Origin of the sequence: Malikia spinosa (genome assembly GCF_002980625.1) — a bacterium.
GTDB classification, from domain to species: Bacteria; Pseudomonadota; Gammaproteobacteria; order Burkholderiales; family Burkholderiaceae_C; genus Malikia; species Malikia spinosa.
Genome location: NZ_PVLR01000043.1, coordinates 1 through 57,671, shown reverse-complemented (window position 1 = coordinate 57,671; position 57,671 = coordinate 1). Strand labels below are relative to the sequence as shown.

Annotated in this window: 48 protein-coding genes (1 of these 48 running past the window's edge); 18 read left to right on the top strand and 30 right to left on the bottom strand. The window is 66.6% G+C overall.

What is annotated here, in order from left to right:
* From C6P61_RS14075 to C6P61_RS14055, 5 genes are all read right to left on the bottom strand, one after another.
* Positions 1-73 carry the start of an SDR family oxidoreductase gene (locus tag C6P61_RS14075; RefSeq protein WP_105730561.1) on the bottom strand. 656 nt of this gene lie to the left of the window's left edge, so the window shows 73 of its 729 coding nt (coding positions 1-73); its start codon is at positions 71-73; its stop codon lies off the left edge, out of view.
* Positions 74-88: 15 nt separating this feature from the next.
* On the bottom strand, positions 89-1,129 hold the full coding sequence (locus tag C6P61_RS14070) for an ABC transporter ATP-binding protein (RefSeq protein ID WP_105730560.1): 1,041 nt from the start codon (positions 1,127-1,129) through the stop codon (positions 89-91).
* 44 nt (positions 1,130-1,173) lie between these two features.
* Positions 1,174-2,004 carry a carbohydrate ABC transporter permease gene (locus C6P61_RS14065; protein WP_105730559.1) on the bottom strand — a complete coding sequence of 277 codons (831 nt, stop codon included), beginning with the start codon at positions 2,002-2,004 and terminating at the stop codon, positions 1,174-1,176.
* Between the two features lie 8 nt (positions 2,005-2,012).
* Positions 2,013-2,873 (bottom strand): carbohydrate ABC transporter permease, encoded by an 861-nt coding sequence (locus C6P61_RS14060; protein ID WP_105730558.1) that lies wholly within the window; start codon positions 2,871-2,873, stop codon positions 2,013-2,015.
* A 107-nt stretch (positions 2,874-2,980) separates the two neighbouring features.
* Complete coding sequence (locus C6P61_RS14055) at positions 2,981-4,237, bottom strand: ABC transporter substrate-binding protein (protein ID WP_105730569.1); 1,257 nt, start codon at positions 4,235-4,237, stop codon at positions 2,981-2,983.
* Positions 4,238-4,508: 271 nt separating this feature from the next.
* On the opposite strand from C6P61_RS14055, the gene C6P61_RS14050 reads away from it, so the two are divergent.
* Positions 4,509-5,672, top strand: a complete 1,164-nt coding sequence (locus C6P61_RS14050; protein ID WP_105730557.1) for a YbfB/YjiJ family MFS transporter — start codon at positions 4,509-4,511, stop codon at positions 5,670-5,672.
* Here C6P61_RS14050 and C6P61_RS14045 read toward each other — a convergent pair.
* From C6P61_RS14045 to C6P61_RS14000, 10 genes are all read right to left on the bottom strand, one after another.
* Complete coding sequence (locus tag C6P61_RS14045; RefSeq protein WP_105730556.1) at positions 5,653-6,546, bottom strand: dienelactone hydrolase family protein; 894 nt, start codon at positions 6,544-6,546, stop codon at positions 5,653-5,655. The genes C6P61_RS14050 and C6P61_RS14045 overlap by 20 nt on opposite strands.
* Before the next feature lie 130 nt (positions 6,547-6,676).
* Positions 6,677-7,675, bottom strand: coding sequence for a glucokinase (locus C6P61_RS14040; protein WP_105730555.1), 999 nt, complete (start codon positions 7,673-7,675; stop codon positions 6,677-6,679).
* A gap of 27 nt (positions 7,676-7,702) precedes the next feature.
* Positions 7,703-9,070: an MATE family efflux transporter gene (locus C6P61_RS14035; protein ID WP_105730554.1), complete on the bottom strand. Its 1,368-nt coding sequence runs from the start codon at positions 9,068-9,070 to the stop codon at positions 7,703-7,705.
* Between the two features lie 134 nt (positions 9,071-9,204).
* Complete coding sequence (locus C6P61_RS14030; protein ID WP_105730553.1) at positions 9,205-10,341, bottom strand: ABC transporter ATP-binding protein; 1,137 nt, start codon at positions 10,339-10,341, stop codon at positions 9,205-9,207.
* A 23-nt stretch (positions 10,342-10,364) separates the two neighbouring features.
* Positions 10,365-11,999: an alpha-glucosidase family protein gene (locus tag C6P61_RS14025; RefSeq protein WP_105730552.1), complete on the bottom strand. Its 1,635-nt coding sequence runs from the start codon at positions 11,997-11,999 to the stop codon at positions 10,365-10,367.
* Positions 12,000-12,033: 34 nt separating this feature from the next.
* Positions 12,034-12,870, bottom strand: coding sequence for a carbohydrate ABC transporter permease (locus tag C6P61_RS14020; RefSeq protein ID WP_105730551.1), 837 nt, complete (start codon positions 12,868-12,870; stop codon positions 12,034-12,036).
* Positions 12,870-13,784, bottom strand: a complete 915-nt coding sequence (locus tag C6P61_RS14015; protein ID WP_105730550.1) for a carbohydrate ABC transporter permease — start codon at positions 13,782-13,784, stop codon at positions 12,870-12,872. Before C6P61_RS14015 ends, C6P61_RS14020 begins: the two co-directional genes overlap by 1 nt.
* A 107-nt stretch (positions 13,785-13,891) precedes the next feature.
* Positions 13,892-15,175: an ABC transporter substrate-binding protein gene (locus C6P61_RS14010; protein ID WP_105730549.1), complete on the bottom strand. Its 1,284-nt coding sequence runs from the start codon at positions 15,173-15,175 to the stop codon at positions 13,892-13,894.
* A gap of 330 nt (positions 15,176-15,505) precedes the next feature.
* Positions 15,506-16,636, bottom strand: coding sequence for a Gfo/Idh/MocA family protein (locus C6P61_RS14005; RefSeq protein WP_105730548.1), 1,131 nt, complete (start codon positions 16,634-16,636; stop codon positions 15,506-15,508).
* The gene (locus tag C6P61_RS14000; RefSeq protein ID WP_105730547.1) at positions 16,633-17,442 is read right to left on the bottom strand and encodes a ThuA domain-containing protein; all 810 of its coding nucleotides are present in this window, start codon (positions 17,440-17,442) and stop codon (positions 16,633-16,635) included. Before C6P61_RS14000 ends, C6P61_RS14005 begins: the two co-directional genes overlap by 4 nt.
* 117 nt (positions 17,443-17,559) lie before the next feature.
* Here C6P61_RS14000 and C6P61_RS13995 point away from each other — a divergent pair, with 117 nt between their 5' ends.
* From C6P61_RS13995 to C6P61_RS13985, 3 genes are all read left to right on the top strand, one after another.
* A complete protein-coding gene (locus C6P61_RS13995; protein WP_105730546.1) occupies positions 17,560-18,540 on the top strand; it encodes a helix-turn-helix transcriptional regulator in 981 nt (326 codons plus the stop codon).
* Positions 18,541-18,739: 199 nt separating this feature from the next.
* A complete protein-coding gene (locus tag C6P61_RS13990) occupies positions 18,740-19,588 on the top strand; it encodes a MurR/RpiR family transcriptional regulator (protein ID WP_105730545.1) in 849 nt (282 codons plus the stop codon).
* Positions 19,589-19,777: 189 nt separating this feature from the next.
* The gene (locus tag C6P61_RS13985) at positions 19,778-20,920 is read left to right on the top strand and encodes an MFS transporter (RefSeq protein ID WP_170067395.1); all 1,143 of its coding nucleotides are present in this window, start codon (positions 19,778-19,780) and stop codon (positions 20,918-20,920) included.
* An 84-nt stretch (positions 20,921-21,004) separates the two neighbouring features.
* Here C6P61_RS13985 and C6P61_RS13980 read toward each other — a convergent pair whose 3' ends face one another.
* The 4 genes from C6P61_RS13980 to C6P61_RS13965 all read right to left on the bottom strand — a co-directional run bounded on the left by C6P61_RS13980 (position 21,005) and on the right by C6P61_RS13965 (position 25,634).
* Entirely contained in the window at positions 21,005-22,096 is a 1,092-nt protein-coding gene (locus C6P61_RS13980; protein ID WP_244908940.1) for a LacI family DNA-binding transcriptional regulator, read from the bottom strand.
* Positions 22,097-22,242: 146 nt separating this feature from the next.
* Positions 22,243-23,151, bottom strand: coding sequence for a carbohydrate porin (locus C6P61_RS13975; RefSeq protein WP_105730543.1), 909 nt, complete (start codon positions 23,149-23,151; stop codon positions 22,243-22,245).
* 300 nt (positions 23,152-23,451) lie between these two features.
* Positions 23,452-24,957, bottom strand: a complete 1,506-nt coding sequence (locus C6P61_RS13970) for a sensor histidine kinase (protein WP_342352638.1) — start codon at positions 24,955-24,957, stop codon at positions 23,452-23,454.
* Entirely contained in the window at positions 24,954-25,634 is a 681-nt protein-coding gene (locus C6P61_RS13965) for a response regulator transcription factor (RefSeq protein WP_105730542.1), read from the bottom strand. The genes C6P61_RS13970 and C6P61_RS13965 overlap by 4 nt, the downstream gene beginning before the upstream one ends.
* Before the next feature lie 175 nt (positions 25,635-25,809).
* Between C6P61_RS13965 and C6P61_RS13960 the strand changes: the two genes are divergently transcribed.
* Genes C6P61_RS13960 through mgrA form a run of 5 tightly spaced genes read left to right on the top strand, consistent with a single transcriptional unit; the run spans position 25,810 to position 30,953 of the window.
* The gene (locus tag C6P61_RS13960; RefSeq protein ID WP_105730541.1) at positions 25,810-27,072 is read left to right on the top strand and encodes an ABC transporter substrate-binding protein; all 1,263 of its coding nucleotides are present in this window, start codon (positions 25,810-25,812) and stop codon (positions 27,070-27,072) included.
* Between the two features lie 4 nt (positions 27,073-27,076).
* Positions 27,077-27,955 carry a carbohydrate ABC transporter permease gene (locus C6P61_RS13955; RefSeq protein ID WP_105730540.1) on the top strand — a complete coding sequence of 293 codons (879 nt, stop codon included), beginning with the start codon at positions 27,077-27,079 and terminating at the stop codon, positions 27,953-27,955.
* A complete protein-coding gene (locus C6P61_RS13950; RefSeq protein ID WP_105730539.1) occupies positions 27,952-28,806 on the top strand; it encodes a carbohydrate ABC transporter permease in 855 nt (284 codons plus the stop codon). The genes C6P61_RS13955 and C6P61_RS13950 overlap by 4 nt, the downstream gene beginning before the upstream one ends.
* An 11-nt stretch (positions 28,807-28,817) precedes the next feature.
* On the top strand, positions 28,818-29,891 hold the full coding sequence (locus tag C6P61_RS13945) for an ABC transporter ATP-binding protein (protein ID WP_105730538.1): 1,074 nt from the start codon (positions 28,818-28,820) through the stop codon (positions 29,889-29,891).
* 21 nt (positions 29,892-29,912) lie between these two features.
* Positions 29,913-30,953: an L-glyceraldehyde 3-phosphate reductase gene (mgrA, locus tag C6P61_RS13940; RefSeq protein ID WP_105730537.1), complete on the top strand. Its 1,041-nt coding sequence runs from the start codon at positions 29,913-29,915 to the stop codon at positions 30,951-30,953.
* Positions 30,954-31,029: 76 nt separating this feature from the next.
* On the opposite strand, the gene C6P61_RS13935 is transcribed toward mgrA, so the two are convergent.
* On the bottom strand, positions 31,030-31,311 hold the full coding sequence (locus C6P61_RS13935) for a hypothetical protein (RefSeq protein ID WP_105730536.1): 282 nt from the start codon (positions 31,309-31,311) through the stop codon (positions 31,030-31,032).
* A gap of 90 nt (positions 31,312-31,401) precedes the next feature.
* Entirely contained in the window at positions 31,402-32,427 is a 1,026-nt protein-coding gene (gene gntR, locus C6P61_RS13930; protein WP_105730535.1) for an HTH-type transcriptional regulator GntR, read from the bottom strand.
* A gap of 187 nt (positions 32,428-32,614) precedes the next feature.
* On the opposite strand from gntR, the gene C6P61_RS13925 reads away from it, so the two are divergent.
* Genes C6P61_RS13925 through C6P61_RS13910 form a run of 4 tightly spaced genes read left to right on the top strand, consistent with a single transcriptional unit; the run spans position 32,615 to position 35,982 of the window.
* Complete coding sequence (locus tag C6P61_RS13925) at positions 32,615-33,121, top strand: gluconokinase (protein WP_244908938.1); 507 nt, start codon at positions 32,615-32,617, stop codon at positions 33,119-33,121.
* The gene (locus C6P61_RS13920) at positions 33,118-33,621 is read left to right on the top strand and encodes a TRAP transporter small permease (protein ID WP_105730534.1); all 504 of its coding nucleotides are present in this window, start codon (positions 33,118-33,120) and stop codon (positions 33,619-33,621) included. Before C6P61_RS13925 ends, C6P61_RS13920 begins: the two co-directional genes overlap by 4 nt.
* Positions 33,622-33,625: 4 nt before the next feature.
* Positions 33,626-34,918 carry a TRAP transporter large permease gene (locus tag C6P61_RS13915; protein ID WP_105730533.1) on the top strand — a complete coding sequence of 431 codons (1,293 nt, stop codon included), beginning with the start codon at positions 33,626-33,628 and terminating at the stop codon, positions 34,916-34,918.
* Between the two features lie 44 nt (positions 34,919-34,962).
* Positions 34,963-35,982, top strand: a complete 1,020-nt coding sequence (locus tag C6P61_RS13910; protein WP_105730532.1) for a TRAP transporter substrate-binding protein — start codon at positions 34,963-34,965, stop codon at positions 35,980-35,982.
* A gap of 16 nt (positions 35,983-35,998) precedes the next feature.
* Here the strand turns inward: C6P61_RS13910 and C6P61_RS13905 are convergent, their stop codons facing one another.
* Positions 35,999-37,522, bottom strand: coding sequence for a CoA-acylating methylmalonate-semialdehyde dehydrogenase (locus tag C6P61_RS13905; RefSeq protein ID WP_105730531.1), 1,524 nt, complete (start codon positions 37,520-37,522; stop codon positions 35,999-36,001).
* A 101-nt stretch (positions 37,523-37,623) separates the two neighbouring features.
* Here C6P61_RS13905 and C6P61_RS13900 point away from each other — a divergent pair, with 101 nt between their 5' ends.
* Positions 37,624-38,565, top strand: coding sequence for a LysR family transcriptional regulator (locus C6P61_RS13900; protein ID WP_105730530.1), 942 nt, complete (start codon positions 37,624-37,626; stop codon positions 38,563-38,565).
* A 9-nt stretch (positions 38,566-38,574) separates the two neighbouring features.
* Here C6P61_RS13900 and C6P61_RS13895 read toward each other — a convergent pair whose 3' ends face one another.
* Positions 38,575-39,606 (bottom strand): LacI family DNA-binding transcriptional regulator, encoded by a 1,032-nt coding sequence (locus C6P61_RS13895; RefSeq protein WP_211296983.1) that lies wholly within the window; start codon positions 39,604-39,606, stop codon positions 38,575-38,577.
* Between the two features lie 134 nt (positions 39,607-39,740).
* Between C6P61_RS13895 and C6P61_RS13890 the strand changes: the two genes are divergently transcribed.
* A complete protein-coding gene (locus C6P61_RS13890; RefSeq protein WP_105730528.1) occupies positions 39,741-40,943 on the top strand; it encodes a phytanoyl-CoA dioxygenase family protein in 1,203 nt (400 codons plus the stop codon).
* Positions 40,944-41,004: 61 nt separating this feature from the next.
* Here the strand turns inward: C6P61_RS13890 and iolB are convergent, their stop codons facing one another.
* The 4 genes from iolB to C6P61_RS13870 form a co-directional block, all read right to left on the bottom strand.
* Positions 41,005-41,814: a 5-deoxy-glucuronate isomerase gene (gene iolB, locus C6P61_RS13885; RefSeq protein ID WP_105730565.1), complete on the bottom strand. Its 810-nt coding sequence runs from the start codon at positions 41,812-41,814 to the stop codon at positions 41,005-41,007.
* Between the two features lie 13 nt (positions 41,815-41,827).
* Complete coding sequence (gene iolE / locus C6P61_RS13880) at positions 41,828-42,754, bottom strand: myo-inosose-2 dehydratase (protein WP_105730527.1); 927 nt, start codon at positions 42,752-42,754, stop codon at positions 41,828-41,830.
* A 78-nt stretch (positions 42,755-42,832) separates the two neighbouring features.
* Complete coding sequence (iolD, locus tag C6P61_RS13875; protein ID WP_105730526.1) at positions 42,833-44,698, bottom strand: 3D-(3,5/4)-trihydroxycyclohexane-1,2-dione acylhydrolase (decyclizing); 1,866 nt, start codon at positions 44,696-44,698, stop codon at positions 42,833-42,835.
* A gap of 24 nt (positions 44,699-44,722) precedes the next feature.
* Complete coding sequence (locus tag C6P61_RS13870; protein ID WP_105730525.1) at positions 44,723-46,678, bottom strand: bifunctional 5-dehydro-2-deoxygluconokinase/5-dehydro-2-deoxyphosphogluconate aldolase; 1,956 nt, start codon at positions 46,676-46,678, stop codon at positions 44,723-44,725.
* A 253-nt stretch (positions 46,679-46,931) separates the two neighbouring features.
* On the opposite strand from C6P61_RS13870, the gene C6P61_RS13865 reads away from it, so the two are divergent.
* The 3 genes from C6P61_RS13865 to C6P61_RS13855 all read left to right on the top strand — a co-directional run bounded on the left by C6P61_RS13865 (position 46,932) and on the right by C6P61_RS13855 (position 50,505).
* Complete coding sequence (locus C6P61_RS13865) at positions 46,932-47,861, top strand: sugar ABC transporter substrate-binding protein (RefSeq protein ID WP_105730524.1); 930 nt, start codon at positions 46,932-46,934, stop codon at positions 47,859-47,861.
* 71 nt (positions 47,862-47,932) lie between these two features.
* Complete coding sequence (locus tag C6P61_RS13860; protein WP_105730523.1) at positions 47,933-49,474, top strand: sugar ABC transporter ATP-binding protein; 1,542 nt, start codon at positions 47,933-47,935, stop codon at positions 49,472-49,474.
* 14 nt (positions 49,475-49,488) lie between these two features.
* The gene (locus C6P61_RS13855) at positions 49,489-50,505 is read left to right on the top strand and encodes an ABC transporter permease (protein WP_105730522.1); all 1,017 of its coding nucleotides are present in this window, start codon (positions 49,489-49,491) and stop codon (positions 50,503-50,505) included.
* Positions 50,506-51,102: 597 nt separating this feature from the next.
* Here the strand turns inward: C6P61_RS13855 and C6P61_RS13850 are convergent.
* The 3 genes from C6P61_RS13850 to tnpC all read right to left on the bottom strand — a co-directional run.
* Complete coding sequence (locus tag C6P61_RS13850; protein WP_146115062.1) at positions 51,103-52,599, bottom strand: hypothetical protein; 1,497 nt, start codon at positions 52,597-52,599, stop codon at positions 51,103-51,105.
* An 18-nt stretch (positions 52,600-52,617) separates the two neighbouring features.
* Positions 52,618-56,508: a hypothetical protein gene (locus tag C6P61_RS13845; RefSeq protein ID WP_146115061.1), complete on the bottom strand. Its 3,891-nt coding sequence runs from the start codon at positions 56,506-56,508 to the stop codon at positions 52,618-52,620.
* Positions 56,509-56,614: 106 nt separating this feature from the next.
* On the bottom strand, positions 56,615-57,671 hold a 1,057-nt coding region (gene tnpC / locus C6P61_RS13840; protein WP_105730519.1), incomplete at its 5' end, for an IS66 family transposase.

Genomic DNA, 57,671 nt, shown 5'->3' with positions numbered 1-57,671 from the left:
CAGCGCTGGCCAGTCCGATGCCGGAGGCGGCACCGGTGACGACGGCCACCTGGCCTTGGAGTTTCTGTGTCATGGAATGGGTGCTCCTTCAGTCGCGTGCGTTGACGACCCGGCCTTGCGGGTCAAACCAGTGCGCCTGCTCGAGCGCGATCGACACGCCGACCGCATCGCCCGCGTGCAGCGGGCTGCGGGTGCTCTGGCGCGCCACCAGTTGCGCGCCGCCCGGCGTGCTGACGTAGATCAGGGTTTCGGCGCCGAGCGCCTCGACCAGCTCGACCGATCCATCGACCAGGCCCTGGCCGGCCGGCTGCAGCGTCACGCTCTCGGGACGCAGTCCGATCGAGCCACCGACGGCGCCCGCTGGCGCCTGCTGGCGCACGGTCGCGGGCATCTGGGCCAGGGTCGAGACGTTCATCTGCGGCGTGCCGATGAACTGGGCCACGAACTGGTTCGCCGGGCGGTCGTAGAGTTCGAGCGGACTGCCGACCTGCTCGATCTGGCCGTCGCGCAGCACCACCACGCGGTCGGCCAGCGTCATGGCCTCGACCTGGTCGTGGGTGACGTAGATGGTGGTGGCGCCGAGCTCGCGGTGCAGCTTGGCGATCTCGACCCGGGTCTGGCCGCGCAGCGCAGCGTCGAGGTTGGACAGCGGCTCGTCGAACAGGAACACCTTGGGCGCGCGCACGATGGCACGGCCGATCGCCACCCGCTGGCGCTGGCCGCCCGAGAGCTCCTTGGGCGTGCGCTGCAAATAGGGCGTCAGGTTCAGGATCTGCGCGGCGCGCTCGACCTTTTCCTTGATCACGGCCAGCGGCGCCTTGGCCAGCTTGAGCGCGAAGCTCATGTTCTCGAACACGCTCATGTGCGGGTAGAGCGCATAGCTCTGGAACACCATCGCCAGGTCGCGCTTGCTCGACGGCAGCTGGGTGATGTCGCGGCCCTCGAGCGAGAGCTTGCCGCCGTCGATCGCTTCGAGACCGGCGATCAGGCGCAGCAGCGTCGACTTGCCGCAACCCGACGGGCCGACGAAGACGACGAACTCGCCCTTCTCGATTTGCAGATCGATGCCCTTGATGGCGCGGTGCTCGCCGAAATACTTTTCTATGCCTTGCAGCTGGAGGAATGACACGGAAATCTCCTGTTGTACTTATGTATTGGGGTGGCGCGGCGCGTTCACTTGACCGCGCCGAAGGTCAGGCCCTGGACCAGCTGCTTCTGGCTGAACCAGCCGAAGACGACGATCGGGGCGATGGCCATCAGCGAAGCGGCCGACAGCTTGGCCCAGAACAGGCCCTCGGGGCTGGAATAGCTCGCGATCAGCGTGGCCAGCGTGCCGCCATTGGCGGCCGTCAGGTTCAGGCTCCAGAACGCCTCGTTCCAGCTCAGCACCAGGCACAGCAGGCCGGTCGAGGCCAGTCCGCCCATGCCCAGCGGCAGCAGCACCAGGCGCAGCTCCTGCCACAGCGTGGCGCCGTCCATGCGGGCGGCCTCCAGGATCTCGTGCGGGATGTCCTTGAAGTGCGAGTACAGCATCCAGACCATGATCGGCAGGTTCGACAGCGTGAAGACGATGATCAGCGCCAGCTGGGTGTCGAGCAGGCCGCTGGTCTGCGCCAGCACATAGATCGGCACCAGTGCGCCGACGGCCGGCATCATCTTGGTCGAGAGCATCCACATCAGGATGTCTTTGGTGTGCTTGCTCTTGAAGAAGGCCATCGAGTAGGCCGCCGGCGCAGCGATCGCCAGCCCGAGCAGGGTCGACAGCACGCTGGTGACGACCGAGTTCTTGGCGTAGAGCAGGTAGTCGCTGCGCTCCTGGACCTCGTGGAAGTTGGCCAGCGTGGGCTCGAACAGGAACAGCGGCGGCACCGAGATCGCCTGCAGCTCGGTCTTGAACGCGGTCAGGAACAGCCAGCCGAGCGGGAAGAACAGCAGCAGCGTGACCGCCCAGGCCGCCAGCGTGCGGACCACCAGGGCCGGGGAAACATGGGAATGACGTGACATGGCGGTTCTCACTTGTCCAGGTTCTTGCCGACCAGGCGGATCATGAAGATGGCGGCGATATTGGCCAGCAGCACGGCAAACAGCGCGCCGGCCGAAGCCACGCCAGCGTCGAAGTTCAGCAGCGCCTGCTTGAAGATCAGGAACGCCACGTTGGTGCTGGCGTCGCCCGGTCCGCCACCGGTGGTGGTGTAGATCTCGGCGAAGATGCTGAGCAGGAAGATCAGCTCGATCATCACGACCACGGCCATCGAGCGGCCCAGGTGTGGCAGATAGAGGTAGCGCAGCTGCTGCAGGTAGTTGGCGCCGTCCATGCGCGAGGCCTCGAGCTGCTCGCGGTTCATGCTCTGCAGCGCGGTCATGAAGATCAGCGCGGCAAACGGCAGCCATTGCCAGGACACCATGATGATGACCGACAGCAGCGGCCAGTCGGTCAGCCAGTCGACCGGGGTGGCACCGAAGAAGATCCAGACCTGGGCCAGCACGCCGTAGATCGGGTTCATCATCATGTGCTTCCACAGCAGCGCATTGACCGTGGGCATGACGAAGAAGGGCGAGATCAGCAGCACGCGCACCAGGCCGCGGCCGGGGAAAGGCTCGTCGATCAGCAGCGCCAGCGCAATGCCCAGCACCACCGTGATCAGGATCACGCTGCCCAGCAGCAGCACGGTATTGAGCACCGAGGGCCAGAAACTGGGGTCGGTGACAAAGAAGATGTAGTTCTCCAGCCCGATGAAGCCGCTCTGGTCGGGTTGCATCAGGTTGTAGCGGATGACGGAGAAGTAGATCGTCATCACCAGCGGCACGATCATCCAGAGGAAGAGCGTGGCGATGGCCGGCGTCATCAGGACGCGGGGCAGGAATCGGTTCATAAGCACTGGGAATAAGGGGGTGACATCCTGCCCGCTGGGCCGGACGCCACCCGTTCACCACAAAGGACCATCGGCGGCCAAGGGGCCCGCGCGGGCCCCGGCCGGACTTACTTGTAGTAGCCGGCCTTGCGCATTTCGCGGTCAGCGGCGATCTGTCCGGCCTTGAGGGCCGCGTCCACCGTGGTCTTGCCGGCCAGGGCTGCGCTCATGTGCTGGCCCACCGACACGCCAATGGCCTGGAACTCGGGGATGGCGGCAAACTGCACGCCGACATAGGGCGACTTGGGCAGGGTGCTGTCGTTCGGATTGGCGCTGTCGATCGCAACCTTCTCGGCAGCGGCGAACTTGGCGGCCTTCTGGAACTCCGGATTGGCGTAGGTCGACTTGCGGGTGCCGGTCGGCACGGCGGCCCAGCCATTGGTCTTGGCGACCAGCTGGATGTAGTCCTTCGAAGTGGCCCAGTTGACGAACTTCTGGGCCGCATCGACCTTCTTGGTGCCCGAGGGAATGGCCAGCGACCAGGCCCAGAGCCAGTTGGCGCCCTTGGGCGTGACCATGGTCGGCGCCTGCGCGAACGCGACCTTGTCGGCCACCTTGGACTGCTTGGGGTCGCTGATGAAGGAGGCCGCGATCGTCGCGTCGATCCACATGCCGCACTTGCCCTCGTTGTACAGCGCCAGGATCTCGTTGAAGCTGTTGGCCGAGGAGCCGGGCGGGCCGTAGCTCTTGAGCAGGTCGACGTAGAAGTTGATCGCGTCCTTCCAGGGCTTGCTCTCGAGCTGCGGCTTCCAGTTCATGTCGAACCACTGGCCGCCATGGGTGTTGACCAGGGTCGACAGGAAGGCCATGTTGTCGCCCCAGCCCGGCTTGCCGCGCAGGCAGATGCCGTAGACGCCGTTCTTCGGGTCGTGGATCTTGGAAGCCAGGTCCTTGATATCGGTCCAGGTCGGACGGTCAGCCACCTTGACGCCGACCTTGTCGGCCAGGTCCTTGCGGTACATCAGCATCGAGCTCTCGCCGTAGAACGGCACGGCAAACATCTTGCCGTCCACGCTCAGGCCGTTGCGCATGGCGGGCAGCAGGTCGTCGGCGTCATAGGCGACGTCGGTCTTGATCTCCTGCAGCCAGCCTTTCTTGCCCCAGATCGGGGTTTCGTACATGCCGATGGTCATGACGTCGAACTGGCCGCCCTTGGTCGCGATGTCGGTCGTGACGCGCTGGCGCAGCGTGCCCTCCTCGAGCGTGACCCACTTGAGCTTGATGTCGGGGTTGGCCTGCTCGAAATGCTTGCCGAGCTTTTGCATCTCGATCATGTGGCCGTTGTTCACGGTCGCGATCACGAGCTCGGTGGCGGCCTGTGCCATGCCGGTGGCCAGCAGGGAAGCCGCGACGACGGCGGAAAGCTTGAATTTCACGGATGTCTCCTTCAGTTCGTTTGTACTGTTACGACCGTTGCCAGCCGTGGCGCCTATTTTGCGCAAGGCTGTTGCACTGACAGGTATCCGAAAAGTTGCTTTCAATACTCTATTGCAATATTTCCCTGGTGTTTTCCCTAGGAATCGCTTGAAAGTTTAGGCCGGACCAGCACCCGAACCGGGTAAGCTCAGTGGAAGAATTACCAGGAGACAATTGCCGATGGGACAGCAAAGCGCGCGCCTGCGGGTACTGACAGCCGGCATCTTCAGCCTGATCCTGACGCTGGGGGTGGCGCGCTTCGCCTACACCCTGCTGCTGCCGCCGATGCAGGCGCAAGCCGGCCTCGGGGTCGGCGCCGCCGGCGCGCTGGCCGCGATCAACTACGCCGGCTACCTGAGCGGCGCTCTGCTGGCGATGCTGATCAGCGACCTGCGGCTCAAGGACCGGATCTACCGGATCGGCCTGCTGGTGGCGGTCGCGAGCACCGCCCTGATGGGCCTGAGCCAGGAGCCCTGGGTCTGGGCGCTGTCGCGCTACCTGGGCGGGCTCAGCAGCGCGGCCGGCATGCTGCTGGGCGCCGGGCTGGTGCTGAACTGGCTGATGCGCCACGGCCACCGCGGCGAGCTCGGCATCCACTACAGCGGCATCGGGCTGGGCATCGTCGCCTGCTCGGCCCTGGTCGCCGTCATGGGCAGCTGGCTCGACTGGCGCGGGCAATGGCTGGCGCTGGCGGCCTTCGGCGGCCTGCTGGCCGTTCCGGCGCTGGCCTGGCTGCCACGGCCCGAACCGGTGCCGACCGGCGCCGGTCCGGCATCGATGCAGGACCAGCCGCCGACGCCGCGCTTCCTGCGCCTGCTGATGGCGGCCTACTTCTGCGCCGGCATGGGCTATGTGGTCAGCGCAACCTTCATCGTCGCGATCGTCGAACACCTGCCCGGACTGGCGGGTCAGGGCAAATGGGCCTTCCTGGCGATCGGGCTGGCCGCGGCACCGGCGAGCATCGTCTGGGACCTGGTCGCGCGCCGCGTCGGCGACCTCAACGCCCTGATCATGGCCGCGCTGCTGCAGATCGCCGGCATGCTGCTGCCGGTGCTGCTGGGCGGACTGGCAGCGACCCTGGTCGGCGCCTGGCTGTTCGGCGCCACCTTCATCGGCATCGTCAGCCTGGTGCTGACCATGGCAGGGCGCTACTACCCGGGCCGCCCGGCCAAGATGATGGGACGCATGACGCTGGCCTACGGCAGCGCGCAGATCGTCGGACCGGCCGTGACCGGCTGGCTGGCAGGCCGCTTCGGCAGCTACGAGGCCGGGCTTTACCTGGCCGCCGCGGTCATGGCGCTCGGCACGCTGCTGCTGCTGGCACTCAAACGCCGTGGTCCTTGAGCCAGTCGCGCGTCAGCTTCCAGGCGTAAGTAGCAGCGGTCTTGTCGTAGGTCGGACGGTAGTCGGCATTGAAGCCGTGGTTGACGTTCGGGAACACGACGATCTCGGAGCCGCTGCCGGACTTGGCGATCTCGCCGCGCATGCGGGCCACCACCTCGGGCTTGATGAAGGCGTCGATGCCGGAATACAGGCCCAGCACCGGCACCTTGATCTCGGCACCGAAGTCGACCGGGTCGAGCGGCTTGATCGGTGACTTCATGCCATCGAGCAGGCCGTAGTAGGCCACGGCGGCCTTGAGGCGCGGGTTGTGCCGGGCGTAGATCCAGGCCGTGCGGCCGCCCCAGCAGTAGCCGACCAGGCCCACCCGGCTGGTGTCGGCGTGGCCGCTGGCCTGCGCAAAGGCCACCGCGGCGTCCAGGTCGGCGCAGACCTGGGCATCGGGCACCTTGGACACGACCTCGGACAGGATGGCGCCAATGTCGCTCATCTTCGAGACATCGCCCTGGCGCGCGAACAGCTCGGGCGCAATCGCGTAGTAGCCCAGCTTGGCAAAGCGGCGGCACATGTCCTTGATGTGCTCGTGCACGCCAAAGATTTCCTGCACCACCAGGATCACCGGATGCTGGCCGGCCTGCGCCGGACGCGCGACATAGGCCGGGATCTGGCCATCGGCCACCGCCAGCTTGAGCTCGGCCACCACCAGGCCCTGGCTGTCGGTGCTGATGGCTTGCGCCAGCACCGGCTGCGACGCCAGCGCAAAGCCGCTGGCGAGCGAACCCATCACGAAGCCGCGGCGTGAAAAGCCCGAGCTGGTACCAGCGGCTTGGGGATTGCGAAAGTCGATGGCCTGGCGGCCGTAATCCATCAGTTTCATCCAGGGGCTCCGATCAAGGGGTTATGGCTGGGCCTGCGGCAGGCGTTGCACCAGGTCCTGATTGGCAGTTTACTGGCGACGCAAAGCCCTGCGCCGTCAACGGCGTTGCACAGCCACTGGATCGAAAGCTTCAGTTCTGGTCGAGTGCCTTGGCCGCTCCGGCCAGGGCCGGCGACTGACTGGCGTGGATCACCCAGACCGGGATCTCGGCCAGATAGGACTGGAAGCGCCCCTTGGCCTCGAAGCGGGCCCGGAACGGCGAATGGTCGAACCACTCGCCCAGGCGCGGCACGATGCCGCCGCCAATATAGACCCCGCCCTTGGCGCCCAGGGTCAGCGCCAGGTTGCCGGCGACCGAGCCGAGCCAGGCGCACAGCATGGCCAGCGCCTCGACGCAGCGCGGCTGCTGGCCCGACAGCGCGGCCGCGCTGACCTGCGCCGCGCTCCAGCCCTCGGGCGGCAGCACACCGTCGGCCAGGCACAGGGCGCGGTGGATGTCGACCAGGCCCATGCCGCTGACCGCACGCTCGGCCGAGGCATGGCCGTAGCGCTGGGTCAGGAACTCGACCACCAGCTGCTCGCGCGGCGTCACTGGCGCCAGGCTGACATGGCCGCCCTCGCCTTGCAGCGGCACCCAGCCGCCACGGCCGTCAGGCACCAGTCCCGACACGCCCAGGCCGGTGCCGGGACCGAGCAGGCCGATCGCGGCCCCGGGCAAAGCCTGGCCGCCGCCGACCTGGTGCAGCTGGTCGGCGCCCAGGCCCGGCAGCGCCAGCGCCAGCGCCGTGAAGTCGTTGAGCAGCTCGAGCCGATCGAAGCCCAGCGCCTGGCGCAGCGCACTGATCGAGAATGACCAGTGGTGGTTCGTCATCTGGACCCGGTCGCCATGCACCGGGTTGGCGATCGCGATCGCGCAGGACTGCGGCCGGGGCCGGTCGATGCGCGCGAGGTAGATGCGAATCGCGGCCTCGATCGACACATGGTCGGCGCAAGGCAGGGTGATCGGGTCTTCGATCGGGGCGCCAGCAGCGGCCTGCCAGGCAAAGCGGGCATTGGTGCCGCCGACATCGGCCAGCAGGCGCGGGGCCAGCGCCGCGTGACCAGCGGGAGAGGCTTTTAGTTGTTCCATGTCAGAAGCAGAGAGAAAGGCAAGGGTTCAAGAGCGGTTGCCCTGGCGCAGCGCGCGCAGGGTGTTGCGGGCATAGGGCAGCCAGCCGTGGCCGCGCCAGCGCCACCACATCAGGCCGCCGCGCAGGCATTCGTCGGCGACATAGGCCAGCCAGATCCCCGGCAGGCCGAAGCTGCGCCCGAGCAGGTAGGAGCCCAGCCCAAGCACCAACAGCTGCGACGGGATGCCGCTGAGCAGCGGAAAATGGATGTCGCCGCTGGCGCGCAGCGCGCCGGGCACGACCAGGTTCAGCACCCGGCCGATCTCGAGCAGGACCGACAGCCAGAGCAGGGTCTGGGCCGCCGCGATGATGACCGGGTCGCGCGTGAAGATGCGCATCAGCCAGGGTGCGGCCAGCGCGGCCAGCAAGGCGATGCAGCCCGAGGCCAGCATGCCGTTGCGCACCCCCTTCCTGACCATGGCATCGGCCGCGCGCAGCGAACCCGAGCCGACCAGGCGCCCGACCATGATCTCGCAGGCCCAGCCGATCGCCATGCTGATGATCAGCACATACTTGAGCGTCTGCAGCACATAGGAATGGGTCGCCAGCGCGGCCACGCCGAGCCGGGCCACCGCCGACAGCGAGATCATGAAGCCGATCCGGTACACCATCTCGGAGGCCGCGCCCGGCAGGCCGATGCGCAGCACCGGCCCGAGCAGGTCGCGCGGCACCTGCCACCAGTCGCGCGCCAGCGGGCGGATCTGCATCCGGCTGCGCCACATCCACAGGTGCAGCGCCAGGCCCAGGCTGCGGCTGATGAACCAGGCCAGCGCATAGCCGTTCAGGCCCAGGCCGTCCCAGTCGCCCCAGCCGCGCATCAACGGTACCGCCAGCAGCAGATGGCTGCCATGCATCGCGACCATGATCAGCAGCGATTCGCGCGCGTGCAGGTGGGCGCGCAGCACCGCGGCCATGCTCAGGTTGCAGGCTTCGAGCACCATCGAAGGTGCCAGCAGCAGCATGTAGAGCGTGGCCATCGGCCAGAGCTCGTCGGGCGCGTTGAGCATGTCCAGCGTCAAGTTGCCGCCCAACAGCAGCCACAGCGCCACCAGCACGCCGGCCCAGCTGCTGGCGCCCAGCGCCATGCGGGCGATCCGGTTGGCCTGCTCCAGGTCGCCGCTGCCCAGGCGCTGCGTGACCACCACACCCAGGCCGATCGCCAGCACGCGAAACACCACGAACAGGGTTTCCAGCACCTGCTGCACCAGGCCGAAGGAGCCGGCGGCAGCGTCCGAGCTGTGCGAGGCCAGATAGAGGCCGGCCAGCGCCACGCTCATGCCCAGGATGAACTCGCCGACGATCGGAACCGCGACCTTGTTCAGACTGGGGCGAGCGGGAGTGGGGGTCTGGTGCACGCGGTGGCCCTATCAAAAACAGCAATTGTTACTGGATTTCCTGCGGGCATCCGGGCCACGGAGTTTCGTAACCCGAACGATGAGGCCCGCAGGCGCCGGTCAGCGCCGCCGGCAGATCAGCGCCGGCCCGGACTTCACTGCGGCAGCTCCAGCCTGCGCTCGCAGGCCATGCCGTCGGCGTCGAACAGGTGGATCAGGTCGGCCGGCAGCTCCAGCTGGATCGCCTGGCCGACCTGCTCGCGCGCGGTGCCGTCAACCCGCACCGTGATGACCGGCAGGCCCTGGCCCAGCTCGACGTAGAGCAGCGAGGCTTCGCCCAGCTTCTCGATATGGCTGACCTGGCCCGGCAGGCTGTTAGGCGTGCCGGGTGCCACCAGACGCATGTCCTCGGGCCGGCAGCCCAGGCTCAAGGCACCGCCCTGGGCAATGCGCTGGGCATCGACGGTCGCGCTGAGCGTCTGGCCCGCGACCTGCACCTGGGCCGAGTTCGGTGCGCTGGCGAGCAGGAAGCCCGGCAGCACGTTCATCTTGGGCGAGCCGATGAACTCGGCCACGAACAGGCTGGCCGGACGGTGGTAGAGCGTCATCGGCGAGCCGACCTGGGCGATCGAGCCATGCTTGGCAATGCGCTCGCCGGTGTTGAGCAGCACGATCTTGTCGGCCAGCGTCATCGCCTCGACCTGGTCGTGCGTGACGTAGATCATGCTGGCGCTGCCGATGCGCTTGTGCAGGCGGGCGATCTCGAGTCTTGTCTGCACCCGCAGCGCGGCGTCGAGGTTGGACAGCGGCTCGTCGAACAGGAACACGCGCGGCTCCTTGACGATGGCGCGGCCGATCGCAACGCGCTGGCGCTGGCCACCCGACAGCGCCTTGGGCAGGCGGTCGAGCAGATGGGTCAGCTGCAGCATCTCGGCGGCCTGGTTGACCTGGGCCTCGATCCGGGCCTTGTTCGAGCCGAGCACCTTGAGGCCGAAGGCCATGTTCTCGCGCACCGTCATGTGCGGGTAGAGCGCGTAGCTCTGGAACACCATGGCCACGCCACGGCGCGCCGGCGGCAGGTCGTTGACGCGCTCGCCGCTGATCAGCATGTCACCGCTGGAGATGTCCTCCAGGCCCGCGACCATGCGCAGCAGGGTCGACTTGCCGCAGCCCGACGGGCCGACGAAGACGCAGAACTCGCCGGCCTCGATCGTCAGGTTGGCGTTGTTGATGGTCAGCGGGGCCTGAGGCGAGTAGCGCTTGCAGACATCGCGAAATTCGATCTTGGACATGGTGGTTTTCCTTGCAGGCGAGGTCAGAGCGTGGCGAACAGGCCGCCCCAGGGTTCGAGTTCGACATGGCCGCCTTGCAGGCGCGCCCCTGCCAGCCCGCTGCCGGGCAGCGGCTGCGCCTGGGCCCAGCCCTCGGGCAGCGCCCATTGCAGGGCCTGGTCGCTGAAGTTGAACACGCACAGCACGCGCTGGCCGTCTTGCTCGCGGACATAGGCCAGTACCTGCTCGTGCGCCGGCAGCAGTGTCATGCCGCCTTGCAGCAGCGCCGGCTGCTGGCGCCGCCAGTGCAGCAGCTGGGTGTAGTACTCGAGCTGGCTGGCCGCCACGCCGGCTTGCTGCTCGACCGCCAGCGGCAGATGCGCCGGCGACACCGGCAGCCAGGGCTTGGCGGGACCGAAGCCGGCATGGGCCTGCGCGCCATCCCAGGGCATCGGCGTGCGGCAGCCGTCGCGGCCCTTGAACTTGGGCCACATCGTGAGGCCGAACGGGTCCTGCAGGTCCTCGTAGGCGATCTCGGCCTCGGGCAGGCCGAGCTCGTCGCCCTGGTAGATGCAGGGCGAGCCGCGCAGGCTCATCTGCAGCGCAGCGGCCAGCCGCAGCAGGCGCGGGTCCGGGTTCGGGCCGCCCCAGCGCGTGGCCAGGCGCACGCAGTCGTGGTTGGACAGGGCCCAGCAAGGCCAGCCGTCGCCCACGATGTCGAGGAAGCGCGAAAACAGCGCATGCAGGAAGGTCGCGCTCTTCTGGCTGCCGAGCAGGTCGAAGCAATAGGCCATGTGCAGCTTGTCGCCGCCGCTGGTGTACTGCGCCATGCGGCCCAGGCCGTCGTCGTCGCCGATCTCGCCCACCATGGTGGTGTCCGGGTACTCGTCGAGCAAGGCGCGCAGGCGCTGCAGGAACACCAGGTTCTCGGGCTGGCTCTTGTCGAACTGGTGCCACTGCCAGCCGTAGGGGTTGACCTTGTCGACCGCCGGGTCCTCGCCCTGCGGCATGCCGCGCGGCGGGTTGCTGCGCAGCTCGCGGTCGTGGAAATAGAAATTGGCGGTGTCGAGCCGGTAGCCGTCGACGCCAAGATCGAGCCAGAAGCACACATCGTCCAGGATCGCCTGCTGGACCGCCGGATTATGAAAATTCAGGTCCGGCTGGCTGGTCAGGAAGTTGTGCATGTAGTACTGCAACCGTCCCGTGTCCCACTGCCAGGCGCTGCCGCCGAAGATGCTGAGCCAGTTGTTGGGCGGGTTGCCGTCGTCCTTGGCATCGGCCCAGACATACCAGTCGGCCTTGGCGTTGTCGCGGCTGGCGCGGCTCTCGACGAACCAGGGGTGCTGGTCCGAGGTATGGGACAGCACCTGGTCGATCATCACCTTCAGGCCCAGCTCGTGGGCGCGCGCCACCAGCGCACGGAAGTCATCCAGGCTGCCGAACATCGGATCGACATCGCGGTAGTCGCTGACGTCATAGCCGAAGTCCTTCATCGGGCTCTTGAAGAAGGGCGACAGCCAGATGCCGTCGGCGCCCAGGCCGGCAATGTAGTCCAGCCGCGCGGTGATGCCCGGCAGGTCGCCAATGCCGTCGCCATTGCTGTCCTGGTAGCTGCGCGGGTAGATCTGATAGATGACGCCGCCGCGCCACCAGCCGTTGTTCGGTGCTTTGTTGCTCATGGGAATCGGTAATTGGATTGGGTAAGTGGAGGATTCAGCCCTTGATCGCGCCGGCCGTCAGGCCCGAGACGATCTTCTTCTGGAACACCAGCACCAGCGCCACCAGCGGCACGGTCACGATGACCGAGGCGGCCATGATCGAGCCCCAGGGGATCTCGTAGGCGGTGGCGCCGGAGATCATCGAGATGCCGACCGGAACCGTGCGGTTGAAGTCATCGCTGACGAAGGTCAGCGCGAACATGAACTCGTTCCAGGCGCCGATGAAGGCCAGCAGACCGGTCGAGACCAGCGCCGGCGCCAGCAGCGGCATGAAGACCTGGAAGATGATGCGCAGCGGGCCGCAGCCGTCCATGATCGCGGCCTCCTCCAGCTCCTTGGGCAGCTGGCGCATGAAGGTGGTCAACATCCAGACCGTGAACGGCAGCGTGAACACGGTGTAGGGCACGACCAGGCCCAGGGTGCGGTTGTAGAGGCCCAGCGCCTGCATCAGCTCGAACATGCCCGACAGCACCGCCACCTGCGGGAACATCGAGACCGCCAGGATCGCCAGCAGCAGCAGGCCCTTGCCTTTGAACGCGATGCGGCCCAACGCATAGGAGGCGGTCACAGCCATCAGCATCGACAGCACCACCGTGGTGGTGGCCACCATGACGGAGTTGCCGAGCTGGGTGCCGAACGGCTGCTTGCCCTGGAACAGCGTGACGTAGTTGTGCAGCGTCGGGTTCGTAGGCAGCAGGCTGGTGCTGAACAGTGCGGTGCCGGTCTTGAGCGAAGTCGTGACGGTGTAGAGGAAGGGGTAGACCGAGACGATCACCACCAGGGCAGCGCAGAGATAGAGCAGCACACTGCCCCACAGAGGACGTTGGTTCATCAGTTGGACTCCTCGTTGAAGCGCACGCGGGCGGCCTTCATGAACAGGACGGCGGTCACGAAAATGATCACCGTCAGCGATGTGGCCGCGGCCGAGCCGGTGCCCAGGTTGCCGTTGTCGATCATGTCGCGGCGCACGAAGCCCGACATGCTGATGGTGCTAGAGCTGTTGGAGGTCAGCACGAAGATCAGGTCGAACACGCGCAGCGCATCGAGCAGGCGGAACACCACCGCCACCAGCAGCGGATAGCGGATCAGCGGCAGCGTGACCTTCCAGAACACGCGCAGCGGGTGGATGCCGTCGACCCGGGCCGCCTCGTAGCAGTCCTTGGGCAGGGTCTGCAGCGCAGCCAGGATCAGCAGCGCCATGAAAGGGACGGTCTTCCAGACATCGACCCCGACCACGGTCCACAGGGCGTAGGCCGGGTCGGCGGTGAAGGCGATCTTGGACGAGATCAGGCCGGCGTCGAGCAGCAGCTGGTTGATCAGGCCGAACTGGTCATGCAGGATCCAGCCCCACATCTTGGCCGACACGATGGTCGGGATCGCCCACGGCACCAGCACCGCGGTACGGACCCAGGCCCGGCCCTTGAACTCCTGGTTCAGCAGCATCGCCACCGCCAGGCCCAGCAGGGTTTCGAGCAGCACCGAAACCAGCGAGAACTGGAAGGTGTTCTTGATCGAGATGCCCCAGTCGGTATCCCAGAATTCCCTGGAGAGGATAGACGGACCGAACAGACCCCAGCCCGAGAAGTAGTTGTCGAACCCCACATAGCTGTATTCAGCGATGTTGTTGATATTGGTGTCGGTGAAGCTGAACCAGACCGAGCGCAACAGGGGCCAGCCGGCCACGACGGCCATCAGGATCAGCATCGGCGCCAGGAAGGTCCAGGCGACTTGTGTTCTGTTTTTCATGAGGAACTCCCGCGAGGCCTGCAATAACGAGGGGGGCTGCCCTAGCCCGGCAGCACCCCCGACGATGGCGCACACCTGGACTCAGGTGCGCGCCATCACTCAGCCCATCACCAGGCGGCCTTCTTGACCTGCTTGAGCTTGGTCTCGAGCTTCTTGACCGCGTCGGCGCCCTTGGACTTGCCCGACAGCACGTCGTGGCTGGCGTCCCAGAAGGCCTGCGAGACCTCGGGGTACTTGAGGCCGGTCGCGGTGGCCGGACGGGCCGCGGCGTTGGTGAACACGTCGAGCAGCTCGACCATGAACGGGTTGGCCTTGGCCACGTCGGCGTCCTTGTAGAGCGACATGACGGTCGGGTTGTAGGAGCCGCCGACGGCGCGCTTCTTCTGGATTTCAGCGCTGGTCATGTAGAGCGCCAGCGAAGCGGCGGCATCCACGTTCTTCGAGTACTTGTTGACCGCCAGCTGCCAGCCGCCCAGGGTGGCGGCCTTCTTGGCGCCCGGTCCGGTGCCGGCCGGCAGCGCTGCCACGCCGATCTTGCCCTTGATCGGGCTGTCGGCGGCCTGGCCCAGCGACCAGGCGTAAGGCCAGTTGCGCATGAAGGCGGCATTGCCGTTCTGCCAGACGCCGCGGGCGTCTTCCTCGCCGTAGTTCAGCACGCCCTGAGGTGCGATGGTGCCGATCCAGGAAGCGGCGGTATCGAGCGCCTTGGCCGCTTGCGCGTTGTTGATCGTGATGTTGCCCTTGGCATCGACGATGGTGCCGCCGCCGTAGCTGTAGACCCATTCCAGCGCGTCGCAGCTCAGGCCTTCATAGGCCTTGGCCTGGAACACGAAGCCCTGGAAGTCCTTGTTGCCGGCAGCGCGCTCGCCGTCCTGCACCTTCTTGGCCGCGGCCGACAGCTCGTCCCAGGTCTGGGGCGCCTTGACGCCGTATTTCTCCAGCAGGTCCTTGCGGTAGAACATCAGGCCGGCGTCGGTGAACCAGGGCATGCCCAGCAGCTTGCCGTCGACGGTGTTGTTGGCGACGATGGCCGGGAAATGGTCCTTCTCGACGCCCTTGGAATAGGGCTTGAGGTCGACCAGGTGATCCTTGATCACACCCGGCCAGACCACGTCGATCATCAGCACGTCGATGTCGCCCGACTTGGCGGCGAACTGCTGGCGCAGCAGGGCCAGCTGGTCGGTCGAGCTCGCCGGCGGGGTGTACATCTTGACGGTGTGGCCGTTCTTCTTGCCCCAGTCTTCGGCAAACTTGCCACAGAACTCGACGTCGGCGGCGTTGTTGCCGCACGAGATGGTGATGGTGGCGGCCTGGGCGCCAACGCTCAGCAACGGAGCTGCCACGGCGGCCAATGCCGCCTTGGCTACAGTGGAACGGAAGGAGATTGTCATGCTTGCCTCTGTAAGTTGGAGTTTTCTTGGCCGTCAGCGTTTGCTGGAGCACAGCGTTGACAGCCAGGCTATTGCACCATTCATGCAAAGGTTTGCGTAACCGGGTTTACCCTAAAAACATCAAGTTGTAACCTTGAGGTAACCCGTTTTTGCGCCAAGCACCGCCGGCCTGAATTGGAATTCATGCAAACGTTTGCATCAGAAGGCGGATTTCGGCACAAGAATCCCGCACGGGCCGACCTTGGCGGGTCCGTCCGGCGCGCTCCGGGCCCGCCAGTGCGCAGCCCGCCCAGGCCAGCGCCGCAGCGCCAGTCTGGCAGGCTGCCGCACTCACTGGGCGCCGATCCTGACCGGCGCGCCGCTGCGCGCGCTGGCGTAGATGGCGTCGAGGATCTCCATCACGATCAGGCCCTGGGCGCCATCGGCGTCATGCGGGCGATCAGTCAGGATCGCCTGCGCGTAGTGGTGCATCGCCGAGCAGGCCGGCTGCTGCGGGGCATGCAGGTGCAGGTCGACTGCGGCGCCATGCTGCTCGGTGAAGATGTCGGCCGAGAAGGTATAGCCCTCGTCGAGGTTCTTCTGCAGCAGGCCGGCACGGGTGCCGAGCAGGCGGGTCTCCATCAGCTCGGCCTCGCGGATGTTGGCGGCCCAGGAGGCTTCGAGCACCAGCGTGGCGCCGTTGCGGAATCGGATGAAACCGGCAGCCAGGTCCTCGACATCGAAGGCCTTGCCCGAGGCCGCCGCCAGCGGAGCGGCGATCGGGTCGTAGGTATTGCCCAGCACCCACTCGGGCTCGGGGTAGCCCATCAGCCACAGCGCCAGGTCGAGCCGGTGCACGCCGAGGTCGATCAGCGGGCCGCCGCCGGCGAGCTCGCGCTGGCCGAACCAACCGCCAAAGCCCGGCATGCCGCGGCGGCGGTGCCAGACGCTGCGGCCGAAGTAGAAGTCGCCGAACACGCCGGCATCGACCTGGGCTTTGAGGCCCTGCGACTGGGCGCTGAAGCGGTACGAGAAGTTGATCATCAGTCGCTTGCCGGCGGCCTGGGCCGCGGCCACCATCTCGCGCCCCTCGGCGGCCGACATCGCCATCGGCTTTTCGCACAGCACATGGCAGCCGGCGGCCAGCGCGGCCAGCGTCAGCTCCTGGTGGAACTTGTTGGGCGTGCAGATGCTGACCGCATCGACCGACTCGGCGGCCAGCAGGCTCGCGAGGTCGGGGTAGCGGCGCTCGATGCCGAACTGCTGGCCGACTTGCTGCAGGCGCAGCGGATCGGGGTCGGCGATCGCGACCACCTCGACCTGTGGGTGCTGGCGCCAGCCTTCGATGTGCATGCGGCCGATGCCCAGGCCAATCACGGCCACCCGCAGTCGGCGACCACCCTCCCCGCCTGCCACGTCGGCCTCGATGCCAAGGGACGACGACACGCCGCTGGCAGCGGCCTGGGCCTGGTAGTCGCTCATTTCAGGTCCTCCGCGCCTTGCAGGATGCCGACCTTGGCGAACTGCATGTCCCGGGCCTTGATCGGTTCGAGCGCCGGTGCGTTCGGGCATTGATCGACGATCTGCACCCGGGGCGCGGCCCATTGCACCGCATTGGCCAGCACCTGCTGGATGTTGGCGTCATGGTAGGTCGGATAGGCCTCGTGGCCGGGCCGGAAATAGAAGATGCGACCGTGGCCACGCTGCCAGCAGCAACCCGAGCGGAACACCTCGCCGCCCTCGAACCAGGACAGCAACACCAGCTCATCGGGTGCCGGGATGTCGAAGCGCTCGCCGTACATCTCCTCGTAGGGCAGCTCGAAATACTCCGGCAGGCCGGCGGCGATCGGATGGCTGGGCTCGACCACCCACAGCCGTTCCTTCTCGTCGGCCTCGCGCCACTTGAGCGAGCAGTTGGTACCCAGCAGGCGGCGGAAGATCTTCGAGAAATGGCCCGAGTGCAGCACGATCAGGCCCATGCCCTCGAGCACGCGGCGCTGGATCAGCTCGACCGTGGCGTCGCTGACGGCGTCATGCGCCTTGTGGCCCCACCAGATCAGCACGTCGCAGCCCTCGAGCCGCTCGGCGCTCAGGCCGTGGTCGGGCTCGTCGAGCGTGGCGGTCTCGACTTGCAACGGCAGCGCGGCGCGGCTGCGCGCCGGCGTCGCTTCCAGGCCGGCGGCAATCGTGTGGTGCATGCCTTGCGGATAGACGGCGCGGATGGCCTCGTTCTCGCGTTCATGTCGGTATTCGTTCCAGACAATGACAGAAATCTTGTCTTGCTGCATTTTTCCAGGTCTCCGTAGAATCAAGGGATGGACTCGCCATGGCTGGCAGGCCTGAGCCAATCGTAGGCAGCAGCGCCCGCAGCAGCAAGCAGGATCGTGAGCAATATTCCGCAAACCATGTCAAAAAACCCGACTGACAATCTGGCCGATCCGGCACTGGCACGGGAGCTGCGCCAGGCCCTGTCGGCCGCGTTGCTGGCGCTGGCGCGCGGCGACAGCGCGCTGCTGCGCCCGCCGACCCAGCCCGGCTGGCAAGCTGGCGCGCAAGGGCATTACCACAGCGCGCCCGAGCTGTTCCTGCAGCTGTCGGGCTGGACCCAGTTCACTTTCCCCCAGGGCGGCTGCCGGCTGCAGGCGGGTCAGGCCTTGCTGTTGCCGCCGCATCTGCAGCATGCCGAGACGGTCGGGGCCGATGCGCCAGGTGCTGGTGGTGCTGGCGGCGAGTTTCGTAACCTGCTGGTCTATGCCGAAGGCACGGCGCTCAGCGTGCACCTGGCCAACGAAGTGCAACCCGGCCAGCCCGGCATCCTGCACCTGGAAGTGCGCCAGCTGCCGGTGGTGGCCCAGATGGCGCAGCAGCTGCTTGCCGCCAGCCAGCGCCAGGGCGAAGGCGACAGCGCAGGGTGCAGCACAGGCCATGGCGAGAGTGACGGCACCCTCGACGACTGGCGCGCGCGCGGCCTGGTCAGCGCCACCCTGGCCCAGGCGCTGCAGCTGCTCGAGCAGCCCCCGAGCGAGCAGCAAGACGAACCCGCCGCCGTGGCCCGGACCCGGCTGCTGGTCAAGAACCAGCTCGGCGACCCCGAACTCAGCGTGCGCGGCCTGGCGCAGCAGGCCGCCTGCAGCGCCGACTACCTGTCACACCTGTTCCATCGCCACAGCGGCGAGACCCTGGTCGGCTACATCACCCGCCTGCGCATGGAGCGCGCGCTGCAGCTGCTGGCCAGCTCCCGGATGGCGGTCAAGGAGGTGGCCTGGGCCTGCGGCTACAACAGCCCGGGCTACTTCATCCAGACCTTTCGCCGCCTGCAAGGCCAGACCCCGAGCACCTGGCGCCAGAGCGCCGCCGGCAGGCTGGGCGCGACAGGGCCGGATTGATGGAATATTGTTTCATCAACCCCGCCCGCAATCCGTTCCGGCAGTTACCAAGTCTGGCTGACAGATCGCATATAGCCAGTGAAAAGCGGCTAAAAACGGCTTGCAAGGCTTGGCTTCAGGGTTTCCCCGGGGTCAAATGAATCGTTTCGAGTCTGTAACTTGATTACACTATCGAGACATCACCTCATCAGGAGTTTCCATGCTCGACCGAATCCAGGCCTCGCTCTCGGCCCTGCCGCCCGCGGAACAGCGCGTGGGCAAACTCGTGGTCGCCGACGCGCGCAAGTTCGTCAACATGCCGATCAGCGAGATCGCCGACCGATCCCATGTCAGCAAGCCGACCGTGGTGCGCTTTTGCCGCAGCATGGGCTATGACGGCCTGAGCGACTTCAAGCTCAAGATGGCGGGAACGGTCAGCGAGGGGGTTCCCTTCATCCACCGCAGCGTCGATTCGGACGACAAGATCAGCGATGTACTGGTCAAGGTGATCGACAACAGCGTGGCGGCCTTCCTGCGCTATCGCAACGACGCCTCGACCCATGCGCTCGAGCGCGCCGTCACAGCGCTTGAGGCGGCCTGGAAGGAGGACCGCCGGATCGAGTTCTACGGCGTCGGCAACTCCGGCATCGTGGCGCAGGACGCGCAGCACAAGTTCTTCCGCCTCGGCGTCAACGCGATCGCCTACAGCGACGGCCACATGCAGGTCATGAGCGCCTCGCTGCGCAAGCCGGGCGATGTGGTGGTCGTGATCTCGAACTCGGGCCGCACGCGCGACCTGATGGACGCGGCCGATATCGCGCGCCGGCATGGCGCGACCGTGATCGTGCTGACCGCCAGCGGCTCGCCGCTGGCCTCGGTCGGCAACATCCACCTGGCCGCCGATCACCCGGAAAACTACGACCGCTACAGCCCGATGACCTCGCGCCTGCTGCACCTGATGATCGTCGACGTGCTGGCGACCGCGCTGGCGCTGCGCATCGGCGCCGACCAGCTGCAGCCGCTGCTCAAGGACATGAAGTCCAACCTGCACAGCCGCCGCTACGCCTGACAACCGGCCCAGCGCGGCCCGATCGACCCTTGCGGCTGCCCACCAGGCGGCCCAAATCTGCCCGGCTCTTGCCCTGCATGCCAGATGTCACTGGATTCACCACACTCGCCCGCTGCGCCCTCCGCTACCGCATCAGCCACCCCCGGCCCTGGCTCAGCGGCCCAGACTGCCTCGCCTGCCCAGTCGCTCGTGCCCGCGCTCTGGTCGATCCGGGCCCAGTTTGCCGCGCTCGGGCTGATCAGCGGAATCTGGGGCGTGCATATCCCGAGCATCAAGGCCCATTACGCGCTCGGCGAAGCGGCCCTGTCACTGGTGCTGCTGACCATGGCGCTGGGCGCCGTGCTGTCGCTGCTGGGCGCCGGGCGCGTGATCGCCCGCCTGGGCCTGCGGCGCGCCACGGTGCTGGCGGCGCTGCTGATGGGCGCCATGCTGGCGCTGGCGCTGCAATGGCCCACGCTGGGCTGGATGCTGCCATCGATGCTGCTGTTCGGCGCCGCCATGAGCCTGTTCGATGTCGCGATCAACACCGAGGGCTCGGCGCTCGAGTCGCTGGCCGGCCGGGCCGTCATGAGCAATCTGCACGGCAGCTTCAGCCTGGGCGGCATGACCGGCGCGGCGCTGGGTGCGCTGCTGCTGCGCTGGCAATGGCCGCCCGAGCTGCAACTGGCCGGCGTCGGCCTGCTGATCGCGGGCGCGGTCGGCCTGGCCTCGCGCGGCATGCTGGACCAGCATCCACCCGAAGCCGCCGCCGAGGGCGGCCATGAGGCCGAGCCGGCGCGCTTCGCCTGGCCGCGCGGCCAGCTGCTGCTGCTGGGCCTGCTGATCTTCGCCGCCATGAGCGCCGAAGGCGCGATGTACGACTGGAGCGTGCTCTACCTGACGCAGGAAGTCTTGTTGCCGCAGGACCAGGCCGCGCTGGGCTATGCGGCCTTCGCCGGCGCCATGGCCGTGGCCCGGCTGCTGGGCGACCGGCTGCGCGACCGCTACCCAGAAGCACTGCTGCTGCGCGCGGGCAGCTTGCTGACGGCAGTGGCCATGAGCCTGGTGCTGCTGACCGGACTGGCCTGGGTCGCGCTGCTGGGCTACGCCGTGATCGGTGCCGGCCTGGCGCTGTCGGCGCCGATCCTGTACAACGCCTCGACCCGGGTGCCGGGAACGACGCGGGCGGCGGCGATCGCCGCCGTGACCTCGGTCGGCTACAGCGGCTTCCTGCTCGGCCCGCCGCTGATCGGCACGCTGGCGCAGGGCTTCGGCCTGAGCTGGGCGCTCGGGGTGGTGGTGCTGGCCTCGCTGCTGCTGGCCTGGGGTGCGCGCCTGCTGCCAAGGCGCTGACAGGCCAGGCGCACAAACCCGCAGCAGGAGCCAGCTCCAGCTCTGGTTCTGGTTCTGGTTCTGGTCCTGGGTCTTGCTCTGGGCTCAGGCGCTGCTGTCGCGCACCACGAGTTCGGCCGGCAGCATCACGCTGCGGCGCGGCAGGCCCGCGATGGCCTCGAACAGCAGTTCCACCAGGGCACGACCCGCGACGGCGGTCGGCTGGCGGATGCTGGTCAGCGAGGGATGCAGGTAGGCCGACAGCGCGATGTCGTCGTAGCCGACCACCCGGACCCGATGCGGCACCTCGAGCCCGCGCTCGTTGAGGGCACCGATCAGCGAGATCGCCGCGATATCGGCGCTGGCGAAGATGGCGTCGAAGTCCAGCCCCTGGTCCAGCCACATGTCGATGACCTGCCGGATGCGCCGGTCACCAAACAGGAAGGACTGGTGCAGGCGCGGGTCGGGCGTCAGCCCGGCCTCGGCCAGCGCGCGCGCATAGCCCTGATGGCGCAGCGCCGCCTCCGGATGGCTGATGTCGCCGAAGAAGGCGATCCGGCGCGCGCCCTGCTGCAGCAGATGGCGCGTCGCCAGATAGCCGCCGGTCGCGTTGTCGCCGCCGACGACCGGATAGTAGGCGTCGGACAGACAGGCGCCCCAGACCGCCATCGGCACGCCACGGCGCGCGAGCTCGTTCAGATAGTCGTGCCAGGTCAGCTGCCCGATCACGATCAGGCCGGCCACCTGACCGCTGTCGAACATGGCCGCCATCTGCTCCTGGCGCTGCGGATTGAGCCTGGTCAGCAGCAGGCTCATGCCGCGCTCGTCGAGCGCATCGGCCACGGCACCCAGGATGTTCAGGATGAACGGGTCCGAGATCGTCTGCATGCTGTCGCCCAGGATCACGACGCCAACGGTCTGGATGTCGCGCTTGCGCAGGTTGGCCGCGCCGATATTGACCTGGTAGTTGAGCGAACGCGCGAGTTCGGTGATGCGCTGGCGCGTGGTCTCGGGGATCAGCGAGCTGCCGCTGAGCGAGCGCGAGACCGTCGACAGCGAAACCCCCGCCATGCGTGCGATATCGGCCATCTGCACCCGACGCTTGCCGGCACTGCGCGCGTCCGGCGCTGGCTTGCCAGCGGCACTGGCGGGCAAGGGATCGGCGAGCGGGATCTGCTTGGGGATTCTGGGAGACATGGTCCGATTATTCCATCTGCGTTTCAGATCGGCTCAGCGACTGCCGGGCAAAAAAAAGCCTGAAGCAAAAGCTTCAGGCCAAGTTAACCCCGAGGAATACCCACGGCTGCTGTCGTGATCGGCGACAGCAGCCGTGCTTGCGCGAATCAGAACTGGTAGTTCAGACGCACGCGCAAAGCGGTCTTGTCAGCCACGCCGTCGCCCGAAGAGACGCTGATGGCCGGCGTGATGAAGGCGCCCTTGACACCCAACAGCGGGAAGCTGTAGGCGGCGTAGACCGTGTCGACGGTGGTGGCACCGGTCTTGTCCTTGATGTAGCCGATGCCGGCCGGACCGTAGACCAGGTTGGCGCCAACCGAAGAGGCATCCAGATCGCTGCTGTTGGCGTAGTTGACGTTGACGGCAGCGTCCTTGGCCAGCATGTAGCCGGCCGACAGGCCGTAGCCGGTCTGGGTGCCAGCGCCCAGGCCCTTGTCGAACGATTCGAAACCGGCGCGCAGCGTCAGGTCACCGGTGGTGTAGCTGACGGCCGGACGCACGACCTGCTCGGCGGCACCGGAAGCCGGAGGCGTGCCGTCCTTGTAGTTGACGACACCGAGTTCGAAACGCAGGCCCGGAGCGGCGTTCAGGCCCAGCGCGCCATGGAACTGGCCGTCCTTGAAGCGGCCGCGGCCGATGTTGGCACGGTAGCCGGCACCGGTGGCCGGATCGAGCACGGTGTCCTTGGCGACCGGGAACAGGTCGAGGGCTTCGAAGCGACCGATCTTGAGGTCGACCGACGAGTTGCCGAACTGGATCCAGGCATCGTCGACCGTCGAGTCGGCGTTCAGGCCCAGCAGCAGGCTGGCACGGGCGTTGACGAAGTTGTCGCCCTGCTTGAGCAACTCGGCATTGGCGTTGACTTCGATGCGGCCGCCGGACTTGAAGCTGTCGGTGGCGGCGCTGGTGTTGGTGGTGTCACCTTCGAAGTTGGCATCGAACTTGACGTCGGCATGGGCGACTGCAGCGGCGGCACAGAGGGCGGCCACAGCGGCCAGCTTGAAAGTCTTGGACATGGTTGTCTCCAGTGAAGGGATGTTTTAGATATTGGCTATCGCCTGCTGAACACCTGGGGCTAGGCTTGGCCCTGTCTGGCAGGGCTCCCGGTGTCCGGCAGCAACGCAATTTCAACACTGGTGCAATCGCTTGCACTGAAGGGAAAACCCTAGAAAATGGCTCGTACCCATTTTGTAACGACAAAATTCATGAAAAAAACAACAAATTTCCCACGTAGTCATGAAAACGTTTGTTGCGAGCAGTAAGCCAAGGGATGTCCCGCCACCCTGGGCCGTGACGATCAGGGCGCCCACAGGCGCTCAAGCGGGCTGGGGATTGCCTGCCAGCGGCAGCAGGACCCGTACTCGCAGGCCATGAGGCAGCACCGGCTCGAGGCTGACCTGGCCACCGTGGCGCTCGACGATCTCCTTGACGATCGCCAGCCCGAGCCCGCAACCGCTGCCGGCGTCGGTCGCGCGCACGAAGCGGCCGAACACGCGCGCGCGGTCCTGCGCGGCGATGCCCGGGCCGCTGTCCTCGACGCTCAGGCAGGCCTGGGCCCCCAGACGCTGGACGCCGACCGTGACGGTGGCGCCCGCGCCGGCGTAGCGCAGCGCGTTGTCGATCAGGTTCGACAGCACCTCGCGCAGCAGCAGCGCCTCGCCCGCCACCCAGACCGGGGTCTGCGCCGCCTCGTCCATGCCCAGGTCCAGCCCGGCGCGCAGGGCGCGCGGCACCAGTTCGGCCGTCAACTGCCGCGCCAGCGCCAGCAGATCGACCGGCGGGCAGTCCTGCAGCCGCAGCGCACCGGGCTCGGCGCGGGCCAGGGTCAGCAGCTGCGACACCAGGTGGGCGCTGCGGGTGGCGCTCTCGTGCACCCGCAGCAGCCGGGCGCGCAGCTCGGGGTCGCTGGCCGACGGCAGCGTCAGCGCCAGTTCGGTCTGGCTCTTGAGCCCGGCCAGCGGCGTGCGCAGCTGATGGGCGGCGTCGCCAATGAAGCGCTTTTGCCGCTCCACGCTGTGCTGCACCTCGGCCAGCAAGGTGTTGATCGCACCGGCCAGCGACAGCAGCTCGCGCGGCGCCGAGGCCAGCTGCAGCGGCGCCAGATCGGCCGGCGCCCGGCCCTCGACCTGCTGGCGCAGCCGCTTGAGCGGCGCCAGCCCGGCCCGGATGCCAAGCCAGACGATCAGCGTCATCAGCAGGATCAGGCTCGACAGCGGCAGCAGCATGTCGACCAGGATGCGCCGCGCCAGCTCCTCGCGGTTGGCGCTGCTGCGCGCGACCTGCACCAGCAGGGTCTGGGCTTCGGGCTGCTGCTCGCCGCCCAGGCGCAGCAGCAGCGCGACCACCCGCACCGCCTGCTCGGCATCACCCGGCCCGGCCAGCGGCATGCTGCCATCGTAGAAATAGGGCTGGCCGATGCGCAAGGCCGCCCCCTGGGCCAGCGGCGGCGGCGGCAAGGCCTGGTTGCCCAGGATGAACTGGCCCGGCGGCTGGCTGACCATGTAGAGCAGCCGGTCGGCCGGATCGGCCTCGAGCACATCCTGCGCCGCCTTCGGAAAATCGATCAGCAAGCCGGAGCCGATCGGCTTGAGCTGGCGCGCCAGCGCGCGGCTGGCCTGTGACAGGCTGGCGTCGATCGCCTCGTTGGCGTAACTGGCGGCAAAGCGGTAGGCCGCCACGCCGCCCGCCAGCCAGAGCACCAGCTGGGGCAGCAGCACCCACCACAGCAGCTGGCGCGACAGGCTCAGGCTGCCGCTGCCAAGGCGACCACGACTGCGGCTGCGCCAGCCCGACAGCCGCTGGCGCCAGCGGGCCAGGCTCACAAGCCTTCCTCCTCCTCGAGCAGGTAGCCCAGGCCACGCACGGTCCGGATCACCAGCCCGCCGCCCTCGAGCTTGCGCCGCAGCCGGTGGATATAGACCTCGATCGTGTTGCCGCTGCCGGGCTCACCGCCCTCGCTGGCCCAAGCCTGGAAGATGCGCTCCTTGGTCACCACCTTGCCGCGCTGCTGCAACAGCAGTTGCAGCAGCTCCCATTCGCGCCCGCTGAGCTCGAGTGCCTCGCCGCACAGCAGCGCGCAGCGGCGCTCGGCATCGAGCACCAGCTGGCGCGAGGGTGGGGTCAGCGGCGCCAGCGCCGGCTGGGTCCGGCGCAGCAGCGCCTGCAGCCGCGCCAGCAGCTCGGGCAGGTCGAAGGGCTTGGTGACATAGTCGTCGGCGCCGGCCTGCAGCCCGGCAACGCGGTCGTCGAGCGCGTCGCGCGCCGTCAGCAGCAGCACCGGCAAGGCCGGCTGGGTCTGGCGCACATGCTGGAGCACCGCCAGCCCGTCGAGCATCGGCAGGCCGATGTCGAGCACGGCGATGTCGAAGGCCTGCTTGTGCAGCAAGTAGTCGGCCACCGCGCCGTTCGGGGCATGTTCGACCTCGTAGCCCGCGCCTTGCAGCTGCGCGGTCAGGGCGTCGGAAAGGATGGCGTCGTCTTCGGCCAGCAGCAGTTTCATGACTGAAGCTTAACGGATAGCCCCCGCAGCGAGCGGCTGCCAGCTGCTGCTTAGGGTTTTACCGCATATTAAATAACTAATGTTTGGTTAAGATTCGGCCGTTTCTTAAAGAAACATTAACGACAACAACCCATCGGAACCCGGGCCAGCCGGCCCGACTCCACAGGAGACACAGATGAAACCAGCCTTCCTCACCTCCCTCACCCGTACCGCCGTCGCGGCCATCGCCGTCTGCAGCTGCGCGGCCAGCTTCGCCGGCGAAGTCGAGGTGCTGCATTGGTGGACCGCCGGCGGCGAAGCCAAGGCGGCCTCCGCCCTCAAGGACCAGCTGCAAGCCAAGGGCCACAGCTGGAAGGACTTCGCGGTCGCTGGCGGCGGTGGCGACAACGCCATGACGGTGCTCAAGTCGCGCGTGGTCTCGGGCAACGCCCCGGCCGCGGCCCAGATCAAGGGTCCGTCGCTGCAGGAATGGGCCGCCGAAGGCGTGCTGGCCAACATCGACGACGTGGCCAAGGCCGAGCAATGGGACAAGCTGCTGCCCAAGGTGGTCAGCGACGTCATGAAGTACAAGGGCAACTACATCGCAGTGCCGGTCAACGTGCACCGCGTCAACTGGCTCTGGGCCAACCCGGAGGCGTTCAAGAAGGCCGGCGCCAAGCTGCCGACCAACTGGGACGAGTTCTTCGTCGCCGCCGAGGCGCTCAAGAAGGCCGGCGTGATCCCGGTCGCCCATGGCGGCCAGAACTGGCAGGACTTCACCACCTTCGAGAGCGTCGCGCTCGGCCTGGGCGGCACCGACTTCTACCAGAAGGCACTGGTCCAGCTCGACCCGGCTGCGCTCAACGGCCCGACCATGACCAAGGTGCTCGAGACCTTCCGCAAGGTCAAGTCCTACACCGACAAGAACGCCCCGGGCCGTGACTGGAACCTGGCGACCGCGATGGTGATCAAGGGCGAGGCCGGCATGCAGCTGATGGGCGACTGGGCCAAGGGCGAATTCGTCGCCGCCGGCAAGAAGCCGGGCAAGGACTTCGCCTGCGTCGCCGCCCCGGGCAGCGCCAAGGCCTTCACCTTCAACGTCGACTCGTTCGCGCTGTTCAAGCTCAAGAACGAAGCCAACGTCAAGGCGCAAAAGGACCTGGCCGCCGCCATCATGTCGCCGCAGTTCCAGGAGGTGTTCAACCTCAACAAGGGCTCGATCCCGGTGCGCCTGAACATGGACCTGGCCAAGTTCGATGACTGCGCCAAGTCCAGCGCGGCGACCTTCGTCGAATCGGCCAAGTCCGGCGCGCTGGTGCCGTCGGTCGCACACGGTATGGCGGTTCCGGCCGCCGCCGCCGGCGCGCTGCAGGACGCCGTCAGCCAGTTCTGGAACGACGACAAGATGAGCGTCGCCTCCGCCCAGTCCAAGATCGCTGCCGCCGCCAAGATCAAGTAAACCCATGTCCGCCACCACCCGCTCCTCCGGCCCCTGGTTACCCAGGCTGGTCGTCGCGCCCAGCTTCCTGCTGTCGCTGCTGTTCATCTACGGCCTGATGGCCTGGAACGGCTACCTGTCGTTCTCGGCCTCGCGCATCCTGCCCAACTACGACTTCGTCGGGCTGGCGCAGTACCAGGCCCTGTTTGACAACGAGCGCTTCCGGGTCGCGATGGGCAACCTCGCCATCTTCGGCGTGCTGTTCATCGGTGGCGCGATGGCCGTGGGCGTGGTGTTGGCAATCCTGCTGGACCAGAAGGTGCGTGGCGAAGGCCTGCTGCGCACCATCTACCTCTACCCGATGGCGATCTCGTTCATCGTCACCGGCACCGCCTGGAAATGGATGCTGAATCCGGGCCAGGGCCTGGAGCACCTGATGCACCAGTGGGGCTTCGAGAACTTCAGCTTCGACTGGCTGATCAACCCCGAGATGGCGATCTATTGCGTCGTGATCGCGGGTGTCTGGCAAAGCGCGGGCTTCGTGATGGCCTTGTTCCTGGCCGCGCTGCGCGGCGTGGACGAATCGATCATCAAGGCCGCGCAGGTCGACGGCGCCAGCCTGCCACGCATCTACTGGAGCATCATCCTGCCGAGCCTGCGGCCGGTGTTCTTCAGCACGCTGCTGGTGGTCAGCCACCTGGCCATCAAGAGCTTCGACCTCGTGATGGCACTGACCTCGGGCGGTCCGGGCTTCGCGACCGACCTGCCCGCCACCTTCATGTACGCCCACGCCTTCACGCGCGGCCAGATCGGCCTCGGCGCCGCCAGCGCGACCGTGATGCTGGCCACCGTGGCCGCCATCGTCGTGCCCTACCTCTATTCGGAATTGCGAGCCAAGCGATGAACCGACTCACCCTTCACCGCCTGCTGCTGTGGGCCGTCCTGCTGATCTTCGCGGCCTGGTTCCTGACCCCGCTCTACGTGATGGTCGTGACCTCGCTCAAGGATGCCGAGCAGCTGCGCGTCGGTCACCTGCTGAGCCTGCCGACCGCGCCCACGCTCGACGCCTGGAGCAAGGCCTGGAGCAGCGCCTGCACCGGCGTGCAATGCGAGGGCCTGCAGCCCTTCTTCTGGAACTCGGTCATCACGGTGGTGCCGGCGGTGCTGGTCTCGACCCTGCTCGGCGCGCTCAACGGCTATGTGTTGTCGAAGTGGAAGTTCCCGGGCAGCGAAACCCTGTTCGCCTTCATGCTGTTCGGCGTCTTCATGCCGATGCAGGTGGTGCTGCTGCCGATGAGCCAGGTGCTGGGCTGGCTCGGCATCGCCAGCTCGGTCTGGGGCCTGGTGTTCGTGCATGTGCTGGCCGGCATCCCGTCGACCACGCTGTTCTTTCGCAACTACTACGTCGGCCTGCCTGACGAGCTGATCAAGGCCGCCATGCTCGACGGCGCCAGCTTCTGGCAGATCTTCCGCCGCATCGTGCTGCCGCTCTCGACGCCGATCCTGGTCGTCACGCTGATCTGGCAGTTCACCAACATCTGGAACGACTTCCTGTACGGCGTGGTGTTCTCGGGTGCCGACAGCAAGCCGATCACGGTCGGCCTGAACAACCTGGCCAACACCAGCAGCAGCGTCAAGGAATACCACGTCGACATGGCCGCCGCGCTGATCGCCGCCATGCCGACGCTGATCGTCTACATCGTCGCAGGCAAGTTTTTCGTGCGTGGGCTGACCGCCGGCGCCGTCAAGGGATAAAAGGAAAAGTCATGGGCGCACTCGCCATCCGCAACGTTCGCAAGTCCTACAACGAGACCACCCACATCCTCAAGGGCATCGACCTCGAGATCGAGGCCGGCGAATTCCTGATCCTGGTCGGCCCCTCGGGCTGCGGCAAGTCCACCTTGCTGGGCATGATCGCCGGCCTGGACCACCCGAGCACGGGGAGCATCCACATCGCCGACCGCGACGTGACGAATCTGCCGAGCAAGGACCGCGACATCGCCATGGTGTTCCAGAGCTACGCGCTCTACCCGAACATGAGCGTGGCGCAGAACATCGCCTTCGGCCTCGAAATCCGCAAGGTGCCCAAGCCCGAGCGCGAGGCCGCGGTGCAGCGCGTGGCGCAGATGCTGCAGATCGGCCATCTGCTCGACCGCAAGCCGGGTCAGCTCTCGGGCGGCCAGCGCCAGCGCGTCGCGATGGGCCGGGCCCTGGCGCGCGACCCCAAGCTGTTCCTGTTCGACGAGCCGCTGTCCAACCTCGACGCCAAGCTGCGCGTCGAGATGCGCGCCGAGATCAAGCAGCTGCACCAGCGCACCCGCACCACCACCGTCTACGTCACGCACGACCAGGTCGAGGCCATGACGCTGGGCGACCGGATCGCGGTCATGAAGGACGGTCTGGTGCAGCAGTTCGGCAGCCCGGCCGACATCTACCGCCGCCCGGCCAACCGCTTCGTGGCCGAGTTCATCGGCTCGCCGGCGATGAACATGCTCGACGCCCTGCACCACGACGAGCAGCTGCTCGCGCATGGCAGCGCATTGGAGCTGAGCCCGCGCCAGCGCGCGGCGCTGTCGATCCACGGCGGCAGCGAACTGGTCTATGGCCTGCGCCCGGAGGACATCCGCCTGAGCGAGCAGGGTCTGGCCGGCACGCTGACCATGATCGAGCCGACCGGCCCCGAAACCTATGCCACGGTCGATACCGCGGTCGGTTCGCTGACCGCGCGCATCCCGGGCCTGCTGGCGGCCCAGGTCGGCGACAGCGTCCACCTGCAATGGTCGGCCGAGGACGCGCACCTGTTCGACCGCGCCAGCGGCGAACGGGTCAAGGGCGCCTGAGCCCAGAAAGAGAGACCCGCCATGTACTCCGCCTCGCCCTCACGCTACGACACCATGAGCTACCGCCGCTGCGGCCGCAGCGGCCTGCAGCTGCCGGCCATCACGCTCGGCCTGTGGCACAACTTCGGCGACAGCACCCCGTTCGAGACCCAGCGCGCGATGCTGCGCACCGCGTTCGACCTCGGCATCACCCATTTCGACCTGGCCAACAACTACGGCCCGCCCTACGGCAGCGCCGAGACCAACTTCGGCGAACACCTGCGGCGCGACTTCAAGCCCTATCGCGACGAACTGCTGATCTCGAGCAAGGCGGGCTGGGACATGTGGCCCGGCCCCTACGGCCAGGGCGGCGGCTCGCGCAAGTACGTGCTGGCCAGCCTGGACCAGAGCCTGCAGCGCATGGGGCTGGACTATGTCGACATCTTCTACTCGCACCGCTTCGACCCCGACACCCCGCTGGAGGAAACCTGCGGCGCGCTGGCCAGCGCAGTGCAGCAGGGCAAGGCGCTCTATGTCGGCATCTCGAGCTACTCGGCCGGCAAGACACGCGAGGCCGCCGCGCTGCTGCGCGCCATGGGCGTGCCGCTGCTGATCCACCAGCCCTCCTACAGCCTGATGAACCGCTGGGTCGAGGAAGATCTGCTCGACACCCTGGGCGAGCTGGGCACCGGCTGCATCGCCTTCAGCCCGCTGGCCCAGGGCCTGCTGACCAGCAAGTACCTGAACGGCGTGCCGCAGGATGCGCGCATCAACCGCCCGGGCGGCGCCTCGTTCAAGGCCGAGCACCTGAGCGAGGCCAACCTGCGGCATGTGCGCGCGCTGAACCAGATCGCCCAAGCGCGCGGCCAGAGCCTGGCCCAGATGGCGGTGGCCTGGGTGCTGCGCCACCCCGAGATGACTTCGGCCCTGATCGGCGCCAGCCGCCCGGAGCAGATCACGGAACTGGCCGGCGCGCTGCAGAACCTGCAGTTCAGCGCCGAGGAGCTGGCCGCGATCGACCAGCATGCGGTCGAAGGCGGCATCAACCTCTGGCAGCGACCCTCGACCGACCTGCGGCCCTGAGAGAGGACGGGCTGCGCGCGACCATCATCAGGCCCAGGCCACACCTAGGCCACGACCCGGCCAGGCGGCCGGCTGTTCATGCGCGGGCCGCGTGCTCGTATTCGTGGCGATCAGCCGCGGCGTAGAGTTCCTGCGCAAAATCCGGGTCGGTCTTGAGCAGGTCGTCGGCCATCGCGCGCACGCGTTCGGCTTCCTGGAAGGCGGTCAGCACCGGTGCGGTCGCGGCGGCAGCCGGCGCGCGCCGGCTGGTGAACAGTCGGGCGGCCAGGCGCTGGCAGCCAGCCAGGAAGGATGCCTTGCGGGCCCGGACCGGGGCGGCGGCGGACGGGATCAGGGGAATGAAGACGGCGCTGCTCATGGCGATACTCCTGCAAAGCGATCATTGAATATGGTGCAGTACAGTATAGGGTAAACCCTAATTCCAGTAAAGCCCCGGAGCCTTTGTCCTTCAGGTGCTGCCGCGCACCAGCAGCTCGTAGCCCAGGTCGACCGAGGACGGCTGCACCGGCTGGCCCGTCATCAGCGCCAGCAGCATCTGTGCCGCCGCGCTGCCGATCTCGGCGCGCGGCGTGCGCACCGTGGTCAGGGGCGGCAGCATCTGGTCGCTGCCGGTCAGGTCGTTGAAGCCGGCAACCGCGACCCGGCCCGGCACGGCCACCCCCAGGCGCAGCGCCGCCAGCAGCGCGCCCTGCGCCAAGTCGTCGTTGTTGAAGAAGACGGCGTCGATGCCGGGGTCATGCGCCAGCAGGCGCTCGAACATCGCCCCGCCGAGCGCGATCGAGGACGGTGCCGGGTCCAGCCATTCGAGCGCCGGCTGGTACAGGCCGACCGCCTCAAGTTCGTGCCGCCAGCCGGCCAGCCGCTGCAGCGTGCGCGGGTCGAGCTGGGCGGCGGCGAAGGCGATGCGCCGGCGCCCGCGCGCCAGCAGATGCCGGGTCATGGCGGCGCCGGCCTCCTGCTGCGAGAAGCCCACGCAGTGCAGCCCGGGCTGGTCCGAGGCCTCCATCAGGTAGACACAGGGCACGCCGCTGCGCTCGATCAGCGCGCGCGTGGCGTCGCTGCGTTCGAGCCCGGTCACCAGCAGCCCGGCCGGGCGGTGCAGCAGTTGCTCGCGCAGCAGCTGCTCCTCCTCGGCCGGGTCGTAGTGCGTGATGCCGATCAGCGTCTGGTAGCCGGCCGGGCGCAGCGTGCGCTGCACCGCCTCGAGCAGGTCGACGAACAGGGCGTTGGACAGCAGCGGAATCAGCACCGTGACATGGCTGCTGTGGCGCGAGGCAAGCGCGCGCGCGGCCGGGTCGGGCAGGTAGCCCAGCGCGTCGACCGCCGCCTTGACGCGCTCGACCAGCTGCGGATCGACCGCGCGCTCGCCGCGCAGCGCGCGCGAGACGGTCATCGGGCTGACGCCGGCGCGCTGGGCCACGTCGGCCAGGGTGATGCGCCCGGTGGCGCGGGAACGGGAGGCAGGCTGGCTCATGTCTAGGGTAAACCCCTGGTTGGCAGATGTTCGAAAACCGATAGGATAGCGCTACCCAAAGGCGGGCCGCAAGGGAAATACCCTCGCTCGGTCGCATTGAGCTGCTTGTGCGCAGCGCGACCGGTCGATTTTCGACTTCCCAGGCCCCGCCGCTTTTTTCAACTCCATGAGATAGCGCTATCCCAACATGAGCCACCAGATCGTCATCATGGGCGTGGCCGGCTGCGGCAAATCCAGCCTGGCCACGCTCGTCGCCCAGACCCAGGGCCTGAGCCTGATCGAGGGCGACGACTTCCACAGCGCCGACAGCCGCGCCAAGATGAGCCAGGGCATCGCGCTGACCGATGCCGACCGCGCAGGCTGGCTGAGCCGGCTCGGCGAGGAACTGCGCCAGCACGCGGACGGCGCGGTGCTGAGCTGCTCGGCGCTCAAGCGCCAGTACCGCGAGCGGCTGCGCGCGGCCGCACCCGACCTGCGCTTTGTCTTCCTCGAGATCGGACGCGAGCAAGCACAGCAGCGCGTGAGCGCCCGGGCCCCGCAGCATTTCTTCTCGACCAGCCTGGTCGACAGCCAGTTCGCCACGCTCGAGTCCCCGCTCGGAGAAGCGCGGGTGCTGCGCCTCGACGCCACCGCCCCGCTGCCACAACTGCAAGCCGAGGTCGCAGCCTGGCTGCAGCAAGGAGAGACGGCATGAGCCCGGACAACACCCCGGCCCCGCGCCTGCAACGGCTGACCCAGTTCGCCATGGCCGCCTGCCTGGGCGTGATGGCGGTCGCAGTGTTCGTCAACGTCGTGCTGCGCTACGGCTTTGGCAGCGGCGTGGCCGCCAGCGAGGAACTGTCGCGGCTGCTGTTCGTCTGGATGGTCTTCATCGGCGCGACCGCGGCCTACCCGGCCGGCGAGCACATGGCTTTTACCAGCCTGATCGGCCTGCTGCGCCGGCACCGGACCGCGATGCTGCTGGCCACCGCCGTGATCCGGCTGCTGGTCGTGACCGGCGCCGGCCTGGTGGCCCACGGCGCCTGGCAGCAGGTCATGGTCGGCCTCGACAGCCACTCGGTGGTGCTGGGCTACCCGACCGCCCTGCTGCCGCTGCCGGCCTTCCTGAGCGCCGCCGCGATCGGCGTGATGGCGCTGATCGAATTGTTCAAACGCCAGCCGCTGGACCTCGGCCACGGCGTCGAAGTGGAGTGAAACCATGAGCCCCGAAGGATTGGCCTTTATCGTGTTCGTCGGCGGCATGCTGCTGCTGATGGGCATCGGCATGAACATGGCGCTGGCGCTGGTGTTGACCGGCGCGGGCATGGCCTGGGTGCTGGATTTCTGGGACACCCAGCTGCTGGCGCAGAACCTGGTCGCCGGCATCGACAGCTTTCCGCTGCTGGCCGTGCCCTTCTTCATCCTGGCCGGCGAGCTGATGAACTCGGGCGGCATCAGCCGGCGCATCATCGCGATGGCGCAGGCCTGGGTCGGCCATATCCACGGCGGACTCGGCTTCGTCGCGATCGGCGCCGCGGTGCTGATGGCCAGCATGAGCGGCTCGGCGCTGGCTGATACCGCCGCGCTGGCGACCATCCTGCTGCCGATGATGAAGCAGCAGGGCTATCCGATGAACACCTCGGCCGGCCTGATCGCCTCGGGCGGCATCATCGCGCCGATCATCCCGCCGTCGATGCCGTTCGTGATCTACGGCGTGACGACCAACACCTCGATCTCGGCGCTGTTCCTGTCGGGCATCGTGCCGGGCCTGCTGATGGGAGCCGGCCTGATCGTGACCTGGAAGCTGATCCTGCGCCGCATCGAGCTGCCCGCCGGCGAGCCGCTGCCGCTGTCCGAGCGCCTGCGCATCACGGCCAAGGCGTTCTGGGCCCTGCTGATGCCGCTGATCATCATCGGCGGCATGAAGACCGGCATCTTCACGCCGACCGAGGCGGCGGTGGTCGCGGCCTTCTACGCCCTGTTCGTCGCACTGGCGATCCACCGCGAGATGAAGCTGGCCGAGATCGGTCCGGTGCTGGTGCGCGCGGCCAAGACCACCTCGATCGTGATGTTCCTGTGTGCCGGCGCCCAGGTCGCGAGCTACATGATCACGCTGGCCGACCTGCCCGGCGTGCTGACCGGCTGGCTCGGTCCGCTGGTCGAGAGCCCGCGCCTGCTGATGACGGTGATGATGCTGGCGCTGGTGCTGATCGGCACCGCGCTCGACCTGACGCCGACCATCCTGATCTTCGCGCCGGTGATGCTGCCGATCGCGATCAAGGCCGGCATCGACCCGGTCTACTTCGGCCTGATGTTCGTGCTCAACGGCGCCATCGGCCTGATCACGCCGCCGGTGGGCACGGTGCTCAACGTCGTCGCCGGCGTCGGGCGGCTGTCGCTGCACCAGGTGATCAAGGGGGTCAATCCGTTCTTGCTGACCTATGTGCTGATCCTCGCGCTTTTCGTCGTGTTCCCCCAGATCGTGACCGCGCCCGTGGCGTGGATGCGTTAACCGTTCAAACCCCGCCAGAATTGGCTTTCCTCCAGGAGACTCCCATGACTATGTTCCGTCGCACCCTCGTGACCACGGCTGCCGCGCTGGCGCTGGCAGCGCCCTTCATGGCCCAGGCGCAGGACTTCAAGCCGCGCCTGATCCGCTTCGGCTACGGCCTCAACGAGCAGAGCAACCAGGGCCGCGCCGCCAAGCTGTTCGCCGAGCAGGTCGAGAAGGCGTCGGGCGGCAAGATGCGGGTGCGCGCGATCGGCGCGGCCGCGCTCGGGCCCGATACCCAGATGCAGCAGGCGCTGATCGGCGGCGCGCAGGAGATGATGGTCGGCTCGACCGCGACCCTGGTCGGCATCAGCAAGGAAATGGCGCTGTGGGACACGCCCTTCCTGTTCAACAGCGCCAAGGAAGCCGACGCCCTGCTCGACGGCCCGGTCGGCGACAAGGTGCGCGCCAAGCTGCAGGACAAGGGCCTGGTCGGCCTGGTCTACTGGGAGAACGGTTTTCGCAACCTGACCAACAGCAAGCGCCCGATCAGCAAGATGGAGGACCTGTCGGGCATCAAGCTGCGCGTGATGCAGAACAACGTCTTCCTCGACAGCTTCAAGACCCTGGGCACCAACGCGGTGCCGCTGGCCTTCTCGGAGCTGTTCGGCGCGCTCGAGACCGGCACCGTCGACGGCCAGGAAAACCCGTTCAACACCATCCTGTCGAGCAAGTTCTACGAGGTGCAGAAGTACCTGACCGTGACCAACCATGTCTACAGCCCGTGGATCGTGCTGGTCAGCAAGAAATGGTGGGACGGCCTGTCGGCGGCCGAGCAGAAGGTGCTGATGGACGCCGCCAAGGCCAGCCGCGACTTCGAGCGCCAGGACACCCGCAAGGAGGCCGCCGGTGCCGTCGCCGAACTCAAGAAGAAGGGCATGCAGGTCAACGAGCTCTCGCCGGCCGAGGCCGCCCGCATGCGCAGCAACCTGACCCGGGTCTACGCCTCGATCGGCGCCAGCGTCGGCATGGAGCTCTGGAACGAGACCCAGGCCGAGCTCGCCAAGCTGCGCGGCAAGAAGTGAGCGCGGCGCCTGCGGCTTACTTGGCCGTCGGCATCACGAACTCGGCGCCCTTGGCAATGCTCTCGGGCCAGCGCTGCATGACCGACTTCTGCTTGGTGTAGAAGCGCACGCCCTCCTCGCCATAGGCGTGCATGTCGCCAAACAGGCTGCGCTTCCAGCCGCCAAAGCCATGCCAGGCCATCGGCACCGGGATCGGCACGTTGATGCCGACCATGCCGACCTGGATGCGGCGCGCGAACTCGCGGGCCACGTTGCCGTCACGGGTGAAGCAGGCGGTGCCGTTGCCGAACTCGTGGTCGTTGATCAGCTGCACCGCGGTGCCGAAGTCGGGCACGCGCACGCAGGCCAGCACCGGGCCGAAGATCTCTTCCTGGTAGATCTTCATCTCGGGCGTGACATGGTCGAACAGCGTGCCGCCGAGCCAGAAGCCGTTGTCGCAGCCCGCGCCGGCCTGGGCGCCGTCAAAGCCGCGGCCGTCGACCAGCAGCTGGGCGCCTTCCTGCACGCCAGCCTCGATGTAGCCGCTGATGCGCTGGCGCGCCGCGTCGGTCACGATCGGGCCCATCTCGGCCGCCAGGTTCATGCCGTCGAGCACCTGCAAGGTCTTGGTGCGCTCGAGCAGCTTGGGGATCACTTTGTCGGCCACGTCGCCGACCAGCACCGCCACGCTGATGGCCATGCAGCGCTCGCCAGCCGAGCCGTAGCCGGCGCCGATCAGCGCATCGACCACCTGGTCGATGTCGGCGTCGGGCATCACGACCATGTGGTTCTTGGCGCCGCCCAGCGCCTGCACCCGCTTGCCGTGGTGGGCGCCGGTCTCGTAGATGTAGTTGGCGATCGGGGTCGAGCCGACGAAGCTGATCGCCTTGACGTCCGGGTGCACCAGCAGCGCATCGACCGCTTCCTTGTCGCCCTGCACCACGTTGAAGACGCCATCGGGCAGGCCGGCCTGCTTGAGCAGGCCGGCGATGAACAGCGAGGGCGACGGATCGGTCGGGCTGGGCTTGAGCACGAAGGTGTTGCCGGCGGCGATCGCGACCGGGAACATCCACATCGGCACCATGACCGGGAAGTTGAACGGCGTGATGCCGGCGACCACGCCGAGCGCCTGGCGCATGGTCCAGTTGTCGATGCCGGTCGAGACCTGCTCGGTGTAGTCGCCCTTGAGCAGCTGCGGGATGCCGCAGGCGAACTCGACGATGTCGATGCCGCGCGCGACCTCACCCTGCGCGTCGGTGAAAACCTTGCCGTGCTCGGCCGTGATCATGGCGGCCAGCTCATCCTTGCGCTGGTTCAGCAGTTCGAGGAACTTGAACATCACGCGGGCGCGGCGGATCGGCGGCGTCTCGGACCAGGCCGGGAAGGCGGCGGCGGCGGCGGCGACGGCGCTGTCGACATCCTGCACATTGCCCAGGCGCACCTGGCGCGCCACGGCGCCGGTGGCGGGGTTGTAGACCGGCTGGGTCCGGCTGCCGCTGCCGGTAGTGCGCTGGCCGGCGATGAACTGGGCGATTTCGCTGCTGTCGGTGTAAGGGGTCATGGGTGTCTCCTGTTGTGGTTGGAGACAGTGTAGAAATCGCCCGCACAGCTGCCTAGACCGCCAGACTGAACAGATTGTTTGATATATTGAACAATCAAATCATGGAACAACAAAAAGTCGAACAACTCTGGGGCCATCTGCACTGGCTCACGGTGCTGTCCCAGCAGGGCAGCTTCACGGCCGCGGCCGATCGGCTCGGGGTCAGCAAGGCCGCGATGAGCCAGCGCGTGGCCGAGCTTGAGCGGGTGGCCGGGGTGGCGCTGGTGCGGCGCACGACGCGCAGCGTGCGCCTGACCGAGGCCGGCCAGCGTCTGGTCGACGACACGCGCGGCGCGTTCGAGCAGATCGCCCAGAGCTTCGCCCAGGTGCGCGACCTGGCGGGCACGCCGCGCGGGCTGGTGCGCGTGACGGCGCCGGTGGCGTTCGCGCGCCAGCAACTGGTGCCGCTGCTGGCCGACTTCCTGCGCCAGTATCCCGAGGTGAGGATCGAGCTGGACCTGTCGGACCGGCTGGCGTCGCTGGCGACCGAAGGCTTTGATCTGGCGATCCGCCACAGCGCCACCGCGCCCGACACCCATGTGGCCTGGACCCTGTGCGAGACGCAGTCGGTGCTGGTAGCGACCCGGGCCTACCTGAGTCGGATGGGGTCGCCACAGCAGCCGCAGGAGCTGCTGGGACACAACTGCCTGCATTACCCGCGCTCGCAGGACCGGCCGGCCTGGACACTGGAAAAGCGCGATCCGGCCGGGCAAGAGCGCGTGACGGTGCAGATCAGCGGCTCGCTGGCGGCCAACAACAGCGAGGCCTTGCGCGACGCCGCACTGGCGGGACTCGGCATCGCGCTGCTGCCCGACTTCAGCGCCCAGGCCGGCCTGCAGGCCGGCGAGCTGGTGCGGGTGCTGCCGGACTGGACGCCGGTCGACTCGTTTGCCGGACAGCTCCATGCGATCCGGCCCTACTCGGCCCATGTGCCGCGCGCCGTCAGCGCGCTGGTGGCGTTCCTGCGCGAGCGGCTGGCACCCGGCTTTGGCGCCGGGCTGTAAGCCGGCCCGTCACCGGTCAGGACCGCCGCGACGCAGGACGGCCGCGGGCAGGTTGAAGGGCGTGATCACCTCGACATTCGAGCGCCTGGGCACCTGGGCGCTGCCCGGGTTGCCATGGATCTGCTGCAGCAGCAGGCAGGCCATGTGCAGGTCATGCTCGAGATCATGGTGCAGCAGCGCCGACAGCCGCCCGCCACGCAGCAGCGCCAGGTTGTCGTCGTCGAGGTCATGCCCGATGAAGACACGGCAGCTACGGCCAGCGCGCTCGAAGGCCGACAGGATGGCGGCGTTGGCGCCCCCGACCGAATACACCGCCGCCAGCCCGGGCTGGCTGGCCAGCAGCTGGCTCACCGCCGCGTCGGTCGGCCCGTGCAGCCCGAGTCCGGCGTCAAGCACATGCACCCGACAAGCCGGCAGCAGCGCGGCCATCGATGCGCGAAAGGCATCGATGCGCTCGCCTTCGCCCTGGAAACGCTGCCCGCTGCTCGACACCAGCAGATCGACGGCCTGGCCGCCCAGCCATTGCGCCATCAGGTAGACCGCCGTCTGGCCGGCGCAGTGGTTGTCCAGCCCGACATAGGCCTGGCGCGGCGCGCCTTGCAAGTCGGTGACCAGGGTGATGACCGGGATGCCGCGCTGCTGCAGGCGGATCACCGCAGCGGCCACCGCCGGCAGGTCCGGCGCCTTGAGCAGCACGCCATGGCTGCCGCGGCGCGCGATCGCATCAAGCAAGGCCACCAACTCGTCAACGCCCATGGTCTCGGCCAGATGGTCGCGCGCGCGAAACACCGCCGGCTGCGCGCGCTGCATGGCGCCGTCGAGCGCGGTGCGGACCATGCGCGAAAAGCGGACCGGCGCCTCCATGACCAGGTCGATCAGGAAACGCCGGCCCTTGAGGCCCACCTGCTGGTGCTGGCGCTCGAGTTCGGCACAAGCCTGCTGCACCCGCCTTTGCGTGGCCGCTCGCACGCCCGGGCGTTGGTGCAACACGCGGTCGACCGTCGCCAGGCTGACGCCGGCCTGCAGGGCGATTTCCTTCATGGCATGGGGATGGGGCATTGGCTTCAAACCGGGTATGGACACCAGCGTGATTCTGAGGTGTTTTTGAGGTGTCGGCGCGCCTGTGCAAGACACGGCGCTGCATAGACTGGGCACCTCAGCCACCCGGAGATCCCATGCCAAGCACCGCCTGCCCTGCCCATCCCACCTACCCCGCCTACCCCGCCTACCTTTCAGCCGCGGACGCCCGACTCGAGGACTTGCAGCAACTCGTGAACCAGCGAACCGATCCGCGCTGCTGCCCGCATGCGGCGCAGATAGCGGACGAGGTACCAATCTACGACTGCGCCTCGATGCGCGAGCATCTGGGCGCCAGCGCTGATTTCCGCCAGACCCTGATGAGCGAATGGGCCTGGATCTGGCAACAGGGACCGGGACTGATCGTGCTCAAGGGCGCCTTGCCCGAACCAGAGATCATCGATGCGGTCACGCAGCGCTTCGAGGCAATCATCGCGCGCGAGCGCAGCCAGCAGCATGGCGGCGACCACTTTGCCAAGGCCGGCGCGAACGACAGGATCTGGAACGCGCTCGAAAAGCTCTGCCTGCTCGACCCCGGGCTGTTTGCCCGCTACTACTCGAACGACATGATCGCACTGGCCAGCCAGGCCTGGCTCGGACCCGGCTACCAGATCACCTCGCAGGTCAACAGCGTGCGCCCCGGCGGCGCTGCCCAGACGCCGCACCGCGACTATCACCTGGGTTTCTGCACGGCGGAACAGGCCGAACGCTTTCCGGCCCATGTCCACCAGCTCTCGCCGCTGCTGACGCTGCAAGGTGCAGTCGCCCATGTCGACATGCCACTGGAAAGCGGCCCGACGCTCTACCTGCCGCATTCGCAGAAATACAGTCACGGCTACCTGGTGGCGCAGCGCACCGATTTCCGCGACTACTTCGAGCGCCAACGCGTGCAGCTGCCGCTGGACAAGGGCGACGCGGTCTTCTTCAATCCCGCGCTGCTGCACGCGGCGGGCGGGAACCGCTCGGCCGGCATCCAGCGCATGGCCAACCTGCTGCAGGTCTCGTCGGCCTTCGGTCGCGCGATGGAGTCGGTGGACCGCCCAGCCATGATGCGCGCCCTGTATCCGGAGCTGCTCGCGCAGGTGCGCGACGGCCGGCTCGACGACGCCGCCCTGGCCCGCGTCGTGGCCGCCAGCGCCGAAGGCTATGCCTTCCCGACCAACCTCGACCGCGACCCGCCGCTCGGCGGCCTGGCCCCGGCCAGCCCGCAAGCGGTGACGCTGCAGGCCTTGCGCGAAGGCTGGCCGGCCGAACAGTACCAGCATCAGATGGACCTGATGGCCGAGCGCCGCCAGAGCTGAAAACAGCAAAACTCACCCGCCTCGGACCAGCGAGGCGGGTGAATTCAGGCAGACCGCAGGCTCAGGCCTTGAGCATCCACTCGTGCGCCGGGTCGTTCTTGAAGACCCAGAAGCGGTTCGGTCCCGCCATCACGTTGAGGTAGTAGAGGTCATAGCCGTGCGGCGCCACCACCGGGTGGTAGCCGCGCGGCACCATCACGACATCATGATCCTCGACCGCGCAGGCCTCGTCGAGGCTGCGGTCATCGGTGTAGACGCGCTGGAAGGCAAAGCCCTGCGGCGGATTGAGCCGGTGGTAGTAGGTTTCCTCGAGCTGGGTCTCGATCGGCGGCTGCTCGAGGTCGTGCTTGTGCGGCGGGTAGCTCGAGGAGTGACCGGCCGGCGTCAGCACCTCGACCACCAGCAGGTGGGCGGCGGTCGGGTCGTCGTGCGGCAGGATGTCGCAGACATAGCGGGTGTTGCTGCCCTGGCCGCGCACGCTGCGGCGCATGGCCTGCGAGTCGAGCAACCGGACCTGCCGCACCTGGTCGTCGCAGGGCGCGCTGCACAGCGCCAGCTCGGCGTCGCGCCGCGCCTGGATCACGACCTGATGGCCCGACGGCACGTAGACCGCTGCCGGCGAGACCGGATCGAACACGCTGTCGCGCCGGCCCAGGCCGGCATAGGTCTGGCCGTCGACCGTGACATCGACCGTGCCGGTCAGCACCACCAGGCACAGCTCGCGCTCTTGCGTCGCGACGGTTTCCGTTTCGCCGGCACCCAGGCGCAGCGCCCGAAAACCGATATGGGTCCAGCCGGCCCGCTCGGGCGTGACCTCGACGATCTCGCGCCCGCTCGGGGCGGCCTTGGCCAGCAAATGACTTGGCATGATGCAGCTCCTTGGCTCAGGCCAGGCTGTCGACCAGGCCGCGCAGGGTCTGGTAGCCCTTTTGCGCGTAGGCGTAGCTCGGTGCCACGGCCGGGTCCTGCTCGGCCTCGACCACCAGCCAGCCCTCGTAGCCGTTGTCCTTGAGCGTCTGCAGCACTGCCGCATAGTCGATGCAGCCGTCGCCCGGCACGGTGAAGGTGCCGTTGATGACGCCGTTCAGGAAACTCCAGCTCTCGTTGCGCGCCTGCGCGATCACCTGCGGGCGCACGTCCTTGCAATGCACATGGACCACGCGCTTGACATGCTTTTGCAGCAGCTCGGCCGGGGTCAGGGCGCCGCCGAAATAGGCGTGGCCGGTATCGAACAGCAGGAACACCTTGGCCGGATCGGTCAGCTGCATCAGCCGATCGACGTCGGCCGGCGACTCGACATAGGCGCCCATGTGGTGGTGGTAGGCCAGCTTGATGCCATAGGTCTCGAGCAGATGCTGGCCGAAGGCGTTCAGGCGCTCGGCATAGGCCTGCCACTGTGCGTCGCTGGTGAACTGCGGCCGCTTGGCCACGGGGGTGTCGATCTGGCCCTGGATGGTGCCGGCGCATTCGCCGTAGACCACGACCTGGACGCCGTTGTACTGCAGCTTGCTCATGTGGGCCTGGCAGCGCTCGATCTCGGCGGCAACCGCCTGCTCGTCGCTCAGGCCGGCGGGCACTTCTGCCAGGAAGCCCGAATACCAGCCCGAGACACAGGCCAAGCCGAACTCGTCGAGCTTGGCCTTCAGGCCGGGGCCGTCCTTGGGGAACTTGTTGCCCAACTCGAAGCCCTCGTAGCCGATTTCCTTGCCTTCCTTCAGCGCGGTCTCCAGCGGGGTCTCGCCGCCCAGGGACGGCAGGTCGTCGTTCATCCACGACAGGGGGTTGATGCCGATGCGTACGTTCCAGCTCATTTGATTCTCTTCCTATCTTTTCTGAAGTGCTTGCTTGGGTCTGTCGATGGGGGTTGGATCTACTTGCAGGCCGGGGCCTCAGAGGCGCTGGCCCTGCTGGGCCTGTTCGTAACCGGCACGGGCCTGCTGGACCTCGGCGCGGTCAGAGACCTCGGGAATCGCGACCTCCCACCAGCAGCCGCCATCGGTGATGCGGGTATGGGTGGTGTCGATCACGATCACCTGGGTGCGCTTGGCGGCGCGGGCCTTGACCATCGCGGCTTTCAGCTCGGCCACATCCTTGACATGCACCGAGTCGGCGCCCATGGCGCGCGCGTGCATGGCGAAGTCGATCCGGCTGCGCTCGCCGCCCTCGGGCACGCAGTCGTCGAGCATGTTGTTGAAGCTCGGGCTGCCGGTCTTGAGCTGCAGCCGCTCGATGCAGCCATAGCCCCGGTTGTCGAGGATGACCACGATCATCTTCTTGCCCAGCAGCAGCGAGGTCGCCAGCTCGGAGTTGGCCATCATGTAGGAGCCATCACCGACGAAGACGATGCTCTCCTGCTCGGGGCGCGCCATCTTGACGCCCAGGCCGCCCGCGACCTCATAGCCCATGCAGGAATAGCCGTATTCCATGTGGTAGTTGCCGGGCTTGCTGGCGCGCCAGAGCTTGTGCAGCTCGGCCGGCAGCGTACCGGCGGCGCACAGCGCGACATCCTGCACGCCGCTGTCGAGGCCGAGCTCGGCGGCCGAGTCGCGCACAGCGCCGATCACCTCGGCGTCGTAGGGCAGCACGCCCTGCGGCAGCTGGGTCGTCAGCTCTTGGATGCGGGCATTGGTGGCGGCGGCATTGCGGCGCGCGCGCTCGGTCCAGGCCGGGTCAGCGGCCCAGCCCTGCAGCAGCGGCGCGAGCTGTTCGAGTCCGGTGCGGGCATCGGCGACCAGCGCGCTGGCGCTCCACTTGCCGGCGTCGTAGGGCTGGACGTTCAGGCTCAACAGCCGCGCATGGGCAAACAGCGCGTGCGAGCCGGTGGTGAAATCCTGTAAGCGGGTGCCGACGGCAAACACCAGGTCGGCCGAGCGCGCCAGCTCGTTGGCGCCCGAGATACCGTCGACACCGATCGCACCCAGGTTGAGCGGATGGTCCCAGGGCAGGCTGCTCTTGCCACCATGCGACTCGACCACCGGCACGCCATGCGCCTCGGCAAAGGCGCGCAGCGCGTCCCAGGCCTGGCTGTAGAGCACGCCACCGCCGACCACGATCAGCGGCTGGCGCGCCTGGCGCAGCAGCGCGGCGGCGCTGGCGAGTTCGCGCGGATCGGCCGGCGGGCGGCGGAAGCGCAGCAGCTCGGGCTGCAGGAAGCTTTCCGGGCAGTCGAACGCCATCGCCTGCACGTCCTGCGGCAGCGACAGGCAGGCCGGGCCGCAGTTGGCCGGGTCGGTCATCATCTGGATCGCACGCGGCAGCGCGGTCAGGATATGTTCGGGCCGGGTCAGCCGGTCAAAGTAGCGCGTGACCGGGCGGAAGCAGTCGCTGGCGCTGACATCGCCCTGGGCAAAGCTCTCGATCTGCTGCAGCACCGGGTCCGGGCGGCGGCTGGCGAACACGTCGCCCGGCAGCAGCAGCACCGGCAACCGGTTGACATGGGCCACGGCAGCGGCCGTCACCAGGTTGGTCGCGCCGGGGCCGATGCTGGTGCTGACCGCCAGGATGCGCTCGCGAAAGCTCGCCTTGGCATAGGCGATCGCGGCGTGGGCCATGGTCTGTTCGTTGTGGGCGCGAAAGGTCGGCAGCCGGTCGCGCTCGGCCACCAGGGCTTCGCCCATGCCGGCCACGTTGCCGTGACCGAAGATGGTGAAGACCCCGCCGCAATAGGGCTGGATCTGGCCGTCGTGGGTTTCGATGCGCAGCGCGGCCAGGTGCTTGACCAGCGCTTGCGCCAGGGTGAGTCGTTGGGTTTTCATGACCTGTGAGGAGTCGGTGGGATGTCAGGCCGCGGCGCGCAGGGCCTGGTGGCGGTTGCGCCAGGCATCGACCAGCACGGCAAAGTTGCGCGCCACTTCGTTGATCAGTTCGGCGTCGCCAAGCTCGCCCTTGAACCACTTGAGCGAGGCGTCCGCCCACAGCGTGCGACCGACCATGAAGCCCTTGACGATCGGGCTGCTGGCAGCGGCGAAGCTGTCGGCCAGATACTGCAGCGGCTGGTTCAGGCCCAGGATCACGGCGCCACGGCAATAGGGGTCGCGCTCGGCCAGCAGGGCCTCGAGCTGGCGCCAGCCGGCGGGCTGCATCGGCGCGAGCTTCCACCACTCGGGCTTGACGCCCAGGTTGTAGAAGCGCTTGACCGCGCGCAGCACGGCGGCGTCGCTGCTGCCGTCGGGCGTCAGCGCCTTGGGCGGAATGATCTCGAGCAGCAGCTCGTTGCCGCTCGCACGCGTGGCTTCCCACAGCTCGAGCACGCGCTGCTCCTGCTCCAGGCGCAGATCGACCGCATCATCGGGATGGTAATGCAGCAGGCACTTGACGACCTGCTCGGTCGGCCAGTGCGTCAGCGCGCTGCCGACCGAACGGGTGCCGTCAAAGCGCAGCGGGCGCGAGCCCGGCAGCTCGACCGGACGCCCGACCCACCAGCCGCGGCCGGTAGCGCTGGCCAGCGCGTCGCGGCCGTAGTCGCCGCCGTCGATCAGCACGCCGGTGTGGCCCTGCAGCTGGCGGCTGCGCTCGACCTGCTCGGCCGCCTGCACCAGCAGGCGCTTGAGGGCCGGAATGCGGGCCTCGTCGGCGCCAGCTGCGCGCGCGATGTCATAGAACTGGGCCCGGTGGTCGAAGGCCATCACGCACAGCTCGTTCCAGTCGCGGCGCGCGGCCGTGACGCGGTGCAGGTGCGCCAGCTGCTGGTCGGCATCGACCTGGGGGTTGCGGCTGCCGCCGAACCAGTGCGCCAGCTCGGCCGGGGTCGGCATCGCGGCCGAACAGGCATGGCGCGAGACCACGATGGCGCCGCAGGCATTCGCGACGCGGGTGGACTCGGCCCAGTCCTTGCCCTGCAGCAGGCTGGCCAGCAGGCCGGACAGGAAGGCGTCGCCGGCGCCCAGCACATTGAGCACCTCGACCCGTTCGCCGCGGTAGGTCGGCGCCGCGTCGATGTCGTCCGGGATCTCGCCCTCGATCACGCAGCAGCCCAGCGCGCCGCGCTTGACCACCAGGGTCGCGTCCGGGCAGAGTTCGCGCACCACGCGCAGGCTGGCGATCAGGTCATTGGCCACGCCGCCAGCGATGAAGAATTCCTCCTCGGTGCCGACCAGCAGGTCGAACCAGGGCAAGGCCTGCTGCAGCTGTGCCGTCACGGCCGCGTCGGGCACATAGCGGTTCTCGCCGGCGCCGCGCGGGGTCAGGCCCCAGAGCACCGGGCGGTAATCGATGTCGAGCACGGTCGTCGTGCCATGGCGGCGCGCATAGGAAAGTGCCGTCAGCGAGGCCAGGCGGGTGGTCGGCGTCGACAGATGGGTGCCGGTGATGGCCAGCGCGCGGCAGCCCGCAACGAAGTCCTCGCTGATCTGCTCGGCTTCGATCGCCATGTCGGCGCAGTTCTCACGCACGAACAGCAGCGGGAAGGTGTCGCGGTCCTTCAGGCCCAGCAGCACCAGCGCGGTCAGGCGCTCGGGATCGGTCTGCACCTGGCTGGTGTCGCAACCTTCGCGCTGCAGCGTTTCGTTGAGGAAACGGCCGAGCTGCTCGTCGCCGACGCGCGAGATCATGGCAGTCTTGCAGCCGAGCCGGGCCACGCCGAAAGCCAGGTTGGCCGAGCTGCCGCCCAGGTACATCGAGAAACTGCGGGCGTCTTCCAGCCGCGCACCGAACTGCTGGGCATAGAGATCAACGGCCAGGCGGCCGAGACAGGCCAGATCATGTCGGCGCGGAGCGGGGAACTGTAGCTTGCTCATCTTGAATCCAGCCGGTCAGGGCTGCGTCATGAAGTGAAGGAAGGGCGAATCAAGGCGTTTGACCACCTCGGTGGCGCCAGTCTACGTTAAATCGAAATATTTTTTCTAGGTGTAATTACTTAGAAAAATATTTTCTAAATTTATCCAGTCTTGTCTATAGTTCAGTCTTGTCGAGACCCCCAGCGCCAACAGCCAGCAGAAGCAACCGGGCAAGGGTCAGGCATCCACAACCACTCATCTTTCGGAGACATTCATGAAAAAACTTCTGATCGCCGCAGCCGTTACCTCCACCCTGCTCGTACCGCTGGCCGCCCAGGCCGAGAAGATCGGTCTGGCCATGGCGCAGCAGGACACCTTCCTGACCATCCTGAAGAACGGTACGCTGGAAGCCGGCAAGAAATTCGGCGCCACGGTACAGGTGGAAGACGCTGGCAACGACGTCGGCAAGCAGCTCAGCCAGATCCAGAACATGATTGCGCAGAAGGTCGACGCCATCATCGTCAACCCGGTCGATACCGACGCCACCCCCAAGATCACCAAGATGGTGTCTGATGCCAAGATCCCGCTGGTCTATGTCAACCGCAAGCCGGTCGACTTCGCCAAGCTGCCCGCTGGCGTGGCCTTCGTGGCCTCGGACGAGAAGGTCTCGGGCACGGTCCAGACCCAGCAGGTCTGCAAGCTGCTCAACGGCAAGGGCAACCTGCTGGTGCTGATGGGCGAGCTGTCCAATGAAGCCGCCCGCACCCGCACCCAGGACATCGAGGACGTGGTCAAGACCCCGGAATGCTCGGGCCTGAAGATCGTCGACAAGCGCGAAGGCGCCTGGGACCGTACCAAGGGCCAGGACATCATGACCAACTGGCTGTCCTCGGGCGTGAAGTTCGATGCCATCGTCGCCAACAACGACGAAATGGCGCTCGGTGCCATCAACGCCTTGAAGGCCGCCAAGAAGTGGACCCCGACCAGCATCGTCGCCGGCATCGACGCCACCCCCGACGCGCTGGCCTCGATGAAGGTCGGTGACCTGAAAGTGACCGTGTTCCAGAACGCCGCCGGTCAAGGCGCCGGTGCGGTCGAAGCGGCCATGAAGCTGATCAAGAAGCAGCCGGTCGAGCGCTTCGTCAACGTGCCGTTCGAGCTCGTGACCCCGCAGAACCTGAGCAAGTACGCCGGCAAGAACTGATCCACCGACGCGCAGGGCTTTCCGCTCGGGAGGCCCTGCCTTTTACTCAGATTCGCAGCGGAGTTCACAAGATGACTGAGACAGCCACCCTCGAGCGCGCGGTCGACGCTCCCCCCACGCCGGAGTCGCCGCCCTTGCTGGCCATTCGCGGCATACGCAAGGGATTTCCCGGCGTCGTGGCGCTCGACGGCGTGTCCTTCACGCTCAAGGCCGGTAGCGTGCATGCCTTGATGGGCGAGAACGGCGCGGGCAAATCGACCCTGATGAAGATCATCGCGGGCGTCTACATTCCCGACCAGGGCCAGATCCTGCTCAGGGGCAAGCCTGTCACGCTGAGCTCGCCGATCGATGCCCTGCAGCAGGGCATCGCGATGATCCACCAGGAACTCAACCTGATGCCGCACATGACGGTGGCAGAGAACGTCTGGATCACGCGCGAGCCGCGCAACCGCTTCGGCCTGGTCGACCACCGCGAACTCAAGCGCCGCACCGAGGAGCTGTTCGAGCGCCTGAGCATCGACATCGATCCGCTGGCCGAGGTCCAGACCCTGTCGGTGGCCAGCCGCCAGATGGTCGAGATCGCCAAGGCGGTGTCCTGGAACTCCGACGTGCTGATCATGGACGAGCCGACCTCGGCCCTGACCGAAAAGGAAGTCGCGCACCTGTTCCGCATCATCCGCAGCCTGCGCGAGCAGGGCAAGGGCATCATCTACATCACGCACAAGATGAACGAGCTGTTCGAGATCGCCGACGAGTTCTCGGTGTTCCGCGACGGCAAGTACATCGCCACCTGCGCCGCCAGCGACGTCACGCGCGACGACATCATCCAGATGATGGTCGGACGCGAGATCACGCAGATGTTCCCGAAGGAAACGGTGCCGATCGGCGACGTCGTGCTGTCGGTCAGGAACCTGACGCTCGACGGCGTGTTCCACGACGTCTCGTTCGACATCCGCTCCGGCGAGATCCTGGGCCTGGCCGGACTGGTCGGCTCGGGCCGCTCCAACGTGGCCGAGACCCTGTTCGGCGTCACGCCGGCGAGCTCGGGCAGCATCACGATCCGCGGCCAGCAGCTGGTGATCGACAAGCCGGCCAAGGCCATGGCCGCCGGCATGGCCTTCCTGACCGAGGACCGCAAGGACACCGGCTGCTTCCTGTGCCTGGACATCCAGGACAACATGGACCTGGCCGTGCTCAACAGCCGCTACGTCAACAAGCTGGGCTTCGTTCAAAGCAGCCAACTCGCCAAGGATTGCAACGAGATGGCGCGCCGCCTGCGCGTCAAGACCCCCAACATGCACGAGGTGATCCAGAACCTGTCAGGCGGCAACCAGCAAAAGGTGCTGGTCGGGCGCTGGCTGCTGACCAACCCGAGCATCCTGATCCTGGACGAGCCGACCCGCGGCATCGACGTCGGCGCCAAGGCCGAGATCCACCGACTGGTCTCCGAACTGGCCGGCCAGGGCGTCGCCGTCCTGATGATCTCGTCCGAGATGCCCGAGGTCCTGGGCATGAGCGACCGCGTCGCCGTCATGCATGAAGGTCGTATCACCGGCATCCTGGACCGCAAGGATGCCGATCAGGTCAGCGTCATGAGCCTGGCCGCCAAGTAAACCGGAGACACAACATGAGCACTACCGCCGTCAACACCATGGCCTCACTTCCCTCCCCCTTCAAGTTCAAACTGCCGCAGGAAGCCAGCATCTTCCTGGTGCTGCTGGGCATCGGCCTGCTGTTCGAGGGGCTGGGCTGGTATGTCAACGGACAGAGCTTCCTGTTCAACCTCGACCGGCTGCAGATCATCATCCTGCAGATGGCCGTGATCGGCATCATCGCGATCGGCGTCAACCTGGTCATCATCACCAGCGGCATCGACCTGTCATCGGGCTCGGTGGTCGCCGCCGCCGCAGTGGTCTCGGCCAGCCTGGCCCAGGTGTCGGACTTCCCGCGCGCGGTGTTTCCGGCGCTGACCGACCTGCCCATCATCTGGCCGATCATCGCGGGTGCGCTGACCGGGCTGGTGATTGGCTGCATCAACGGCTCGCTGATCGCCTACACCATGATCCCGCCCTTCATCGCCACGCTGGGCACCATGGTCGCGGCGCGCGGCTTTGCCAAGTGGTTCACGGGCGGCATGCCGGTGTCGATGCTGACCGATGACTTCGCCTGGATCGGCTCCGGCGCCAACCCGGTCATCATCTTCCTGGTGCTGGCGGTGATCTTCCATGTCGTGCTGCGCCACACCCGCTTCGGCAAGTTCACCTACGCCATCGGTGCCAACCGCCAGGCCGCCATCGTCTCGGGCATCAACGTCAACCGCCACCTGATCTGGATCTACACCATCGCCGGCCTGCTGGCGGGCATTGCCGGCACCGTGACCGCGGCACGCGCCATCTCGGGCCAGTCGGGCATGGGCGTGATGTACGAGCTCGACGCGATCGCCGCGGTCGTGATCGGCGGCACCTCGCTGGTCGGCGGCAAGGGCCGCATCACCGGCACCGTGATCGGCGTGCTGATCCTGGGCGTGATGACCTCGGGCTTCACCTTCATCCGCATCGACGCCTACTACCAGGAGATGGTCAAGGGCGCGATCATCGTCGCGGCCGTGGTCGCCGACCAGTACCGCAACAAGAAAAAGCGCTGAAGCCGCGGCAGCGTCCCAGCCCCTGACAAGAGTCCCTGGCCAATCGGCCGGGGATTTTTCAATGTCCATCCAGGGTATGGATCAGTTTGACAAATCGACTCTGGGTGTCGGCTCCCAGCTACAAGCTTACCGCCAGAATGGTTCAGCCGATGGCCGGTTTAGGCAGGGAGCAGTCTTTCGTATTGTTCCGCTGGAAGACTGATGCCACCGGAAGCAGTCTTACGGGCAAGCCGGCGCGCGCCTGCGGTGGATTGTCCACTTACACAAATTCTGCACACCCTCTATGCACATCACGAGGGCACCAATGCGAGGAAGACTCAAGGCAGAACTGGTGTTGAGCGAAGCCGAGCGCGAGCTACTCACGCGCTGACGTTGCGCGCCGTCAGCGTGTGACACGGCAGATGGTTTCGAAGTGGCGCGCCCGATTCGTCGAGGACCGAGCCGCCATAATGCGGCCAGCCTTGCCTGGGGGCATTTGGGATGGCCACAGGTGCGGGAATTTGGACTGGCCATCGGGGCGACTGCGGCCAAAAGATCGAGCTCGCAACATCCGCTTTTCACCCGCGTCTTTATAGGTCTAATTACCGACTTTCCGACTCAGGCATCGCACTCTATCTGAGCATTGGTAGGGACAATGCCATCAATAACCGTCACCCGCAAATGAGCTGCCAAAGCGCGATATACGGCAGGAAGTTCTCGCTCAAGGAGCAGCACTACGCGAATCTCCGGTTGAGCATCCGGAAAATCGACGAGAGCCTGTGCCTCAAGGATGGAGCGGTACTTTACGACCTGGTAAATGCCGCGCTCATAATCGGCAAGGTTCCGATCGGAGGTCCTTGACTTCACTTCGACCCCGATCCAGACCCGATCCGATAAGAACATGACCTCCAACTCGTCTGCGGAGCGCAGGGCGTACTCGACCCAGGCATCCCAGTCAGCTCGCGCACCAACCAACTCGGGGTGATCGCGCACATAGAGCTTCAGCGCCAAGTGTGCTTCTGACTCCCCTCCGCCCCAACCACCTGGAACGGGGATTCCATTCGAGCCGACTGGCGGTTCGATCACTGGCAGGCCTGCGAGGCGCAGCACCTCGTTCCACCGGCTACGGTAGGCGAGGATGCGCTGAAACTCGGCAGCGAGCTTGGCTCGCTTCTCCTCCCTGGACATCGTCTCGTACCCAGGCCATACACCACTCACCCCTTTGTCGGGTAAGCCCACATTTGGGCCGCTCGACAGAACGACGATGCTCGTGAGAAACGGCGGTGGCTCAGTCAATCGGCTGCGAACGCCGTCAATCAGCTCAGTCACCCGACCCAATACGAAGCCCAGTCCTCTCGCCCAGGGGTCGCCGTGCCTGTTCCGCCGGCCAAGGAGTTCAGCGAGGCGGCGGTATGTGATTGGCGCCATTACGCCGTCTTGCTGTTGAAGCACGTGCGCCACAAGTATTGGCAGGGCCTTGCGGGCATACACATCGGCAGACTGGTTTCCTTCTAACGGCAGATCGACCTCGTGTTCTTCTCTCGCGTCCTCGATCTGGTAATCCCCCGCTGCTGGTGGTTCGATCGTCGTGCCCACCAACTCGAAGAGTGATGCGGGCAGATTCGGATCCTCTTCATCGGCGATTCCACGCTTCCTGAAAGCGTCTTCGATGTGGAGCTTTTTCTCCAGTTCGTACAGACTGAGGCCAATTCGACCCTGCAGCTGGTGTGTCCGGTCGAGGTAGAAGTGCTTGACCGACCTCTCTCCGCGCTCCAAGGCGGCCTTGTTAGGCTCGGCCTCAAAGCCGAATATTGGTAGCTTCTCAGCGACGGCTTTGTCCAGGTTGGCGCGCGCATATTGCCCGTGTTGCATCCCAACGCCCTTCCATCGTCGAGAGCGCCCGCCCATCTTCACGAAGCGACGAGCGTGGCCCAACTCTGGGTCATGAACTTCGACGATCTCGTCAACCCAAATAGTGCAGACGAGCTTGCCACCGTCAGCTGTGAAGGCATTCCATGGCGTATCTAAACGAGCGTAGCTCGTGCCGCGACGATGGGTATTGAGGCCACAGGTCTGAAGCCAAAACTCATGGGGGCCAACAGTGCGTTCTGCCATAGAGGTGTTCGTATCAGGTCATCGCGCAGTGCCAGAAGCCTGCTTTTCCGTAGAAAGGCGCTGCACAAGATGAAGGACGCGAGCGAGAACCCGTGCCTCCCCACCGAGTTGCCGCTGAGCAACATCGGCCTTGGCCTGAAGGAGCGTCTGCAGGCCAAAGCGATCAATTCGTTCGCCTGTGTCGGGGTGTAGCCAGTACCTGGCCGGGTCAGCTACGGAGACAAGTAGACAGCCTGTACGCGCGTCGCGATGAGCCATGTATTTCCTGACCAACTGCTCTTCGATGGTGTCGCACAGCTCTCGCGCGGATCGTCCCTTCTCACCAATCTTCAATTCGATGGTGGCCTGGTAGCCGGATAGCGCGCGAAGGCGGATGTCCGTCTCCTTGCCATCAGCCGTCACCGCTTCCTGATCCACGGTATAAGCCTCCCGCGATGCAACTTCCAGTTCGCGTGAAATCAAGGGCCGCAGCGTGTTCTCGTCGTCGATCGACGCCCAACCCGCTCGTGGTCCTGTGTCCCTGAGCAACAGCTCCTGAAGGTCGTCCAGCCGATCGACTAGCAGCTGTGCCATGTCGGTTGTAGTCTTGGGTGAGAGCTCCTTACGGGACAAAAGTGTGGTTACCTCCGCCGGTATCCAGGCGCTGGAGTCGATCTCTGCAGCAAGTCGTTCCTGAGCCAATGCTGCGATGCGATCCCGCAAGCGCTCGAAGAGTGGATCAGCCGCAAGAGTCAACTTAGCGCTGAGAGCCTCAGGTCCGCTTGCCTTCATCAACGCATCGAAGATGTACCGACGCCCGTTCTCAGCAGCGTCACGCGCCCCAGGCGAGTAGACGGTGTCATGCACGAGGTCATCTTGCGACCTCACGTGACAATGAAATTCAAGCGTCAACCGGAGTAGTTGCGCCGGAGCCAGCTTGGAGGCCCATTCGGTCGATCCAGAGCCAGTCCGCTCGTTGAACAGTGAACCAATGATGTGAACTGCTGCCCCGTTGGGCTCCACGGGAAGTGCTGCCAGAAGGGGAAGCATGCTCTCCACACCGCGCAACGGCGCGAGCGAGAACAAGATCGGCAGCCAGAACAGCAAGTACGGGCCGGTGCCGGCCGCCTGAACCTGAGCCGCGGCCAGTTCCTCCAAAGGTCCTTTGACCTCGGGGCCGGCGTGCGCCAGTAGCACGCGAATAACCAGGGAGAGCTTCTGTTCGTTCGACGGCGAGTGCGGGAGCTGCATCAATGTCAAGCCCGACCATGCGAGCCAGCCAACGAGACGAGGCAGAAGCAACTGTGCTACATCCTGCGTGCCGCTCCGCAGGGACTGCAGCACCATCGAGTGCCACCCTGAATCGCCGCCCGCATCGAGTAGCTCATCGAGCAGTTCGGCGCCAACTACGGTTTCCACATCGGTGGGATGCGCCTTCGCTAGGCTGCCCAGCCAACTGGGCAGGCCGTTCAGCTCCAGCAAGGCATAGCGAGCAGCAAGTTCCGCTTCACTGCGCTTTAGCTTGGCAGCCCAGTGGGGATCCTCCGCTTCCGCATAAACGCCCATCAGGCCGATCGACCACACCGCCAAATAGGTGTTTTCCTCTCCGCGCCGGCGTTCACATCGAACCGTCGGGCGCAAGCCGCGCCAGTAGGCCATCAAGGCAAGTCTCAGCCTGTCTGTGATGTCGCCTCCGAACTGTGAGGTCAAGAACGCACGATCCCATCGCCCTTCGTCGCCATTTCGACCCAGCTTGCGCAAGACCAGCCAGAGGTTCCAGATCGTGCTGTCCCTTCGACCGGGCCCAAGTGCCAGCGCGGGCTGCTCAGCCAGCTCGCGCCTGATCCGAGCCCAGGCATCCCGCTCTTCTGTGCGCTTCTTGGCCTGGCGCTCTTGCCGTTTCCGCTGCTCCTCTTGCATCTTCAGGAACTCAGGGCTTGGCTGGTTCGACGCAACGATCGAGTTCAACTCGTCGTTCAGCGCTGTCGAATCTGCCACGGCCCCGCGAAGAGCGCCCTCGCCGTCCTTGAGGCCTCCCTCGATCGCGTAGAGGTGCGCGGCCAGGTGCAACAGAACCGCTCGACGCTCTGGCGACATCTGTACGTCAGCTAGCGCTGCCTGCACCCACCGGCCGTCCCGCTCCAACGTGTAGTTCAGTGCTCCTTCATAGACGATGCGAACCAGGCGGTAACTGGCACTGCGATCGCCGCCAAGCGCTTCCACACAGGCCAGATCTGCCTCGAAGACCTGCGGTCGCCAACCATTTGGCAGCGAGTCGAGCAACGCACTCAGTTCCGTCTTGCCCTTACCCAAGCCGGAGGAAGCGTCGGCCGACCGCCTGGCAAGAACCGAGGCCGCGATCAGTGTCTCGCTGACGCTTCCAAGTTCCAGCAACCGGAGACACAGCGAGCGCAAGATGCTCGACATTTCCAGCCGCCCATCGGCCTCTTGAAACTCTTCCTCGACCGCAGACAGCCCCCCGCGTGCAAGCCGAAGCACATCAGGCAACAAGGCTTCAAGGCGAGCTTGGCTCATGTCGGCCTTCTGAATCACCCGGGCGACACTGTCTGCGTAGCCCCCAAGATCCCTCTTTTCGCTGCGCACCCTCGCCAAGAGCTGAACCAGTTGGGCTTCGGTGACATGTTCCGGATAAAGCATCGTCCCAACCCAACGCGCCAGTCGTTCGGACCACCCCGGCGCCAGCTTGACGATCGCATCGACCATCGATGCAAGGCGGGAATCGCTCAGGGCCGCAAGCGCTAGCAATGCCTCGAATCGCTCGCGATCGCTGCAAGATGCGTCCGCTGCAACGTGTGCAACCAAGTCCGCGCAACCCTGCATGTGGCCGGAGCTCACAAGCCGGAGCAGAAGCTCCCGGACCTCAGGTGCCTCGATGCCAGCAGCCCAGGCAGATTGCACCGTGCCAGCGAGGCCAAGTTGCGCGAACCGCGCCACCTGCAGATTCGGCACTTCAAGGCCACGCCACTGACCCTTGCCGTATCGCGCCACGTAGCCGAGCAACGCGCGCTCCCGCTGGAGGTCCGTGAGCGACTCAGGGTCGCCATGGATAAGCAGGGCGTCCGGCTCGATCTTGACCACCCGCTCGAACATGTCGTGCCGGAGCAAGGCAAGCCACGCGGCCACGGGCCTCATCGACGGCCTGAGGATCGTCTCGTTCGAACCCGTGAGTGCGAACAACATGCGGCAAGCAGCCGACTGGACCAGCAGCCCTGCCTCGATCAGGTCATGGATCTGGCGGGCGGCGAGAAACTCCATCACTGACCGATGGTGGAACCGGACCCTTCCGTATCCGCCTTCGACAAAGATGGGACGCTCCAAAAGCGTCAACACCTCATTGGGGCCCCAATCCGCCAGCAGCTCACGCGAATCGATCGGTGCAGCGCCTGACGAGTCGCCATCCGATCCAGCGCTATACCGGATGGTCAGGCGCCGGCTCAGGATGACTGCGAGCGCTAGTCGCTGTGCGCCGACCAGCGCCTTCGCTGGCGGAAGCTCTGCCTTCTCGCGCCGATCGGGTCGGGCGGCGAGGCGGGCGCGCACATGAGATTTGATCTGCTCAAAGTGCGCACGAAGCACTCCGTGTTCTCTCCAGTCGTCGCAGAGCTCGATCAGATCCTGCGGCTTGCGAGCGAACTCTCTGGCGTGCTTTGCGTCGATGGCTGCCAGCAAGGCCTCTGGATCCTCAACGCCTCGAGACCGCGAGAACTCCATGATCTGAGGGCCAGTCAGAGGTAGCAGTTCGACCTCTCGGCTGGAGGGCGGCCCGTCGTCCTTGGTCTTGCTGGGGCCATCCATGGCGATGCGAATGAACTCATCTTGCGAATCTTCATGCCGCACTGGAGGGGTCACTGGCAGGATGTCCTTGAACGCCTGGCGATCGATGGGCACAGGGCGAGCGGTGATGACCACCGTGGCTCGTTCCATTGCCCCCCGAATGTCATACGCAAATCGACGCAGCGCGGTATGCGTCCGGCTAACCCCATACTTGACCGCCGGCACGTAGGGTGATTGACGCTCAGGCGTCGGTGCTGACAGCAGACTTCCAGCGATGCGGTAGCAACTCCTCGATCTGGCTGGCCTTGTGCGTGGGCAGCCGGGTCAGGACGTCCTTGAGGTAGGCATACGGGTCGTGCCCGTTCATGCGCGCCGACTGGATCAAGCTCATGATGGCGGCCGCGCGCTGGCCCGCACGCAGCGAGCCTGCGAAGAGCCAATTAGCCCTTCCTTGGGCAATAGGACGGATCCGGTTCTCGACCCAGTTGTTGTCCACGGGTAGCTGCCTATCGTCGACGAAGCGCGTCAGCGCAGCCCAGCGGTTGAGGCTGTAGTCCAGTGCTTTCGAGGTGGCCGAGTTGCCCGGCACCTTCTGTCGCTGCAGTGTCATCCACTCGTGCAGAGCGTCGAGCAGCGGCCGAGTCTGCTGCTGTCGTATCGTTCTTCTTTCCTCGGCTTCCAGGTCCTTGACCTGACGCTCGATCTCATAAATCTTGCTGAACTGCTCGAGCGCGAACTCGGCGATCTGGCTCTTGTTGGCTGCGTGCAGGTCGAAGAACTTGCGCCGGGCGTGCGCCAGGCAGCCGGCCTCGATGATCCGGCCTGACTTGAAGCCCTCCTTGTAGCCGGAGTAGTCGTCGCAGACCAGAGTGCCCTGCCAGTCGCCGAGGAACTCGCGCGCATGCACCCCCGCGCGCGACTCGCAGAAATCGTAGACCACAGCCTTGAGGTCTTCGAAGGCGCCGGCGGCGTAAGCCCAGAGGTAGGCGCGGTGAGTCTTGCCGTTGCCCGGCTTGAGCATCTGCACCGGAGTCTCGTCGGCGTGCAGCACGCCGTGGCGCAGCACCACGGCCTTGAGGGCATCGACGAGTGGCTGCAGTCGCACGCCGCAGGTGCCCACCCACTGCGCCAAGGTCGAGCGCGGGACGGGGAAGCCGGCACGCCCGAAGATGGGCTCCAGGCGGTACAGCGGCTGGTGGTCGGCATACTTGGCCACCATCACATGGGCCACTAGGCCGGCAGTCGGTATGCCCTTGTCGATCACGTGCGGCTCGACTGGCGCCTGCACAATCGTCTCG

Bases quoted from the DNA above. Each gene is read 5' to 3' on its own strand.
- C6P61_RS13865 (WP_105730524.1), top strand. From the start codon at position 46,932: ATGAAAAAACTTCTGATCGCCGCAGCCGTTACCTCCACCCTGCTCGTA.
- C6P61_RS14000 (WP_105730547.1), bottom strand. From the start codon at position 17,442: ATGCAGCAAGACAAGATTTCTGTCATTGTCTGGAACGAATACCGACAT.
- C6P61_RS13900 (WP_105730530.1), top strand. From the start codon at position 37,624: ATGGAACAACAAAAAGTCGAACAACTCTGGGGCCATCTGCACTGGCTC.
- C6P61_RS13905 (WP_105730531.1), bottom strand. From the start codon at position 37,522: ATGACCCCTTACACCGACAGCAGCGAAATCGCCCAGTTCATCGCCGGC.
- C6P61_RS14030 (WP_105730553.1), bottom strand. From the start codon at position 10,341: ATGTCCAAGATCGAATTTCGCGATGTCTGCAAGCGCTACTCGCCTCAG.
- iolD (WP_105730526.1), bottom strand. From the start codon at position 44,698: ATGAAAACCCAACGACTCACCCTGGCGCAAGCGCTGGTCAAGCACCTG.
- C6P61_RS14050 (WP_105730557.1), top strand. From the start codon at position 4,509: ATGGGACAGCAAAGCGCGCGCCTGCGGGTACTGACAGCCGGCATCTTC.
- C6P61_RS14040 (WP_105730555.1), bottom strand. From the start codon at position 7,675: ATGGAACAACTAAAAGCCTCTCCCGCTGGTCACGCGGCGCTGGCCCCG.
- C6P61_RS14015 (WP_105730550.1), bottom strand. From the start codon at position 13,784: ATGAAAAACAGAACACAAGTCGCCTGGACCTTCCTGGCGCCGATGCTG.
- C6P61_RS13975 (WP_105730543.1), bottom strand. From the start codon at position 23,151: ATGTCCAAGACTTTCAAGCTGGCCGCTGTGGCCGCCCTCTGTGCCGCC.
- C6P61_RS14065 (WP_105730559.1), bottom strand. From the start codon at position 2,004: ATGTCACGTCATTCCCATGTTTCCCCGGCCCTGGTGGTCCGCACGCTG.
- C6P61_RS13945 (WP_105730538.1), top strand. From the start codon at position 28,818: ATGGGCGCACTCGCCATCCGCAACGTTCGCAAGTCCTACAACGAGACC.
- C6P61_RS14010 (WP_105730549.1), bottom strand. From the start codon at position 15,175: ATGACAATCTCCTTCCGTTCCACTGTAGCCAAGGCGGCATTGGCCGCC.
- mgrA (WP_105730537.1), top strand. From the start codon at position 29,913: ATGTACTCCGCCTCGCCCTCACGCTACGACACCATGAGCTACCGCCGC.
- C6P61_RS14045 (WP_105730556.1), bottom strand. From the start codon at position 6,546: ATGAAACTGATGGATTACGGCCGCCAGGCCATCGACTTTCGCAATCCC.
- C6P61_RS13915 (WP_105730533.1), top strand. From the start codon at position 33,626: ATGAGCCCCGAAGGATTGGCCTTTATCGTGTTCGTCGGCGGCATGCTG.
- C6P61_RS13980 (WP_244908940.1), bottom strand. From the start codon at position 22,096: ATGTCTCCCAGAATCCCCAAGCAGATCCCGCTCGCCGATCCCTTGCCC.
- C6P61_RS13870 (WP_105730525.1), bottom strand. From the start codon at position 46,678: ATGAGCAAGCTACAGTTCCCCGCTCCGCGCCGACATGATCTGGCCTGT.
- gntR (WP_105730535.1), bottom strand. From the start codon at position 32,427: ATGAGCCAGCCTGCCTCCCGTTCCCGCGCCACCGGGCGCATCACCCTG.
- C6P61_RS13925 (WP_244908938.1), top strand. From the start codon at position 32,615: ATGAGCCACCAGATCGTCATCATGGGCGTGGCCGGCTGCGGCAAATCC.
- C6P61_RS13910 (WP_105730532.1), top strand. From the start codon at position 34,963: ATGACTATGTTCCGTCGCACCCTCGTGACCACGGCTGCCGCGCTGGCG.
- C6P61_RS14005 (WP_105730548.1), bottom strand. From the start codon at position 16,636: ATGAGCGACTACCAGGCCCAGGCCGCTGCCAGCGGCGTGTCGTCGTCC.
- C6P61_RS13860 (WP_105730523.1), top strand. From the start codon at position 47,933: ATGACTGAGACAGCCACCCTCGAGCGCGCGGTCGACGCTCCCCCCACG.
- C6P61_RS13990 (WP_105730545.1), top strand. From the start codon at position 18,740: ATGCTCGACCGAATCCAGGCCTCGCTCTCGGCCCTGCCGCCCGCGGAA.
- C6P61_RS14020 (WP_105730551.1), bottom strand. From the start codon at position 12,870: ATGAACCAACGTCCTCTGTGGGGCAGTGTGCTGCTCTATCTCTGCGCT.
- C6P61_RS13895 (WP_211296983.1), bottom strand. From the start codon at position 39,606: ATGAAGGAAATCGCCCTGCAGGCCGGCGTCAGCCTGGCGACGGTCGAC.
- C6P61_RS13935 (WP_105730536.1), bottom strand. From the start codon at position 31,311: ATGAGCAGCGCCGTCTTCATTCCCCTGATCCCGTCCGCCGCCGCCCCG.
- C6P61_RS13920 (WP_105730534.1), top strand. From the start codon at position 33,118: ATGAGCCCGGACAACACCCCGGCCCCGCGCCTGCAACGGCTGACCCAG.
- C6P61_RS13955 (WP_105730540.1), top strand. From the start codon at position 27,077: ATGTCCGCCACCACCCGCTCCTCCGGCCCCTGGTTACCCAGGCTGGTC.
- C6P61_RS13850 (WP_146115062.1), bottom strand. From the start codon at position 52,599: ATGGCAGAACGCACTGTTGGCCCCCATGAGTTTTGGCTTCAGACCTGT.
- C6P61_RS13855 (WP_105730522.1), top strand. From the start codon at position 49,489: ATGAGCACTACCGCCGTCAACACCATGGCCTCACTTCCCTCCCCCTTC.
- C6P61_RS14055 (WP_105730569.1), bottom strand. From the start codon at position 4,237: ATGGCACAGGCCGCCACCGAGCTCGTGATCGCGACCGTGAACAACGGC.
- C6P61_RS13890 (WP_105730528.1), top strand. From the start codon at position 39,741: ATGCCAAGCACCGCCTGCCCTGCCCATCCCACCTACCCCGCCTACCCC.
- iolE (WP_105730527.1), bottom strand. From the start codon at position 42,754: ATGAGCTGGAACGTACGCATCGGCATCAACCCCCTGTCGTGGATGAAC.
- C6P61_RS13995 (WP_105730546.1), top strand. From the start codon at position 17,560: ATGTCAAAAAACCCGACTGACAATCTGGCCGATCCGGCACTGGCACGG.
- C6P61_RS13965 (WP_105730542.1), bottom strand. From the start codon at position 25,634: ATGAAACTGCTGCTGGCCGAAGACGACGCCATCCTTTCCGACGCCCTG.
- C6P61_RS14060 (WP_105730558.1), bottom strand. From the start codon at position 2,873: ATGAACCGATTCCTGCCCCGCGTCCTGATGACGCCGGCCATCGCCACG.
- C6P61_RS14025 (WP_105730552.1), bottom strand. From the start codon at position 11,999: ATGAGCAACAAAGCACCGAACAACGGCTGGTGGCGCGGCGGCGTCATC.
- C6P61_RS13950 (WP_105730539.1), top strand. From the start codon at position 27,952: ATGAACCGACTCACCCTTCACCGCCTGCTGCTGTGGGCCGTCCTGCTG.
- C6P61_RS13960 (WP_105730541.1), top strand. From the start codon at position 25,810: ATGAAACCAGCCTTCCTCACCTCCCTCACCCGTACCGCCGTCGCGGCC.